This window comes from Terriglobales bacterium (assembly GCA_035624455.1).
Classification (GTDB): Bacteria; Acidobacteriota; Terriglobia; order Terriglobales; family Acidobacteriaceae; genus DASPRM01.
Genome location: DASPRM010000060.1, coordinates 1 through 57,671 on the forward strand (window position 1 = coordinate 1; position 57,671 = coordinate 57,671).

A 57,671-nucleotide genomic window follows, 5' to 3' on the forward strand; every position below is an offset into this window, starting at 1 on the left:
ATCGTTGCCGTACGATGATCCGACCGCAATTCCTTCAATAGCCCGAATCCATCCAGCTTCGGCATCATTACATCACTGAGGATGAGGTCAGGGGGACGCGAGCGAATCGCCTCCAGCGCCGCTTCACCATCGGGAGCGACTTCCACGTCGAAACTGGAGGAGAGTAACTTTCGGACGTAGTCCCGCATATCGGCATTGTCATCCGCGAGCAGAATGCGGGAGCGTTTTTTGTCCCCGGTACCTGAGACATGGGCGGGCAAAAGAGCGTCGGTTGACAGAAATTCCTGGGTGTTAGGGACATCCGAGAGCCAATGTAAAGCTTCTTCAATGTAGGTCTCGCCTCGCAGGGCGGTTGATGCCAGCGAACGCTGCGCGCTGATTCGGTCAGCAGGTAAGTGGTCTTTGCCCAACGGAATAGTTACCGTAAACGTGCTTCCCAGCCCCACCTTGCTCTCGACTCGCACCGAGCCGCCATTGTGCTTGGCGAGCTCCTCCACCAGCGCAAGACCGATACCGCTTCCCTCGAACGAGCGCCCATGGGCATTCTTGACTCGATAGAATCGCTCGAACAGGTGCGGCAGATCGTCGGCGGGAATACCGGTTCCCGTATCTCGAACGGCGAGTTCAACCGCATCGCCCACTTTCCTCACTGAAACTTCAATCTCACCCTCGAAAGTGAACTTCAGAGCGTTCGAAATCAGGTTGAAAACGATCTTTTCCCACATTTCCCGATCGATGTAAACCTGCTCACCAATTTCCTCGCAGTTAATGAGTAGCCGCAGCCCAGCTCGCTCGATCGCCGAGCGGAATACACTGGCAAGCCCAGAAGTCAGTTGCGCTAAGTTGGCTGGCTCGAAGCAAGCCTCAATGCGGCCAGCTTCGATACGCGAAAAATCCAAAAGCGTGTTGACCAACTTGAGCAAGCGCAAGGAATTCCGATGAGCCACTTCGAGATTTCTTCGTTGTTCATCGGCCACCCCAGTCGAGCTGGCAAGGGTGTCCTCCAAGGGACCGAGCATCAATGTGAGAGGCGTCCTGAATTCGTGGCTGACATTGCTGAAAAAAAGCGTCTTCGCACGATCTATTTCCGCCAACGCGTCGGCACGTTTCCGTTCCTCTTCGTAGGCGCGAGAATTGGCGATGGCTGTGGCGACGTGTCCTTCTATCAGCTCAAGAAAACTGTGGTAGTCCGCGTCTACAATTCGCCGCGGGCTGAAACCCGCTATCAGGAACCCTGCTGGACCGGGCTGGCCAGCAGCAGCGATAGGAAGGATGAGGGCGCTTTCTGGAGATTCCGGCCACGGGCCTCCCGGCAAGTGTCCAAAGCGCTGTGTGAGATCGGTTAGGATCTTGGATGACCCACTCTCGAGAACCTCCTTGAAGGGCCAAGCAGTCAGAGGCGAGTTCGGGTCAATTCCCTCAACGGCGGCTTCACTGTCTCCGATGAAGCCACTCGTTGCAGCAAGGCGCGCATGGTGTCCGTCCTCATCGAGGAGGTAAAACAGCGCAAACGGAATGTCAGCAGGATTGCCTTCGAGAATCTTCGCAGCTGATCTACATGCCTGTTCCGCTGTTTTGGCGCTCGAGATCGTTCGTCCCAGGTCACGAAGTGTGCGGAGACGCCGGTCACTGATAACTCGTGCCGTTGTTTCGTAACACGCGCAAAAGATCCCTTCGACTTTTCCCGCATCACCCCAAATGGGGCTGTAGGAAAAAGTAAAGTAACCTTCCTCGCGAGGCAAATTTCGATTCAGCACATAGAGGAAGTCTTCGGACCACGTGGCGTCACCGGTGGTGAAAACCTTCTCTAGCATCGGGGCCATGGTTCCCCAAATCTCGCTCCAGCACTCTCGTCCCGAGCGGCCCAGAAAAACCGGGTGTTTCTTGCTGCCCAAGAATGAAATATAGGCATCGTTGTAAAACTGTGATAACTCCGATCTACCCCACCAAAGCACGATGGGATTGCGAGAGCCGACACAGATGCGGACCGCAGTTTTTAGCGACTCCGGCCAGCGGTCCACTGGACCAAGAACCGTCTTCCTCCAGTCGAATGCGCGGATTCGCTCGCCCATCTCCCCGCCGCCCGGAAGCCAAGCAGAGATTTCTTCGCCAGGGCGTCTTGTCAAAGTATCTGCACTACTGTTAGTGGCAGCATCAACGAACAGTTTCTCTATCGAAGGGATAAGCTCTTGTGCCATCGTATCTTTCCCGACGTAAGCATCAGCCCGCACTTGCGCCGCTTGTCGCCGAACCACGGCGGGATCATTCTGACTGATAATGATGACTTTCGTTCCGGGTAGTTGTTGGCGTAGTGCGTTCGTTGCCTGCAGCCCGTCCATCTTGGGCATGGAAACATCCATCAGCACCGCGTCAGGACGCAGTTCTTTCGCCCGCGCAACTGCCTCCACGCCATCCGCTGCCTCGCCGCACACGTGCCAGTCGGGGCGTTTCGCAAGGAGTGAAGTTATTGCACGCCTGACCGGTTCATGATCGTCAACAACCAGGATTCGTAATGCCATCTTCCATGCGTCCACAACCGCAGGATTCCACGAAAAGCCACACGACCGATGAGGTGTTCTGGGATAAGGAGACAACTCAGGGCATCCCGGACCTGCTCTCCCAAAGACATAATGCGGCACAGACAACTGAGCGGCATATACGTTGTTCTCTGTATTGACCAGAAGCCAAATGAGTCTTCTAAGATTCTGCCGGGCGTCTCACGACATATCCTCAATAGCTCCGGCTGCGGACCTTCCATTACGAATGGGTCAATCAATGCAGAGAGGTCCGCGGATCTTCCGTTGCGAATCGGTCAATTATTGGAAGGAGGTCCGTCTATTGGGAGCAGGTCCCCCCCCGGATTCGCCCCGGGTCCCCAGCTTGCGCCGGGCGCGAAGGGTAAAAAGATTCGTCGCATGCAACAGTCAAAATGTTGCCCAAAGACTCTAGGTTTTTATGGCGGAAGCGTGTGCGAGTCGAACGCACCATTGCCGGGACAAACCCGACAATCGCCGGTTTTGAAGACCGGGAGGATCACCGGACCCCATGCGCTTCCGCGGCCGGCCAGCCGCTTGGAATCGCGCGGCCATCCGATTGTAAACGAGGTGCGGCGTTACTCACCCATTCGCTCATCAAGCACATGGATCACGGTGTTCCGGCCTAAACATGGCCACGGATTAGCACCCATCTTCGCGGATTTCGTTTATTTGAGATTTCAAGCCGTGAGAATCCGCGCAATCGGTGGCTTTCTTACCGGATCCTGGCTTCCGCCCTTAACGATTGCGACTGGTTCGTCACAGTTACAGCTGTTTCGCCTGTCAGGTAAGTGCTCCTACGGATGCCGCATCCAATCGTCTTGCAAGCCGTGCCGCAACCTTGAAGGTGATCAGCCGGCACTTGCGAGATGAAGCGGGCAGACCGCCGCCGCCCAACTTCTCCAGCAGGCGTAGTGCGAGATGGCACCAGTGGCAATGGTAAACACCATGAACGCTTCAACAAAGATTTATGAGGAGGCGTTATGTCAGGTCACCCTTTGAGCCTTGACCAGCGAATCTCCCGGTGCGATCTTCTTGCGAATGTGATATTCGTGTAAGCGTCTGAGCGGCTTTCGCCAAACTTTTCTTAGGCGCCCACATCCACGCCGCTGGATACGAGACTGCAGCCATGATGGTCACCGAAATGTCCGAGAAGGAATGCCGCGAAGTTCTGATGCGGGCTTCGCTGGGCAGGCTGGCCTGCTCCCTCGATGGTCAGCCCTATATAGTTCCCGTCTATTTTGCTTACGAGGCTGATTACGTCTACGTGCTCTCCACCCTTGGACAAAAGATCGAGTGGATGCGGGCGAATCCGAAGGTATGTTTAGAAGTCGAGGAAATCAAGAGCCAGTCTCAGTGGATGACGCTGGTCGCCACCGGGCTATACCAGGAACTGCCCGAGCCGCAATATGCGGATGAGCGCGAGCATGCCCGCGAGCTGCTGGAGAAACATCATCATTGGTGGCTGAATGCAATGGCAGAACGGCAGTTGAAGTCAGCTGACCATCTGATTGCCCCTATCTTTTTCCGCATTCACCTTGATTCCATGACCGGCCTACGCGCCCAACCCGGAGACTGAAGTTTGTGAACCCTAGAGCGACTTCTTGCTCAAATACCAGTCGGTGATTTGCAGGCCGTTCTTGCCCGCAACCCGAGCCTCGGCCTCCGCTTGGGTAGCCGGGGCTGCCACCACCACCGGATCTCCCGGTTTCCAGTTCGCCGGAGTCGAGATCCCGTTCTTGTCGGCGACCTGCAACGCATCGATAACCCGAATCAGTTCATCCACGTTCCGCCCCAGCGACATCGGGTAATAGAGTATGGCCCGGATCACTCCCTTGGGATCGATCATAAACACCGCCCGGACAGTTGCTGTGTCGCTCACCGACTCGTGCACCATGCCGTAGGCGCGCGCAACCTTCTGATCCAGATCAGCCAGCACTGGGAAGGGCACCTTCACTCCCGCTTTTTCTTCGATATTACGCACCCACGCGATGTGCGAGTACACGCTGTCAATCGACAAGCCGAGCAACTGCACGTTGCGCTTTTCGAAATCTGCGCTTCGCTCTGCGAACGCAATGAACTCGGTGGTGCAGACGGGCGTGAAATCGGCGGGATGGGAGAACAACATCACCCATTTGCCTTGGCGGGTGAAGTCCGTCAACCGGACAACGCCATACGTCGACTTGGCCTCGAAGTCCGGAGCCAGTTCATTGATCTTGGGCATGCGCGGCACGGCTGTCGTTTCAATATTCATGATTCTGCTCCTTCGACCCAGGCCATTCGCTCTGCTTGAGAGGCAGTTAGCGCAACATTCGTCCTTGATCCTGTCACTGCCACTGAATGAGGACCTTGATTATGATCTGCAACTTGCGGAACTGATCTGGGGGAGGAGGAGACCGTTCGCACCGCCCACTGCTCATTCCGCCGGCTGGCGCTCTTATGCGCTAACCCCAGCGCTTGGCTACAACAACAGGATTAGCCGGAAACTGAAAAGTCTGCGTGTGGCTTTTAGACTACGCCTCCCTGCGGGGGAGGGTCAAAACCAGGCATTGTAGAATTGCTGCATCGATTCATCTCTTGTCCGAATCTTACGATTCAAAGTTATGCATTCCCTTCCCTTTGTCCAGGTTGATGTCTTCACCGCCAAGCCGCTCGAAGGCAACCAGTTGGCGGTATTCACGGATGCCCGCAGCCTCACCAGCGAACAAATGCAAGCCATCGCGCGGGAGATGAACTTCTGCGAGACCACTTTTGTAATTCCCAACGGCGAGGAACCGCCTTCAGGCCTCGGCCACGCCTCCAAGGTGCGCATCTTCACCGTGGCGGAAGAGCTGCCCTTTGCCGGTCACCCCACCTTGGGAACGGCCGCTGTGCTGCGTGCAACCAGCGGTTCGGATGTGATCTGGCTCGATCTAAGAGTGGGCAAAATTCCCGTCCATTTTGAAACGGATGACGCCGGAACTGTTTTTGGTGAAATGCAGCAGCGCGATCCCGAGTTTGGTTCCATCCACTCCCGCGAAGACGTCGCCCGCTGCGTGGGTCTTGCGCGCGATGACATTCGTGACGATCTGCCCATTCAGACTGTCTCCACTGGCCTGTCCTTCGTGATCGTGCCCCTGCGCTCTCTGAAGGTGATTCAAGACCTCCATATCAACTTCCATCAGGCGGCTGAGTATCTGCGGCACACCGACGGCAAGTTCTTCTACTTCGTCTCGCGCGAGACCGTTGATCCTCGGACCCATCTCCACGCACGCATGATCTTCTACAACGGCGAAGATCCCGCGACTGGCTCCGCCGCCGGTGCCTGCGCCGCATGGATGGTCAAGTATGGTGTGGCCCAACCCGGCGAGCGCGTATTGATCGAACAGGGACTGGAGATTAAACGTCCCAGCCGGATTTTTGTGCGTGGTGAGCGAGAGGGTGACCGGGTAATTAACATTCGCGTGGGTGGAAACACGGTCGAGGTAGCGCGCGGCGAACTGAATTTCTGAGCCTCACAGCCACTCGGTCTTCAGATTCGAGTTCCGTTCCTGCACCACAGCAGCAACAAAGAAATTTTCACGTCATGTTTGCATGCTTGCCACTTTACAGTTTGCGGTGGTGTCTTTAGGATGCGTGAGCCTGGTTGGATTCGCCACAGAAAAAACAAAACTAAAAAGAAAGATTGTGGCAGGACGCCCCTGGAACGCTTTCGGTTTTCTTCTCGGAGCCATGAGCCTGCACGCTGGAAAGCATGAAACCCAAAAGAACCATCCTCTGCGTCGATGATAATGAGCAGAATCTTTCCATTCGCAAGGTGATGCTGGAGACCCGCGGCTACCGGGTCCTTACCAGTTCCGATGCCGAGCAGGCGCTGGAAATTTTCCGCCGTGGAGGCATCGATCTTGTGCTCGCCGACCTGGTGCTTCCCGGCCGCGACGGCAACAGCCTGGTCGAAGAAATCAAGAATCTTTCGCCGCAAACTCCCGCCATTCTGGTCTCCGGACGCATTCGCATGTGGGACCGCGATCTGCGTGCCGATGCCTTCATGTCCAAGGGTTCTTACTCGCCCATGGATCTGTTGGAGCGCATCCGCTTGCTGCTGGTGAAAAAGCGCGGACCCAAACCCGCTATGCCGGCGGCCGCCGCGATTACCCACAACGAAACGCACGCTTCAGCATAAGGGAAGCCGCGATTCTCCGCGCTCAGCATGACCGCTGCGGGGAATGAATTTTCCCTCAAGCGCTGAGTTCGCCGAGCTGTCTACCGGCAGGAATTACCGCAACCACCTGGCCCTCAACCCCATGACTCAATTGACACTTTTGCTACCTGACCTTTATTCTTAAAACTTGCGTCTTGATGCGTGAGCCCATCTGTGGAAGTGTGTCCGCTTTGGGACGCGGCGAGTCGAAAGATGTTTATCAGTCTGCAAGAGCTGCAACTCCATCACAACCTGATTGAGTTCGATCAGGAGTGGCAGCCGGAAACTATTGATTTGGGGCCAGATGTACGCCAAGCGAGTCCGCTGAAATCAGCCGGACGAGCGATGCTGGTCGAGGAGCATCATAGCCGGCGCGGCAACATAGACGATATCCGACTGGTGGGCGGTTTCTCCACTGGAATCGAAATCCTGTGCGCCCGCTGTCTGGAACCGGTAGCGCGGGACGTAAAGAACAATTTCGACCTGCTGTATCGGCCGCAGGGTTCCGACGCAGGCGACAGCGAGATCTCGCTTTCCAGTCCGGCGGAGGCCGATGTTGGGTACTACCAGCGGGACGGCCTGCTGCTGGAAGACGTGCTGCGCGAGCAGGTTTTGCTGACGGTGCCCCTGAAAGTGGTTTGCAGCGAGCAATGCAAGGGATTGTGCCCGCAATGTGGGCAGAATCTGAATACCGGCAGCTGTAAATGTCAGCCGCAGGAAGAGCCGCGTTGGGCGGCGCTGAAAGATATTCGAAACAAACTGCAGAAATAATTCGGCCATTGAGCCGTAAACAAGATAGAGGTACGTTTTCATGCCAAATCCGAAACGAAGGCACTCCAAGGCACGCACCAGCCGGCGCAGAGCGCACGATCATCTGGCCGCTCCCTCGGTCTCCGAATGTCCTAACTGTCACGAGAAGAAATTGCCCCATCGCGCTTGCCCGAAGTGCGGCTACTATAAGGGGCGCGAAATCGTGGAAGTGGAGAAAGCCGGGTAGCTGTTTCTGTGCGGCGCGCGCCAGCCCCGCCCGGCGGTTTTTTCACCGGTTCGAGATCGGCGTCGCGACTCAGGCAATGAGCCGGCGCGGCCCGAAACACCACAACACCACCGAGGTCTAAGAAACCAACTCGATGCCGACAGTCATAGCCGTCGATGCGATGGGTTCGGACCGTGCCCCGAAGCCGGAAGTCGAAGGCGCCATTCTTGCTGCACGCCAGTGTGACGTGAATGTAGTGCTCGTCGGCAAGGAAGATCTGCTGCGCGCCGAACTGCGGAACCATCCCACCGCACACTTCCTCAGCAATGACATCAGTATCGTAAATGCCAGGGAAGTGATCGGGATGGACGAGAAGGCGGCGCAGGCAGTGCGCAGCAAGCGGGATTCGTCGCTTCGCGTCGGTTTGCGTCTGGTGCGCGAAGGCAAGGCGGCAGGTTTCATCACTGCTGGCAACACCGGCGCAGCCATGGCCAGCGCGAAGATGGTCCTGGGTGCTCTTCCCGGCGTGGACCGGCCAGCGCTGGCGGCGGTTTTTCCCACTGCTAAAGGCACGGCTGCCATCCTGCTGGATGTTGGCGCCAATGTCGATTCCAAGCCGCAGAACCTGGAGCAGTTCGCAGTGATGGGCGAAGTCTATTTTCGCAAAATTTTCGGCGTGACGAATCCCCGAGTGGGTGTGCTCTCGATCGGCGAAGAAGAAGGAAAAGGAAACGACCTCACGAGACACGCCTACCAGCTAATTAAGCATTTGCCATTGAACTTTGCAGGTAATGTCGAAGGCCGCGATCTTTACAACGGTAATGTCGACGTGATTGTCTGCGACGGCTTTGTAGGCAATGTGGCGCTGAAGATCTCAGAAGGCCTGGCCGAGGTTGTGCGTTACATGCTCAAAGAATCGCTTAACGCAACCATCAGCCGCCAGGTTGGCTTCTTGCTTTCCCGTCGCGCGTTCGCGGAATTCAAGAAGCGTCTGGACTATTCGGAGTATGGTGGAGCGCCGCTGTTGGGGGTGAAGGGCGTGTGCATTATCGGCCACGGAAGCTCGAACGCCAACGCCATCAAGAATGCCATTCGCGTGGCTGCTGAGTTTGCCGAGCGTGGCATCAATCAGCAGATCGCCGAAGAACTGAGCGCGGTACCGCAGACCTAAGGAAGCTTCTAATGGGCGAAACCTCGCCGGCATCGACCGCACATCCTCACCATGAAACCGTCGCGGGAACCCGCATTGCATTTCTCTTTCCGGGCCAGGGATCGCAGTCTGTGGGCATGGGCAAGGAACTCGCCGCCCTCTATCCGCTGGCTCAGGAAACTTTCGACGAGGCTGACGAAGCCCTCTCCTGCAAGCTGTCGCAGATGTGCTTCGAAGGCCCTGAAGAGCGGTTGAAGCTCACCGAGGTTACCCAACCCGCAATTCTGACCGTGTCGGTAGCCGCGGCGCGCGTGCTGCAGAGCGTGGGGGTGGTTCCGCGATATGTAGCCGGTCATAGCCTGGGCGAGTACTCAGCACACGTAGCCTCCGGCACAATTGAGTTTGCCGATGCTGTGCGCACAGTCCGCAATCGCGGCAAGTATATGCAGGAAGCCGTGCCGGTAGGCGAAGGAGCCATGGCGGCAGTCCTCGGAATGCCGATAGAAGGTCTGCGGCACGTGTGCCAGGAAGCCGCTCAGGGGCTCGTGTGCGAGCCGGCTAATATCAACTCGCCCGATCAGATCGTAATTTCCGGCAGCACCGCCGCTATTGAACGCGCGGCCGAACTGGCTAAGCATCGTGGGGCGAAGCGAGCCATCATTCTTCCCGTAAGCGCTCCTTTCCATTGTTCGCTCATGAAACCAGCGCAGGAACGTCTGGCCGCAGACCTTCACGCGCTTAAGTTTCATGATATGGAGTTTCCCCTGATCACCAACGTGGATGCAGAGGAGATTTCCGATCCCGCGAAGGCGCGAGATGCCCTCATTCGCCAGGTCACCGGCGCAGTGCAGTGGGAGAAGTCGATGCGGGTGCTGATCGGACGGGGCGTAACCCACTTCATCGAGGTCGGGCCGGGCAAGGTGCTATCGGGCCTGATGCGCCAGATCGATCGCACTCGGACCTGCCTGAATGTAGAAGACGAAACCTCCCTCCAGAAGACGACGAACCATTTCTCACATGCCGTCAAAAGCGGTATCTGAGCTGAGACGTGGTCCCGCACACATCAGATGCCAGACCCGCTTGTTTGCACTTCGGAGTTTGTTATTCTCTCCATGCGCCATGCGGTTCTGCATTCCGGCGGATTCCTCAATTTGTGGGGTGAAAGTTGACGAAACACAGAGTGTTGGCGGTCGTTTTGTGTCTATTCCTTTTCTCTTGGGCAACTGAGGCGCAGAGCCCGTCTTCCGGCCAGAGCGCGGCCAAGCAGGTCGCCCTGATTCGCGCCGGCAGGCTGCTCGACGTACGCACAGGCCAGGTGCTCAAGGACCAGATCATCGTGGTTGAAGGCGACCGGATTCAACGAATTGGTCCAGCGGCTGCCGGAATGGGCGCACGCGTCATCGATCTGTCCGATGCTTTCGTGCTGCCAGGCCTGATTGATTGTCACGCGCACATTCTGGGGAATCCTAAGGACCTTTCGCCAACGCGGGATCTGCGAACCTCCTCCGCGGAAGCTACGCTTTGGGGATACCGCAATTTGCAGGTGTGGATGGCACATGGTTTCACGGCGCTGCGCGACGCGGGAGAATCGGATCTGGACTACGGACAACTGGCGCTGCGCAATGCGATCAATCGCGGGCTGATCCAGGGTCCTCGCATCGTTTCTGCAGGAAATTTTGTTTCCCTGACCGGCGGTCATGGCGATGCCGATCCCCTGGCGCCAAACCAGGAACTGACACGGCGTCCCAACATCGCCGACAGCACAGCGGAGGTTGGTCCTGCAGTGCGCCGTGACATCAAGTATGGCGCTGACTGGATCAAGCTGATGGCTACCGGCGGAGTCATGGATCCGCACAGCGATTTCAACGTGCAGGAATTGAGCGAAGAGCAGATGGCCAAAGCAGTAGAGATCGCCCACCGCGCCCACAAGAAAGTGATGGCACATGCGGAAGGGACCGAAGGGATCAAGGCGGCAGCGCGAGCGAGCGTCGATTCCGTCGAACACGGGACAATGCTTGATGAGGAGGGGGCCAGAATAATGCAGCAGAAGGGGACATGGCTGGTCCCGACGCTCTACACCTTCCAGCGCGGCGCCGAGCTGGGAACTTCTTTGGGACAGGATCCCATCATGGCGCAGAAGGGGAAGGAGATTCTGAAGTATCAGCAGGATGCTTTCGCGCTGGCTCTCAAACACAATCTGAAGATTGCCTACGGCGTGGATGATGATCCGGATTTTGTGTCCAAGGAATTTGCTTCACTGGTGAAGGGCGGAATGAAGCCGCTCCAAGCGATCCAGGCAGCAACGGTGCGCGCTTCTGAGTTGCTGGGGCTGTCAGATCAGGTCGGCACGCTGGAAGCGGGAAAATACGCGGATATCGTCGCCGTGAGTGGAGATCCGCTCGAGAACATTGGTGCTATAGAAAATGTGGTTTTTGTAATGAAGGGCGGAGAGGTAATCAAGGGGCCGGGGAGGTAATCGACCTCGGGTGGGCTGGGTACTGCCAAATGTCTTCGAAATGGATGTGATTGAGAGATGTGAACAAAACACCAGGTCTTTCGACTCGGACGGGGATCATTATTCCCCGTCCTCGCTCAAGATGACATTTCAACATTAGTAGCACGGTAGCCAAAAATTGCGCCCCGGTGTCCTGCGGAGGCTAATAAGGCGAGAAGGTCATGGACTTGTCTTTCTTCTCCACCCAGATGCGCGCGGGTTCTTTGCGGTCGTTGACAGTTACGACCACCACCACACCGCTGCCGGCTTTGGGATTGGCCGATCCTTCGATGCGGAAGCTGCGAATCAAGCCCCACTCGCCGCCTGGCCCCCAGTCATTGTAGAAGTCGCCAAACTTGTACTGCGAATGCTGTTCGGGATGCTGTTTCCAGGCAGGGTCGGCAACCCACAGGCCGTAAGCGGTCTCGTAATCTTTGTTCTGAAGCGCGGTGAAGAATTTGCTCGCTACGCGTTCTTCCGGCCAGTTGCGATAGATCCAAGCGAGAGCAGCCAGAACGATCACCACCAGGACGGCGGCGGCAATGCGCTGATTCCGGCGCCGGGCGCGACGCGGATCGTACTGCGGCGCTTCAAAGATCGTCATGATCAGAAAAAGAATAGCACTTGGCGCAGAGCGAGGCAGGCATGGGCCAATTCGATTGGAACTGCAGATCCCTCGGCCGCCGAGGCGGCCTCGTGATGACAACTTGATTCAGCGGCGACCTACTTGAGCTCCGCCATCTTCGTGGTGGCGATGGACGCTGCAGCAGAGTTGGGACTGTCGCGCTTGATCTGCTCGTACAATTTGCGAGCTTCGGTGGGATCTTTGGTCGCATACAGCGAGGCCAGCTCCAATTGAGCGGCCGGTTTCGCCACCGCATCGGTAGGCTTGTCAGCCAGCTCTTTGTAGAGCTGGATGGCCTGCCGATCACGGTTGGTCTGGCGATAGAGCGAGGCCAGAGTCATCTTTGCCAGCGAAGCCAGATTCTTGTCGCTCGAATTGGCGACACGCTGGAGCTGCGCCTCTGCTCCAGAATTGTCCCCGGAATCCATCAGGCTGAGGCCCAGAAAATAACGTGCTAAACGGCCGGAGGGGGTGTGGGAATACTTATCCGCAACCTGACGCAGCTTCGGAATCGCGGCTTTGGCGCGCTCGGCGGCGCTCGTGTAGGACTCCTGCTCAGGAGTAGGGGGCGAATCAGCCGGACGCAGCGGCGCGTTGTGGGTGCGCAGGGCGCTACCTACGGCGACCGCGGCCTGCTGCTCCTGAGATTGCATGTAGTACCAGCCTCCCAGGAGGACAACCACGAGCACGGCAGCAATCACTCCGCCGTAGACCAACGGCTTGCGATGCTCGGCTGCCCATTGCAGCTGTTCAGTTACAGTGTGAGCGAATTGATCTTCTTTGAGTTGATGGCGTTGCGTACTGCGCAAAGTTCGTTCCTGCTGATCTTGAAGTCGAAGCTTGAGTTTAACAAATGTCTTGGCTGGTCAATCAGCCGAGCTACGGCATAACCTCTTCCAGTTGCCCGCGCTCGAGTTTCTCCTGGCACTCGATGCAGTAACGCGTCCAGGGGACAGCATCCAGGCGCTTGGCATTGATTTCTTTGCCGCAGGAGACGCACTCCCCAAAGCTCCCCTCGCGGATGCGGGCCAGCGCGCTCTCGACCATCGCCAGGAGTTGGCGCTCATTGGTGCTCTGAGTGAAGAGGAATTCCTTGTTGTAGGAACTGGCGGCCTTGTCGGCAATATCCTGGGCTACGTCCTCGCCCTGATTGCGGCCGTCTGCCTGCCGATTGGAAACCTGTCTGCGCAACTCGAGTTGCCGCTCCTCAAGCCGCTTTTTGAATTGTTCGAGCCGTTTCTTTTCCATTGACGATTCAACCCAGCCGAGCCACTGCCGTACGTTTCTTGGTGTCAGGGCAAACAAAAATCATAAGCTTGCCTTCGCGAAGGCGTCAACTCCGCACGCCATCACGGCACAAAGGTTCGATGGCAAACATGGAACCAACGCATCCTGAGGGGTGAATGGCCGGCGCGGCAGGACTGGGGTCCACAGTGCAGCAGAACCGCGGACCCCATACATTCTGAGCTTGCATCAAATCACGCGGGACGAGGCTTCTTTCCCGGCATGAAATGATATGGCGGCCAGGGACCGCTCATCACCAGCTCGCAATTTTTCAATTGCTTGGTCGCGCTGGCATAGCGGTTGTGATACTTCTCGATGGAGTTGCTCTCGATCAGGTGCGCAATATCGATGAGGAGCCCTCCCGAGTCGACCTTCTTACAGCTTATTTCTTCTGCCAGAGGAGCGAACAGCTTGTGCACCTGCACGGAAAGCGACTTGGCCTTGCTCTGCCGGTCACGTTGCAGGGCAGCACGCTCCCGCAAATGAGCCAGATACGCGCTTCCCACGGCGGCAGGAAGCTCGGTGTCGGCCAGGTCACGCAGGCTGCCGTCGCGCACCACCACCTTCAGGTGCATTTCCGACTTGCCGCGGAGCTGTTGCACGCTCTCCAGGAAAGCCTTACGATTGCCGCGAACCGCGCGGCGTAGCGCTTCATCCGTCTCAAAGACGGTGCCAAAGCGGAAAGGCAGAACTGTAGTTTGACGGAAGCAGTCGGCTACTACACGGGCATGGTCCAGGGCTGCTTGCTGGTCCAGAGTGCCGGCCGCCAGATAGGGGCTGACCACAACTGCGAATTCCCCACTGGGATAACCTAACACCTGTGAATCGTTGATTCCTCGCAAACCTTCGATGGGAAAGGGACGCCGGGCGCGTGCTCCGGCAAGGAAAGCCTGCTGTTCTGCGATGCAATATGCGTACCACGCCATGCGGGACTCTCCGAGAGAGAACCGGAGCTTATTCGAACTCGCTCCAGCAAATGGGGTACAACGGGCCGACGCGTAAACGGAAGAGACGGCTAGGTACTAACGGTGTTCAGAACGTAAGGCGTACGCCCTAAAGTCATCCTAGCCCAATCGCGAGGAAATAAGCAACTGGTTCGAGGCAAGTTCCAAAAGAAATATTTTTTTGGTCCGAGCGGAAAATGTATGCCGGCAAGGATGAAATGGCACGCTGCATGCCAGCAAAGAAACACCGAAACATATCAGACGCTCGCCATCAACTGGTCACTTTGCGCAGGCCTTGCTTCAGTGCCAACGAGTCGTGAAGTTTGTCTGTACCGCCTGCCCATAGGCATCGTGCAAGCCTAGATCTGAATCCTGCACCGGCAAATCTACCGGCTCCGCAGTCACGGTGTAGCTATCAGCGGGAAGTCCCCGAATCGTGTAGGTGCCTCCTGGGATCGTGTAAGCGCCGATGGGCGTCTTGCGAATGCTGCTGAAATTGCTGAACGGCTGAGAAGCTGTGGTTGAATCGGCAAAGACATGGGCGCCGAATACTGCGTTCCCGTTTAGGCGCACCGTGCCCGAGATTGAGCTGGTGGGTACATCAGGAGTTGATTTCGGATACAGAAACGACGCGCCAGCTACGTCGTCGTAACTGAGAGTAGTGATGTCGCTGGCGGAAACGAACATCACCGAGCGCACAACTGCGGTGTGGTCCAAGCCAAGAAGGTGTCCGATTTCATGCGTAGCTACCACTTGCAGCGGAATCTGGTTATTGCCGCTCGCGCCATTCGGGCAGCTTCCCCCGTTGATGTCGGTAAAGCAATCGGCGGGATTAAACAGAATGAAGGCGTTGGTGATTTGAGCAAAGCTGCCGGCACCGGGCTGCGAAGTACTGATGGTGACACCCAGGGTCTCAGAGTCCCTGGTGAAATCCTGGGCGTCGGCGCACGCAAAGCAGATGAAGTTCAAGTTCTGCGGGTTATTGGTTTCTGAGCAAGTTGAGCAGTCTGCGCCCTGAGTAAATTGAATAGCGACGTTGGGCGCGCTCGACCAGGTGGCAAAGGCACTCGTCAACACTGCGCGAAAATTGAGCCCGTTGGCGATATTACCCTTGGAGCTATCCGGATTCAGGTTCCAGTTAACACTGTTGGTAGGCCACTGATCCGGTTGCGGGGAAGCACACGATCCATTCCCAGGACAAGTCAGGCTAGGCTGGGCTGCAAAGCTGCTCATCGTAGGAAACAGGAGCAGGACGGCAAGAGTGCAGTTTAGGGCTAATCTCATGGTCACTTTCATTGCGTGAGTGCTCCCCTAACCACCGATTCCAGGTCCGCTAGTCTCATGGATGCGCCCGCGTAGTGCTCGACCTTGCCCTGTTGCAGGCTGTGAACGCCGCTCACCCCATTGCTGGCGATCATCTCGCCAGTTGTGCTGCGCGCGATTCGAAAATTACCCTGCATCAGGCCGACGATCACGTGGGTTCCGTCCCCGGCCTGGCTGGGCCGCAGGAAGAGCATGGCCTGCTCGCCGATCTGGAATTGCCTTACCCCAGCGACTTTTTGCGTCACATTGCCGACCTTGCCGCCGATCTGCTTCACGGTAATGCTTTGTGAGGTCCCTTTCAAACTCTGAATCACCTGCATCTGGGTGTAGGTGTAGATCAGAGTGTGTTGCGGGTTCCATGCAGACCACGAATTCAGCACGGTGGCCTCCACTACGTCACTCGCGCGACGGGTAAGCTCTTCTACCGAGATGGGCACAATCATGGTTGCGTTCAGGTTGGACCGCAGGATCAGGCAAAGAACACAAGCAGCAAAAATGCGAACCATCCTCATGGCACCACCTCCAGTCCGCCGCTAAACGTCGTGATGTTGCCGCTCGTATCCTGCAGGCGAACCGTACGCGCTCCCAGGTCAGCACTGCTGGAAATAGCGGCGGTGAACTGAATGCCAGGAATGGGCGGCCTATCCGTTGATTGAATGCTAACTAGATTGCTGATGGTGATATCGCTGGGGCCGGAGATAGTCACTTGCATGTTTCCGGAAAGACCCGGCCCAAACAGAATTACCTGCACCGTACTTCCGCGATGAGCGATGTCCCCAGTATTGCTGGCAATGCCTTGGGTATTCGCGCCCAGGTCCTCGGCGTTAGGTGGGGTGCTGGACGTCGGGGAAGCCACGGTGATATCAATGCCAGTGGTTGGCTGACCCGCGGCTGCCGTCACGGTTGTGGGCGCCCCCACCGGAAAACTGCTGCCACCATTCCCGCCGCTGCTGTTGGAGTTACCCGAGGAACCGCCACCGCCTCCACAAGCCGCCAGCAGAACACAGAAAATTAGAACTACGGATATTCGATACACTCGTGCAATCCTCTGATGTGCAGGATAAAGCAGGACACCTATTAGAAACTCAGGAATGCATCCCGAGTTGCATCAGAAACTCCTCCCGACGTGCCCGAAGTAGCACCAGGAGATTGCACCTCCGGCCAGCTTGCCCTTAGAATGCCCCGTCGGCAAGATGGTCCCTCCCCTGCTAGACAACCCTATTGTGCTCCAGCAATTGCGACGAAAATTGCTGCGCTGGTACTACCGCCACCAACGCGATCTCCCCTGGCGTCGCACCTCGGATCCTTATCGGGTATGGGTTTCCGAAATCATGCTTCAGCAGACGCGAGTGGCTGCGGTGTTGGAACACTATGAACGCTTCTTGAGAAAATTTCCGACGCTCGCGAGCCTGGCCTCGGCCAAAGAATCGGCTGTGCTCGCCAGTTGGAGCGGGCTGGGTTACTATCGGCGCGCCCGCAACCTGCACGCGGCTGCAAAGAAAATGGCCGCTGAATTCGCCGGACAAATCCCGAGGGGGATTACACAACTTCGAGAGCTACCTGGAATCGGGCGGTACACGGCAGCCGCCGTTGCCAGCATCGCCTTCCAGGAACCTGTGGCAGTGGTGGATGGCAACGTTGAAAGAGTGGTTAAGCGGTTGTTTGCTGATGGCGCTGGCAGCGAAACAAAAGTTTGGGATGCGGCTGAAAAATTACTAAGCCGCCGTCGTCCCGGGGACTTCAACCAGGCGATGATGGAACTCGGGGCCGAGATCTGTCTGCCACGCGAACCTCGATGCCGCCTTTGTCCGCTGTTCGCGTGGTGCCGGGCGCGTGGCACATTGCCGTCGCTGCCGGCAAAAGAAGTGCGCCGCCGGATGGAATTGCGCTGCGATCTTCACAGTGACTGCGATCGCGTGTATCTGGTGCGGCGCAGGAGCAGCACGAATCTCATGCCGGGGATGTGGGAACTGCCCGTGCACCCCTTTGCAGGAAACAAGAGCCGTCCCGCCGCGCTGTTCAAACATTCCATTCTGTCTACCGACTATCGAGTCCTTGTATTTCGCTGCAATGGAAATGCCCAAGGCGGAAGATGGATCAAGCAATCGCAGTTGGCGGAACTTCCCCTGACCGGCCTTGCACGGAAGATCTTGCGGCATTTTCAGCTCATTTAGAATCAAAGGACGAGGAGATTTTGGATATGGCTGCATTAGCAGCTGGAATGACCGCCCCTGAGATCCATTTGCCTACCTTGGAAGGTAAGAAGTTTTCATTGCACGCAGCTCTGAAGAAGGGCCCGGTGATCGTGGTCTTTTTCAAGATTTCCTGTCCAGTTTGTCAGTTTGCCCTGCCCTACATAGAACGAATCTATCGAGCCCTGAAAGGCAAGAACGCAACCGTGATCGGTGTATCGCAGAACACCAAGCAGGACACGGCCGCCTTTATCGAGGAGTACGGCATAACTTTCCCCATCGTGCTCGACGAGCGCCAGCATTATCCAGTTTCGAACGCCTACGGAATCACCAATGTCCCTACGGCGTTTTACATCACGCCAGGCGGCGAGATTGAAATTTCCAGTGTGGGCTGGTCGCGTCCTGACCTGGAAGACATGGCGCGAAAATTGGCGGATGATTTAAGTACTCATAAAATCAACGTGATCCGGGCAGGTGAAGATGTGCCCGACTTCCGCACAGGTTGAGGATCGTTGAATTGAGCCGCAGGTTGCGGCCCAAAACAAGACAGAGATTCCTTGCCACGATCCGCTTGAGCTATGGCCTCCGCTCTTTCTTGCATATATCGGGAAGCGACTCAGATTGAGAAAAGCCGGACTGGAAGCCATATTCCGACCAATTCCGAAGTCCAACTGTTTGACTACCAAGAAAAAGTCTTGCCAAGAATGTATGTTCCTGAATATTATCCACAGCTTGCTGGCAGAAACACGGCCAGCAAATCTGGCCGCAAGGCCAGCGGACTTGGTTGATGTTTCGGTATTCTGCAGCGCCACTTGACACAAAGATTCCGGCTCTTCTACTGCTCCGCTGAAATTCCACAGGCGGAGGGTGGGGAGCCCTTTGGTTTTGCGGCAACGTCCAGACACAGAAACACAGCCTGGTCCTCTCGCATCGGGAACGCTGCCTGACAATAAAGGGAGGCGTTAATGATCGAGAGGAAAAACTGACACCCAGCGCAGAGGCGAAAGGAGTAAGGTGTGAGAGAAAAAGGCACGGTAAAGTGGTTCAATGGAGCCAAGGGTTATGGCTTCATCCAGCGCTCCACAGGAGAAGACGTTTTCGTCCACTATTCAGCCATCCAGGAATCGGGTTATCGGTCCTTGAATGAGGGTGAGATGGTGGAATTCGATCTGTTGAAAGGCCCCAAGGGCTACCAGGCAGCCAACGTTAGCCGCGTCTAAGGACTTTCCTCTGAAAGTGAACCCTCCCGGAAAGGGAGGGTTTTTTGTTGCTGTAATCTGGATAGCGGCTCGGGTGACAATGCAAACTGACCCACAACCTGAGTTTACTGCTACTTGACTTCGAGAGAAACGATGTCGCCGTCGCTAGTGCCGCCGGCCTTGTAGTTCACCAGGACACTACGGTTGCGCCAATCGCAGGAGAAGGCATCCTCACCTACCAGCAGCATCTTCTTATAGTCGGAAGACCGCATCTTCATGGTCTTGCCGTTGGCGATCACGGTTAGCACTGCCGCCGGGGGCGCTGAGCAGTCGCAAGCGATCAACTTGCCGTAGAGGTACTTCACGGGACGAGTATCGGCCACTGGTTGCTCGGCTGGCTTTTCCTCGTCACTCGAGAGGGGCGCCGTCTTGCGCCATTGCGGAGCCGTGATGTCGTCTCGCGCTCTGGGAGTGCTGCGTGGCTGGTTCTTGGCAACCCCCAACCCCGGGCCAATGCCCACCGTAGTTTTGCCCTGCTTGGCCAGATCGAGAGTCTTCAACTGCTGCGCGGCCAGTTGCACGATCTTCGGATTGGAGCTCTTCTGCAGGCGCAGGAGAACCGCCTCTGCCTGGTCCCAGTTCTTATTCTGCAGATACAGATTCCCGAGATTGATGCCATAAAACTCGTTGCTCGGGTTCAGCTCTATGGCTTTCTTGATCGCCGTGAGAGCGGCGGGGTAATCGCCGGACATGCTGTCAGCATAAGCCAGCAGGTTGTAGGCATCGGCGAGCGTGGGATCCAGTTCGATGGCGATCTGAAGCTGGCGTTTCATTTCTGCCACATTATCCGGTGGACGGCCGGCCAGCACGGCGCGGCGATTCATTAGCAGAGCGACCAGATAGTGAACCTTGGCATCGCGGATATCTTTCCTGGTTGCTTCCTCGAAGTAGCGCTCAGCCGTGGCAAAGTCACCTTTAGAGAGGTAGCTGTAGCCCATGCCCCGGTTGGCGATTGGATCTTCCGGGTCCCGTTTGAGAATTTGCTGGAATTCGCCGACCGCCTGGTCTTTGTAGTCCTTGGAATGAGCGTGCAAGTCTGCCAGTGTGGCCTGAATTGTCACCTCATCCAGACGGCGCACGACGTAGGTACTTTCATCCATCTGAGGTGCAGGTACGCGAAATGACTTGCCTTTGCCGTCAAAGTAGCCGTGTAACGTCTTGTCCAACTGAGCGGGCTCCATGCCAAAAGCCTGTTGAATCGCCTCGGGAATGGGAACCTTCTCAATCTGTGCCAGTTGGAGGTATTTCGCGGCTTCCGCCATCTTTTGGTTCGACATCAGCCAATGCATCACCAGCCAGGATTGCGCGTAAAAGATGGTACGCGTATTGCCTTCGTTGTAGGCGCTGGAATCGTGCTGCACGCCGAAAAGATCGACGACCGTCATCCAGGAAGTATTGGTAAGGATCTGCGGCAGACCCTCCGGCACTTGTCCGTACTGGACTTCCTTCTTGTCGAACCGCAGGGTGGAAAAATATTCGGCAAAGCCTTCATCGAACCAGGGGGGAACGGGCGGCAGGTTGCCATGCAGCAGCAGATGAGCGTATTCGTGGAAGGCGGTGGTCCAGCCGGGTTCAACCGAAAGATCGAGCACGATGAAGTTCTCGTCATCAGCTCCCTGGAAGAATCCCGTCAGGGAGACGGGCTGCCCCTTCCACAGCGGCGCATAAGGAATCATCTCCTGGGTCGAGCGAAAAGCCACAATCTGCAAAGGCGTGGATAGATTGACGCGTGACCGATTGAAGATGGTGCCGAACAGGCTGCGCATCTGCTCGAATCGAAGAAGAATCGCGCGCCCGGCTTTATCTCCGCCGTCGGTGACAAGAACGAAGTGCGGCGAACGGATCTCAATCCATCCTTGGTCCGCGGCGGGAGCATAGAGTGTCAGCAGAAGGAAGAAAATCAGGGTGAGACGAGATTGCGGATGGCGGCCCATATTTGGCCCGTTCCAGAGCGGTCTGAGGAAATGCTAGCACGATCTGCGGAGCTGCGAGAGGTACCGAAACGCAAGCTCCTTCGACTCGGGCGCGGATTGCTATACCGCGGCCTCGATCGGATGACAACGGAAAGTTGGCCTTAACATACTCCTGTCGATGGCGGCCAAGGTCATTGCGCGCCACCGCCAGAAGTGAGAAGCTACCACGTTCCCTCGGAGAGAACTCTTCATGAGCGACAGAAAATACCGCCAGCCGGGATATCAGGATCGCGGCGAGGACAAGTCGCAAAAGCGAGAACCACGTCCCAAGAAGCAAGAGACTTTCGGTCCCCGCGCACTGCAGATGCCTGGAACACGGACTGTCTCCCGCTGTGCGCAATGCGGTACCATCCTGCAGATGCTGACCGAGCCCTTAGAGCAATGTCCTAAATGCGGATTTGCGCTCCACTCCTGCAAGCAGTGCACGTACTTCGATCCCGCGAGCCGTTTTGAGTGCCGGCAGCCGATTCCGGAGAGGATTTCACCCAAGGATACACGCAACGATTGCCAGTTCTTCTCTATCAAGACCACTGTGGAACGAGAGACCTCGACCGCTGCCAGCCGGGTTGACGACGCGCGACGTGCCTTTGAGAACCTTTTTAAGAAGTAGGCTTACTACAAGGCAGGATTGTTACGAAGCAGGATTCGCCTTCCGCATGTGAACTTCGGAGCCATTATTCTGGAAATGCACCTCGTCCATGAGCGCACGAATTAGGAAGAGCCCTCGGCCGTGCGTGAGATGAAGGTTTTCTTCGCTGCAAGGATCGTGCAGGTCATTGGGATCGTATCCATCCCCCGGATCCCGCACGATTATCGTTATACCGCGAAAACGGTCGTAAGCAACCCAGCACTGGATGGATTTGCTTTCATCGTGCTTGCAACCGTGAAGCACAGCGTTGGCCATCGCCTCCTGCAACGCCAGAGCCACCTCGAGGTGAACGCCTGATTCCTCGCCCATTTCTGCCCGCGCGAGCTCGGTGACTGCGTCGACGACTGGCGCAATTGCCTTCACTTCCGCTGAAATTTCAAAGTACAGCCGCGCAGGTTGTTGGGAGCACCCTTGACTGCAATGGGGCATGGCTTGAGGTTGCGGTACGGTTGACGTCATTAGGCGAATTGGCGAACTCATCGAGCGAAACTACAGTTTAGATGCACCATCCGGATTTCGGATACTGAAATTAATACAGACAGCCAGCCTTGCCGGAACCAACCCTGACACTTTTTTGCATCTGGAGTAGCTCTACTATGGGCGGCAATGGCCTCGCAATCCCTTGTGTTGTGCAGGGATCCCGAAGTTCTTCGTGTTTTGTGCCCGCTACTGTTCGAAATGAACATGGGCGTAGAGATCTGCCTGGGATTCACCGGAGCCACCCGCCTGCTGCAAAAGCGCAAGTTCGACACCGTGATTGTCGAGCTGGAATCTTCCGGCAGCGGCCTGGACCTGCTTCAGCAACTGCGCAATGACGCTACCCATCAGGGCACCATCGCCGTTGGAGTGGTGGATGACTACAAGCTCATGAAGTCGGCTTTCGCCCAGGGAGCGAATTTCGTTCTCAGTAAGCCTGTATCGGTTGAAGATGCCATTCGCATCCTGAATGTGACGAAGGGCCTGATTACACGTATGGTCCGCCGCTTTTTGAGGATTGCGGTGGGAAGCATTTCTCACGTGAACTTGTCAGATGCTTCTGAGCCCGGTGTGATCATCGACCTCAGCGAAGGCGGAATGATGTTCCAGGCTCTGGACACGCTTGCCCCCGGGGCCATGTTGCCCTTGACCTTCTTCATTCCTGGGACTAAGACGCGGATTCGGGCACGTGCTCACGTGGTCTGGTCAGACCCGTCGGGGCGCGCAGGGGTCGAGTTTGATCAAATCAGCGACAGCGACCGCCGCCGGCTGAAGCAGTGGGTGACTGGCAGCGTTCACGAAGCGGGATCGACGGCAAGCGCCATCGCTGCCGCCTCGACTGCAGCCCTCCTGCCTGGGCGGGTGCGCCTGCTGGCGCGCTGGATGCGGCCGTTTGCGGTTGCAGTGGATTTTCTGATTGTGGCGCTGGCGGCTGTCTTGTTTTGGCTGATCGGGGTGTGGTTTGGCCATCCCGCGCACCTGCGGCTTCCGTCAACTTTCTTTATTAGCATCGCGTTGTTCACCGCAGGCCTCTATGCAGTGCTGTTTCGCATCACAGAGACACGCATGCCTGGTCGGCGTGTGGTGGAGCTGCTGATATCGGTGACAAACAGGGACTAAGACTTGAGTCGATCGGTTTTCTGGATCCCGGGCACTAAGAAGTCTGCTGGCAGGCAACCGTGGTGGCCCTTCGAGCGGCACAACCGGCGCTCACACATCCTTTACAGAATTTACTGGCAAGCGCCACACCGGCAGGTTTCCAAGCGCCGGCTGCTCAGGTTTCTGCCGCGAGCGGCCTGCCACTGAATTGCCATCCCTTCTTATGGTTGAACTGGGCTGGCGGCATCCTGCTTGGGCTTGCCTCCGCCACCGGCAGCCATTCCTGCACCGATTGCACCAGCAGCGGCAGCGCCGGCAATAATGTAACGGGCGTTTGAACCCTTCCCAGCAACCACGCACTTGCCGTTCGTGTGTAGAGTTTTGTTGATGATCAGTGTCGTCCCGGGCTGCACGACCTGTGAGCAGTCTCCTTCCGTCACCCTCAGTGCTTCTTCATGAGCGGTAATGCGGATTTCGTCTCCCTTGGAAGAAACGTCATATTTGGCAGCCGGAGGTCTGGCAGGAGAGACTGTAATCTCCCGGATCAATAGCGACAGCCCGGAACTGGTGGTGATCTGCGCCATGCCGAAGGCCAGCTCGGGTTTGGATTTCTGAAAAGTCAGGGCGGTGTCCGCGGATAGTAAGAGCATGCTCCCCGCGGCTGTAATGCGCGCACTTCCATCCGCATCGGTCTGGACCATCTCACCCGGAAATACCAGCGAAACCTCGCTTACAGGTGTATGGTTCACCTGCACTGAGCCGGTCGAGTAGAGGACAGCAGAACCATTTTCCTGGCTGGTTCTCGGGCCAGTCTCTTGGTTTGCGTTTGCCGGACTTTGCGAAGGAGGAGCCTGCGATGGGAGCGGACTTGGGGACGAAGGCGCGCTCTTGCTAGACGTATCAGTATCCTGCCCGGTAGCTTGCGGCAGGGCAAAGAATGTCTGCGCGAAGATGAGCAGGCAGGCCGTCCCATGCCTCACGTGTCTTCTCAGGAGAATGCAAAAGCCCATCTCCCACCAACGTAGGAGATGATCGATGAGGGCGTCAAACCACACCAGTAATTTCGCTCGTTACGCCAGTATCGCCAATAGTGAACTGTATTCCCGGCCAGTGTCCGCATGGACAAGCTGAACATTCGAAAACCCCTCACCATCGGAAGTAAAGCAGACTCAGCCCAGACGGGGTTCACGCTTGTGCCAATCTGTGGCTTGTTCGTAAGCGTGGGCAAGACGGAGAAGCGTCGCTTCCCCGCCCGCTGAACCGGTGATTTGCATGCCTATCGGCAACCCTGTCTGGGTAAAGCCACAAGGCACAGAGATAGTCGGCAGCCCTAAAAAGTTGATCGGCCGCGTATTGTGCAGCATGAGCAATTCCTTAGCCCGCGCGCTGTTTGGATCGCTCTCCAGGTCCGCAATCGCAAAGGGAGGCACCGTAGTGGTGGGAGTAATCAGAACGTCGACCTGATCGAACACTCGCGAAACGGAACGCCGCATCAGGTCCATCTGACGCCGGGCCTGAATGTAGGTGGAAGTTGTGACATCTGCCCCGGCCTGAATTCTCCTGAGTGTCGGCGGCTGGTAGAGTTCAGGGCTCTTGGATACATAGTCTTTATGGTAGGCATAAGCTTCCGCCTGGAAGATCGGGGTGTATGGGCCGGTGATGGAGCCATAGGTACGATCAGTCGCCAGCGGCGTGATGTCGCGCTGCGTGGCAGTGAGCGTCTTCAGAACAGACAGGGCTGACTCCATGGATGTCTGAATCTCAGAGTGGAGCCCCTCGTAAAAGAAATCGCGCAGAATCCCAACGCGAAACGAAGAGCTCTTGGTGTCGAGCGCTTCGACGTAATCCGGAACCGGAGTATCGCTGCTGCCAGGGTCCTGCGGATCGTAACCGGCGATTACCTGGAGCACCAAAGCAGCGTCCAGTGCTGTGCGCGTGATCGGGCCGACGTGGTCAAGCGACCACGCCAGCGGGATCACTCCGGAAGTGCTGACGCGTCCGTAGGTCGGCTTTAGGCCAACGACACCGCAATATGCCGACGGCTGCCGGATGGAACCGCCAGTGTCGGAACCGATGGCCGCATAGCACAATCGCGCCGCCACTGCCGCTGCCGAGCCGCCGGAGGATCCGCCCGAGCTGTACGCAATGTGCCACGGGTTGCGAACCGGGCCGAAATAGCTGATCGCGGAGCTGCCCCCATAAGCGAACTCGTGCATATTGAGCTTGCCCAGCGTCACGGCTCCAGCTTGCTTGAGGCGGCGCACAATCTCCGCATCCTGAGTGGGAATGCGATCCTGGAATACGCCACTACCAGCCGTCGTGCGCACGCCCGCTGTATCAACCAGGTCCTTCAGGGCTATCGGAATGCCATGCAACGGACCTTTCCAGCTGCCTCGCTGGATTTCTGCTTCTGCCTGACGCGCCGCAGCCAAGGCGGATTCATCAGTGACAGTAATAAATGCGTTCAACTTCGGCCCAAGCCGCTCTATCCGCTGCAGACACCCCTGGGTCAGTTCGACGGGTGACACTCTCCTGCTGCGTATCAGTTGAGACACTTCGCTGAGGCTCAACTGGCTGAGATTTGTCCCTTGTCGCATTTGGTGGGAAGCGGTATCCGTGTGAGTTGCGTGGATGTCAGGCATGAGGGAACCTGCTGCTCCGGCTAAGGCGCTCTTCATGAAAGCTCTGCGAGACTGTGGACTCTCGCTCAGCGCAGTCATCGGCGCTGATTATAGACACAGGTCGGGATGGCAAATCGAAAGCAACCCCTGCGAAGCCAGTCTGGCCGACCCTGCACATCAAACACATCTCATTCCCCCTCAACGGCGGACTCCTTTATTATCAGGGCGGTACGAGTCGGCATATCAACTGGAATAGGCCCCGCCACTAACTGCCTGTGGAGCCCGCACCCGCCCCGGTGACGAGCATCACGTCAGCGGCCGGCCCAAGAGATATGCTGATGCCGATACTCTGGGGAGTACTGCCATGCCCATCACCACCATTATTGAGCCCTTTCGTATCAAAAGCGTTGAACCGATCCGCTGGACTACCCGCCAGCAGCGGGAAGAATTACTTCGCGCGGCCCACTACAACCTCTTTCTGCTGCCCGCCGACGATGTCCTGATCGATCTGCTCACTGACTCCGGTACCGGGGCCATGTCCACCGCTCAGTGGGGCGCAATGATGGAAGGTGACGAGAGCTACGCCGGCTCCAAGAGTTTCGATCACTTCCGTGACTCGGTACAGAGTATTTTTGGCTACCGTCATGTGATTCCCACCCACCAGGGCAGAGCCGCGGAACGAATTCTGTTCAGCGTCATGTGCAAGAAGGGAGACCTTGTCCCTAACAACACGCACTTCGATACTACGCGCGCCAATGCAGAGTTCGTCGGCGCAGAGGCGGTGGACCTGCCGATTCCAGAAGGCAAGCAGCCCGCTATCTATCATCCCTTCAAGGGAAATATGGATGTCGGCGCTCTGGCCGAGTTGATCTCGCGGGTAGGACGAGAGCGCATTCCGCTGGTGATGCTCACTATCACTAATAACTCCGGCGGTGGACAGCCGGTCTCGATGGAAAATGCTCGCGCCCTAAGCGAGCTCTGCCGCAGGCACAAGATCCCACTTTACTTCGACGCCTGCCGGTTTGCCGAGAACGCATACTTCATCAAGCTGCGTGAGCCTGGGTATGAAAACAAGACGCCGAGGGAGATTGCCTGCGAGATGTTCCGCTTGGGGGACGGCTGCACCATGTCGGCTAAGAAAGATGGCATGGCCAACATTGGAGGCTTCCTTTGCACCAACGATGACTTGCTGGCAGCGCAAGAGAAGAATCTTCTCATCCTCACCGAAGGCTATCCCACTTATGGCGGACTCGCCGGGCGGGACTTGGAAGCCATCGCGGTTGGGGTACAGGAGGCGCTCAGCGAGGACTACCTTAAATATAGGATCGTTTCGACCGGCTACCTGGGTCATCACATCAGCGAAATGGGTGTTCCGATTGTGCAGCCTCCGGGTGGACACGCGATCTACATCGACGCCCGCGCCTTCCTGCCGCACGTTCCTCCCGAGCAACTCCCGGCGGTGGCTTTGGCCAACGAGTTGTACCTGGAAGGGGGAATTCGATCGGTGGAAATCGGCACGCTGATGTTCGCCCACGCCGCCAAAATGGACCTGGTGCGCCTGGCAATTCCGCGCCGGGTCTACACGCAGAGCCACATCGACTATGTAATCGAAGTGATTGGCGAAGTGTGGAACCGGCGCGAGCAAATCCGCGGTATGCGAGTGGTTTTCGAGGCGCCGTTCCTGCGGCATTTCACTGCTCACATGGAACCGGTAGAGCAGTCAGTGGCATCTCAGGTCATGGGTTTGTAGAGGATTAGAGTAAGACCGCCCGAGGAAAGGCTCGGGGCCCCACTCAAGCCTTCTTTTGTGGCTTGAGTGGGAGGGTGATCGCATGTTGCCTTTCAAATTGGTGTACAGCGACAAGTACTACCTCCCCATCGGACAGCACGTCTTTCCGGCGGAAAAATACCGCCTTGTCCAGCGACGCCTGATCGAAACAGGGGTCGCCGAGCCGGCAGACTTCCTCGAACCGCAACCGGCAAACGACAAAGATATTCTGCTGGTCCACACCAGCGAATATGTATACAAACTGCAGACCGGCACGCTCTCCGCGCGCGAAGAATTGGAAATGGAGATCCCCTTCTCCGACGAACTGGTAGATGCCTTCTGGCTGGCGGCAGGAGGTTCTATTCTCGCCGCGCACAAGGCGCTCGAAGATCAGGTTTGCATCAATATCGGCGGCGGATTTCATCACGCCTTTCCAAACCATGGCGAAGGATTCTGCATGATTCACGATGTCGCCGTAGCTATCCGGCGGCTGCAAAAGGATGGCCGCATCCAGAAAGCGATCGTGGTGGACTGCGACGTCCATCAGGGCAACGGCACCGCAGTTATCTTTGCTTCCAGGCACCCAGCGCCGAAGGATCACCTGCCTTCATGGTCAACCAGCAGAGTGGGAAGTAAAGCCACAGTGAATGAATCGCCTGCTGGTGACGTGTTTACAATCTCCCTTCATCAGGAGAATAACTATCCTGCGTGGAAGCCGCCCTCCTCGATTGACGTCAACCTGCCCGATGGCTGCGGCGACGAAGAATACCTGGGCTGGCTCGACAATGCAGTCAGCTCGGGCCTGCGGCAGTTCAAGCCCGACCTACTGTGCTACGTTGCCGGCGCTGATCCTTATCGTCACGATCAACTCGGCGGGTTGGACCTGAGCATCGAGGGACTCAAGCGCCGCGACGAACTGGTCTTCCGCGTGGCACACACTCGCGGCATTCCGGTAATGGTCACCTACGCCGGCGGCTATGCTCTCGACGTGCAGGACACCATCACTATTCACGCCAACACTGTGATGGCAGCGCGGGATGTGTACTCGCGAGTGGAAGTGTGAGTTATGTGAAACGAAGTTCAACCACCCACCCTAGCCAACGTACGGCTAGAGGGGGGGGACCCTCAAGGTCCTTGGCACAGGGACCCGCAGCGAGTGGTATCTTTCCCCCTTCTTCTTCTGGGAGAATCTATTCATGAGCCTGACCAACTCTCATGATGACAAGCCCCTGGTGGGGATCATCATGGGAAGCAAAAGCGATTTTGAAACCCTCTCACCCGCCGCCCAGATGCTGCACGAGTTCGGTGTCGCCTACGAGTTGCGCGTGGTTTCCGCTCACCGCACTCCTGACTGGATGTTCGAGTATGCGCAGAACGCCGAGAATCGTGGGCTGGAGGTGATCATCGCAGGCGCAGGCGGCGCTGCCCACCTCCCTGGCATGGTGGCTGCGAAATCCTTACTGCCAGTGCTGGGCGTTCCGGTCCCCGCTACCATGCTGAACGGCATCGATTCCCTGCTCTCGATTGTGCAGATGCCCAAGGGAATTCCCGTAGCCACCCTCGCCATCGGCAAGCCAGGAGCCAGCAACGCAGCGCTGCTGGCGATTTCCATTCTTGCCAACAAGCGTCCCGAATTGCGCGCCAGGCTCAAAGCATGGCGGGCAGAGCGCCGCGACGAAGTACTCAAACAGGAGCTCCCGTAGTGGCCCCCATTCTCCCTGGCGCAACCATCGGTATCTTTGGTGGAGGGCAGCTCGGACGCATGACCGCCATGGCGGCGCGGTCATTCGGCTATCGCATACAAGTGCTCGATCCTGATCAGGCTTGTCCGGCTGCTTACGTCGCCGACCACTGCATCGCTGCCAGTTTCGCGGACCTGGACGGCGCGGTACAGCTCGGCAAGCACTCCGATGTTGTCACGATTGAAATCGAGAAGGTCAGCCTCAAGAGCCTGGAAGCGGCCGCCCAGTTCGCGCCGGTGCGGCCGTCGTCGAAAATTTTGGAAATTATTCAAGATCGCGGTCGGCAGAAGCAATGGCTCGTCGAGCACGGCTTTCCTGTGGGCGAATACCAAGTAGCCGCGTCTCCTGCTGAATTGCGACAGGCCGCAAAATCGCTGGGCGGGAAGGCCTTCGCTAAGGCTGCTTTTGGTGGGTACGACGGCCGCGGGCAGTTTGAGATGTCAACTCCAGCGGAAGCCGAAGACGCCTGGGCAGCGCTGCGCGCACAAACGGTGGCAGTCGAAAAAACGCTGGACCTGGAATGCGAGATCTCCATGATGGTCGCACGCCGGCCCAGCGGTGAAACTGCCGTTTTTCCGCCAGCCATGAATCATCATGAGCACCGCATCCTGGAGTGGTCGGTAACGCCGGCGCCGGTCTCGCACGAGCTCACTGCTCGCGCCACCGAGCTTGCGCGAGTCATCGCCGAACAGATTCAGATTGAAGGGCTGCTCGCGGTGGAAATGTTCGTGACACGAGAAAGCCGGCTGCTGGTAAACGAGCTGGCGCCTCGCCCGCACAACAGCTTTCACGCTACGCAGCGCGCGTGCGTGACCAGCCAGTTCGAGCAACTGGTGCGCTCGGTATGCGATCTGCCGTTAGGCTCGGTGGAGTTGGTTCAGCCGGCGGCCATCAGCAATCTGCTGGGCGATCTCTGGCTCGACGGCCGCAGGCCGGATTTCGTCAGCGCCGTGGCCATCCCCGGCGTGCGCTTGCATCTTTATGAAAAGCACACACCGCGCCCGGGCCGCAAGATGGGACATCTGTCTGCGGTGGGACATACAGTGGAAGAGGCCTTGGAGAGGGTGAAGCTGGCCAAGGAGTGTATGAGCCGCAAGACAGTAAGCGCGTAGCTACTCGAGCGGAACGCGCCGCTATGCTAGTCCCAATTTTTCACCCGCGGCCAGATCTCTTGCACATTCGATTTGAAGCCGTGGCACACCAGCACGGGGCCGTTCTCGAATCTGATGGCATAAGGATGATAGAGCTCCGCCGCTACATCGAGTCGATCACAGCGCTCCTGCCATTCATCGGGGCGCTCGCCAAGCAGAATCAGAATCTTTCCCGTGCAGTTGCGCGGGCCCCACAGAAAATAACTCTGATGACCGCTGATGGCATTTGGCAACCCGTATTTCGGTCCAAAGAAGTCGACAGCTCCTGCTTCCCCGTAATTGCCCGCGCCAATGCACGCCTCCTTGCGCTCCTCGGGCGTCAGCGCGCCGTACACTCGCGCCACCGCAGCTGTCATCTCCTCCCACCCAAACTGGTCGGAGTAATACTGCGGCATCGCGGCGCCACGATGACTCTTCTCGCTGACCGGCAGCGCAAAAGGAAGCTTCGTTTCATAGTGCAGAAATCCTTCGGCTGAAAGGACCGGGATTCCCAGCGGCAGCACCACCACCAATACCGCAAGCATAAGGATCACGATCGCCGGCTTCAGCCATACCCAGTGCCTGCGCTCGCCAACTCTTTCCATCGCGACGGCTCCGGCGGTCATCAGCATGGGGTATCCCGGAACGATGTAGTAATTCTTGCCCTTCATCGCGATGATGACGGCGAGGGACACCACGAATGCCCAGGCTAGGGCACGATAACGCCCTCCGTCCCGGCTGAAGAACAAATGCAAGAGGCCTGTCACGGCTACCAGCAAGGGAACCGGGGTGACCACGAAAAGCTGCTCAGCCACGTAGCGTAACGGGCTTAGCTCCACATCGCGGCCGCTTTCCCGGATATTGCGCATCAGCTCCACAAACGGCCAGTGGTGCTGGATATTCCAGATCAAATTCGGCAAGAAAATCAGTGCGGCGACGACTCCCCCGATCCAGATCCAGCGCTGCGCCAATGCTTTTCGCTCTGGCGTGAGCAGCAGACCCACTACGATGCCGCAGCCAAAGATTCCCATCGAATACTTGGTTTGGAGTCCGATCCCGGCTATCGCGCCAAACCAGACCCAAAGCTTCTGGTTTCCAGTATTGATAATGCGCACCAGGATGTACGCGCAACCGGTCCAGAACAGAGGCTCGAAGGCGTTCATGGTGAGCAGGTAGTCCATAACAAACGAGACGCCGATGCAGGCCGTCGCCAGCGAGGCAAACCAAATCCCAAATTTTCTCGCTCCCATTTCGCGAGCTAGAAAAGCCGCCAACACGACCAGAGCCGTTCCGGCAATCGCCGGCAAAAAGCGAAGCACGTGTAGCGACGTTCCTCCAATGTGCAATTCCAGCCAGGTCACCACCGCGATCAAGGGTGGCTGATCGACATATCCCCAGTCGAGGTGACGGCTGCAAGCGATGTAGTAGAGCTCGTCGCGGAAGTATCCATAACGGCCATCGGTGGCCAGGTGCAGTACGAGCTTGGTGAGAGCTATCAGGCCCACCAGCACAGCAGTGCTGCGCGGCAACTCGAACTTGTCGGGAAGAGGAGTTGAAGCCGTCATCGTATTCGGATCGCGTTTGATCGACATTTTCATTCGAATCAAAGGCGACTAACGATCAGCCACCATACACGCATTTGCCGAAATTCCACTTGTCTCGTGGTTGTTCAGATGTGGAAGCAGCTAGGACGACTGCCTCCCCGGGACTATCCGCTAATGGCTAAGTACGCGCTGCCCGTCTCAAAAGTTCTGGATTCTCGCGGTAGATCTTCAGCACCAACTCGCCAAATAGTGTATTGGCCCAGGCAAACCAGCTTCGGGTGAACTTCGCCGGGTCATCCTTGTGGAATGACTCGTGCATAAAACCGGTGCCGGCATGCGTGCGGATCAGTGTTTGTAAGCAAATGGCTATTTCAGCCTCATCGCTCGAGGTCAGCCCGCGCAGGGTGATCGCCAGCGGCCAGATCATGTCAAGGCCCACATGCGGTCCGCCGATCCCTTCCGCCGCCGTACCCCGGAAGAAATAGGGATTGTCACCACTCAAGACCAATCGCCGCGTATTGCGATAGATTGGATTCTCAGCGGAAACGCAGCCGAGGTATGGAAGCGACAGCAGCGACGGAACGTTGGCGTCGTCCATGAAGAGCTGGTTGCCGAAGCCATCCACCTCGTAGGCATAGACCACGCCATACTTACCATGCTGGGCCGTGCCGTATTTCTCGATCGCGTCCAAAACCTGCTTCGCCAAAGACTGCGCGTCTTGCGCAAGATCATTTGCACCCAAGCTGGCCGCAATCTCTGCCAGGCTCTTCAGTGCCGTAACTGCGAACAGATTCGAAGGAATCAGAAATGGATAGATGCAGGCATCGTCCGACGGCCGAAATCCGGAAGCGATCAGGCCGCATGGCCTGACCGGATTGCCGTAGCCGTTGAGGTTCAGCGTGTCATTAGGCGTCGCGGTATTGCGGCGAAACGAATAGGGGCCCAGACTGCGGAACCGCTGCTGCTCGCGGAAAGTTTGAATCACCAGGCGCATTGCATCGCGCCACTTCGCATCAAACGGCGCTAGGTCTCCCGTCGTCTTCCAGTATCCGTGCGCCAGACGAATGGGATAACAAAGGGAATCGATCTCCCACTTGCGCTCGTGCAGTTCAGGCTTCATGTCGGTGAGGTCGTGAGCGAACTCGCTGCTTTCCCGGTCATAGTTGAAGGCGTTGGCGTAGGGATCGATCAGGATCGAATGCGTCTGGCGATGAATCACTCCCGCCAACAGGCGCCGGAGTTGCGGGTCTTCCCTGGCGAGCGGTACATAAGGCCAGACCTGGGCGCTCGAATCCCGCAACCACATGGCGGGAATGTCGCCGGTGATCACGAACGTGTCGGGCTTGCCATCGAGAGTTCCGGCGCGAACCGTGGTGTCGAGCGTGTTGGGAAAACAGTTCTCAAACAGCCAGGCGAGTTCGGTGTCTCCGAGAAAATGCTTGAGCTCGGCGATTTTGGCTTCAACCGCGGGACTGGTGAAGTTGCGCTTCGCGGGCTCAGGGCGGCGGGAGAGGAAGGGGCCGGCTGCCTGTGATGACAGGAAGGAAGATTTCGCAGCCAGTCCCACCGCGCCCGATATAGCAAGCTTCATGGCTTCACGGCGGTTAAGCTTCATCTGGCGGATCGGAGTGTGGATGCAAGATTATGCCAGCAAGGGAAGCGGAATTGCGATGACGCCTGACTCTTACCCACACTTACCGTGTTATCGTGACTCTTCCACGGGGTGAACATATTGGAAGAGAAACGTCGCATCATCTTCAAGGGTATTCTAGTCGGAGTTGGCACCGGCACCCTTGTAGGTCTAGCCTGCTTCTTCTTCGTCAGCACCAGAGCGGGCCAAGGCATGGGGAGCACAGTGTTTCTACTGATCCCTTTCGCCGCTGGGTTCGCGACGGCCCTGGTGACGTCGCCCGCGCACGCCGCTTCAGTTGCCGCTGTAATTTCGGCGGCAGTGAGCCTTGTCATTCTGGTTGTATTTCGCCTCGAAGGTATTCTGTGTGCCCTACTAGCTTTTCCCTTGCTGCTGGCTGGGCTTTTGTTTGGAGTACTCTTTGGTTTTCTCTTTCGCAAATACATTCTCGACCGCATGCATCGGCCGTCTGCCGGCGCAGGCCTGATGCTGGCGCTTATCCCGCTCACAATCCTGGCCGGCCAGGGTGCGGAACAGAATTCGCTACAACGCCCTCGGTACGAGACCATCTCTAGTAGCATCACGCTTCAGGCTAAACCCGAAGAAGTCTGGCGCGACATTCTCTCCATCGACAGTATTCACGCCAAGCGGCCATGGATGATGCACGTGGGTCTTCCTATCCCGGTCCGTTGCGCATTCCAGCGGCCCGGGGGTGTGGGAGCTAAACGTACTTGCTACTTTGAGAATGGATACATCGAAGAAACCGTCGTTGCTTGGGAGCCTCCACGGGAGATGAGGCTACTCATCGACCGCACGAACATGCCGGGTCGACATTGGCTTGGTTTCGAAAGTGCCGCATATGAGTTGGAAAGAGTAGAGCGTGGAACAGCAATTACTCGCACCACCACGATCACTTCTCATCTCTATCCGGTATGGTACTGGCGGTACTTTGAACGACTCGGAGTAGCCACCGAGCACGAATACATCCTCAGCGACCTGGCAGCCCGCATCTCACACCACTAGGCCGCCTCATTGAAGTGATTCAGCACGCTGCCTGTGCTCGTTCCTGACGCTTCGCTTTCATCGCCATCAGCTTTTTGTCCATATCGGCAGCTGCGTTGCGAGCTGCGCCCACGGCCGTCACTACCAGATCGGCGCCGCGCACATTGTCCCCGGCGGCGTAGATGTCCTCGCGCGAAGTGCGGCCGGTTTCCTCCGATTCCACCAGCACCGTGCCCCATTTTGTGGTCTTCAGGTTATCGGTGGTCTCAGGAATCTCGACTTCCGGGTTGTAACCGATCGCCAGCGCCACGGTATCGCACTCAACCACGAAGTTCGAGCCCTCGATCGGCACCGGCGAGCGACGCCCCTTCGCGTCTGGCTCTCCCAGTCTCATGCGAATGCACTCGGCCGCCTTCACAAAGCCATTCTCATCGCCGATGAACTTGACGGGAGCCGTCAGCCATTCAAACTGCACGCCTTCCTCGCGCGCGTGGATGCGTTCTTCCATGCGGCCAGGCATCTCGGCTTCCGTGCGCCGGTACATGCACATCACGTGAGTATTCGGATCGAGGCGGCGGGCGGTGCGCACGCAATCCATCGCCGTGTCGCCACCTCCCACGACCACTGTTACCTTGCCGGCGTGCGGCTTGGGATTGTCGGAATCCTGCCAGTATTCGGGAAGCAGCTCGCGTGGCAGGTTGCCGCGCACCAGGTATTCGGTCGCCTGATAGATATTCTTGAGTTCATCCTCGCCGGGAATTTTCATCACACTGCCCTTGATGGCGCCGTATCCAAGGAACACCAGATCGAAGCCCTGCGTCTTGAGCAGATCGTCCACCGGATGGTCTTTGCCTACGCGGTAGTTGCAGACAAACTTGATCCCCAGCCTTTCCAGCGCCTGTATCTTGGAGAACACGATTTCCTTATTCAGTTTGAAATTCGGAATGCCATAGAGCAGCAGTCCGCCAGGATATGGCCACATATCAAACACCGTTACTGCGTGACCCTTGACCGCAAGTTCCTCCGCTACAGCAAGCCCTGCTGGCCCCGCACCCACCACCGCAACCTTCATCCCCGTGGCAGGCGCTGTTTCCCGATGCGGGTAGCCGAAGTTCTTGCGTACGTAATCGACAACGAAGGCTTCTAATTTCCCGATACAGACGGATGCATCGCGCGCCGCCAAAACACATGCGCCTTCGCACTGTTTTTCCTGCGGGCAGATGCGGCCGCAGACGTCAGGAAAGTTGGAGTTCTCGATGAACTTGAGTGCAGCGCCGACAAAATCGCCCTGCCCCAGCAGAAACATAGCCGCCGGGATGTCGTTGTGCAGAGGGCAGCCTTTCGCACAGGGCGCATGGTCGCAATATAGACAGCGTTGCGCCTGCTGAATCGCCAATTCGGGCGTATAGCCCTGGTAGACTTCCTCGAAGTTCGACACCCGCGACTGCGCGTCCTGCTTCGAAGGCTTCTCCTTGTCAATACGATAGCGCTGGCGGCGTTGCAGCATCCTGCGCCTCCCTGTCAGCAGCGGTCTGACGGTTGTAGCCTCGTGCAGCCCACGTGAAACGCAAACCGGGCAGAAGATGAGGATTCCAACCCCGCTAGGAACAATGCCGTGAGCGCGGCACTGGTGGCTGTGTTCTCGATCACAGGCGCAAGTGATGCTGCACAGGAAGGCTGCATACTGAGCAGTGCCAAGAGGCCTGGACCATCCACCCGAGCCAAAGGACGGCTAAAAAGTGGGGCAGCCGCGCAGGAGCCCGCTTTCGGCGATAATGAAACTCATCTACCGGGGTGATTGTTGCCAGCCGTGAGTTCACTTTCGTTCTGGGTCAAGCAAGCCGCAGCCGAGGCCGGGTTCGAAGTGGCGGGCGTGGCCGCAGTGCGGGAATTTACCGAGCTGGAGTACTTCCCGGAATGGATCGCTGACGGTCACGCCGGCGAGATGCGCTATCTCGAGTCCCGTACCGAGTCTGGCGATCTGAAGCGAGCCTCGCTTCGGCACGTAGCGCCTTGGGCACGCTCGGTGATCGTCTGCGCCACCAACTACAACACCGCCGAACCGTACTCCACAACGCAGCACGATCCTACACGCGGCTGGATCTCCCGTTACGCCTGGTCTCGGCATGATTATCACGGCGCTGTCATGGATCGCCTGCGCAAAATCGAGGAGCAGCTGCGAACCCAGATTTCCGCCCATGCCGAGATTCGCTGCTACGTCGATACCGGCCCCCTGGTCGAGCGCGTGTACGCCAAGTATGCTGGGGTTGGCTGGATAGGCAAGAACACCTGCGTGATTAACCAACGCCTCGGCTCGTGGTTATTTCTGGGAGTTATCTTGATCTCGCTCGAACTCGAGTCCGATCTTCCGGCGCCCGATCGCTGTGGAAGCTGCACTCGCTGCATCGACGCCTGCCCCACCGATGCGTTTGTGGCTCCCTACCAGCTTGATGCGGCGCGCTGCATCTCCTACCTCACGATTGAAAAACGTGGCGCCATTCCCGAAGAACTGCGAAGCGCCATGGGACGTCATGTGTTTGGTTGCGACATCTGCCAGGATGTCTGTCCATGGAATCGCAAAGCGCCAACCACTGAGGCAGCTCAGTTTCAGCCACGCCCAGAATTGCTCAATCCAGCTCTCGACTGGCTTGCCACGATCAGCGAGGAACAATATCGCAACACCTTTCGCGGCTCACCCGTGAAGCGCGCCAAACGGAGCGGCCTGCGCCGCAATGCAGTCATCGCCATGGGAAATAGTGGGGATCGGCGATATCTTCCGCTATTGGAAGAGTTGGCAAACGACTCAGATAAATCTGTGGCGGAGCACGCGACGTGGTCGCTGCAGAGACTCGTGGGAACTGGGGGGAAGACCGAGACGTAGAAGGCGAAGAACGCGAGCGAGAGCGCCCGCGCCACACCATCATTTTAGAAAAGCGAAAAGCCGCCCCGGGGCGGCTTTTCACTGCTACTTGAGGTGCCGATCAGCGGCCGATTCTCCTGCGGATCACACCTACAAGACCGAAGGCACCCGTACCCAGCAGCAGTAAGCTTGCCGGTTCGGGGACTTTGCCGATGTACTCCTGGGGATAATCCTTACAGTTCGGATCACCATCAGGTGTGTAAATACGGAATTCAGAGAAGTCGTAGTTCGTCAGGTTCGCATGATCCGCCAGGTAGCGCCATTGGGTGGCTCCGGACGTATAGGCGTTGGAGTGGTACTCGCTGCCACCGGGAAGTACATTCGCATCAAAGATCCCCCAGATGGCAAAGTTGATGTCGCCTGCCTGACCCGAGTGTGTGGCAAATTGGTCGAACAGCCAGGCCGCTTCTTCATAAGCACGCAGTTCACTCAGTCCGTTTGTACCACTGCTGAATTCCACATGCTGCAAGCCGGGAATCGTAGATACCCAGACGTTCCACGATTCCCCAACCGAAACATGATGCGAGTAATCGTCGCAAGCGACGGTGTATTTGGTTCCGTTGACAGTGAGGTAATAGGGATAAACGTAGACGCCACCCTGGGTATTCGATCCTACCCCCGACAGAGTGGCAGGCAGGGTACTATCTGCGAACACATTGGCAGCGCAAAAGACAAAGCAGCACAGCAGAACAATCAACCAGGTTCGATACATTGGCCAGATTCCTTTGGGTTCGGTAACCAGCCAGACATAGATCACGCCACGGCCCAAAAAGCCCTATCTCGGCAAGCGATTGTGCGTGCCGACCTTACGGGCAGGAATGCGCGATTCCTTTCACATGTGGTGTGAAAATGTTTGCGGCTTTTGGGCACAGTCATGCCGTGTTGTTCATGACTCAAGCAATTGAAACGTAATGGCTTAGTAACTACTGGTGGTTACGAAGGAAACATCGGTGCAGGTGAGTGCAAGGAACTTCCTGGCGAAGGGAGGGATCTGCTCCAAAGCTCGCAGAAATGACGACAGCATAGCGGCAGCAGGATACGTGGCTGGAGAGGTCCCTCGCGGCCTGCGGCCGCTCGTGATGACGAGAGTGAATTAACTGCAAGCCTCTTGCGCGAGATTGACAATGTCTCTGTGCTAGACGTGGAGATCGATCGAAGGAAGCGGGACGCGTTACGATTTGATTTTCTGTTCCTGAATATGCCCTACTCCCACCAGCACTGCTCCCAGCACTGCTTGAATGCCGGTCCACCATAACCACATCGTGGAACCCACCTGCCAGTCGGAAGGAATAAAGACGATCAGCACGAAGTCGACTACCAGCAGTAGTCCGCCGACAGTGCGCAGTGCGAGGGCCCGTTCGTGGCGATCGAGAAGGGCGTCATCAGCATGAGGCACGAAAGTTCTCCCAGCAGACTGCGCTTTGATATTCCCAACTGGCGCGTCACTGACAGCGCGTGATTCTATTACAGACGAAACCATAGCCTCAAAGGTTGATTTAACGCCGCGACGGACATTCGGCTCTTGCGCATCCCATCATTCGTCCGTGTTCTGTGACTGCGCACAGGATGTCGCCTCTGCCGGATCACCGCACTCGTCGTCACCCGCTTCCTCCTGCAGGTTAATCCTTTCGGCTACTGCCAAATACCAGCAAGTGGTTTAGTTTCATCGCCCCAAGACAGCAGTAGTATCTACGCCAGCATTTCGGCTAAGCAGTGCAGGCGGAGCCCTCCCAGGAGCAGTCGCGCGACGACTCGCATGTCAGACCGGCTGGCTGACTAGTTGCCGGGAGAACACTCCGCGAATTGGTAAAGGCGCTTCGAAAAAATTTTCAGGTTTGCACGCCCGGCGTCAGGTTTTGCGGCGGTTTTCCGGTAGCGAAAGGTGGCCCGGCCTCAAACGCTGCCCACAGGCGCGCAACCTTCAGGAGCTCGACATGCGTGCTCATCGCTTTCTCCTACCCTGGACAGCAATTCTGTCCGTGCTCGTAGTATTTCTGCTGACGCTGGCCATTTCCGCCAATGCCCAATTGGCCGCCAGTTCACTCCCGAATGCATTTCGTCTGAACCCGCCTGGCGAAGCTGCAACTCTGGCGCAGCCGGCGGTTGAAGCCTCTTCAGCCGTCAAAGGCACGCTGGAATTAGTAGAAGAGTTTTCTCACGAGAGTTATCGCACGCGATATTTCGTGAACACGGGACAGTCGAGCGTCGAATTGCAGTTTGCTTCCGACCCGCCGCTGGCAACGACGGGCGCTGCCGTTCAGGCCCGGGGCACACGTGTCGGCGACATCCTGTTCTTGCAGGCTGGCGGTGGAAATTTTGTTCAGACGCCAGTCGCAGCGCCTTCCATTCCTCTTCCCGGAACCCTTGGCGCCCAATCCACAGTCGTGATCCTGGTCAACTATCAGGACTTTCCCAACAATCAACCCTACAGCGTGGCCGATGCCACAGCAGCGTTCTTTACCACTCTGAATAATTTCATCAAAGAAAATTCGCTGAACCAGGCCTCGGTGACCGGTGACGTCTTCGGCTGGTTCACCATTGCTGTCAACAGCACCGCCTGCGACTTCAACCAGATTCAAACGCTCGCTGATGCCGCCGCAACCAGCCATGGCGCCAATCTCGCCAATTACAAGCACATCATCTACGCCGCCCCGCCGGTTCAGGCGTGCTCGTGGGAAGGTGCTTCGACCATCGGCGGGAGCCCCAGCCGGGCCTGGGTCAACGTCGATGTGAGAACGAACTTGCTGGCTCTGGCGCACGAATTCGGACACGGCCTGGGCTTGATGCACTCCCACGCTGAAAGTTGCAATGGAACGACCATCGGCAACAACTGCACGGTGCAGGATTATGGCGATCTATTCGACGCGATGGGCAACACCAACCCCATGCACTACAACGGACCACAGAAGGAGAGGTTGGGCTGGCTGGGTGCATCCCTTACAAAAGCGCAGAGTACCGGCACGTTTACATTAATCCCCTACGCCAGCGCTCCAGGTACACCGGGGATACGAGTGCTGGAGATTCCTGCCGGCAACGATCCCGCGACGGGCAATCCATCTTTTTATTATGTTTGCTACCGGCAGGGCGTAGGCTTTGATTCCCCCATCTCCGCCTATCCCAGTGCTGCTAAAGGCGTCCTGATTCATCATTCCGTGCCACTCGATCTGAACAGCACGGACTTGCTGGACGCCAATCCGGCTACCGCATGGTTCAACGACGCGGCCTTGTTGCCAGGACAAACGTTCACCGATAGCGGCGCCGGCGTCACTATCACCACCAACTCTGCCGACGGCACGACCGCGTCAGTGAAAGTTACGCTATCCGGCCCGGTTTGCACGCAGCACAATCCAACCGTGGGAATCTCTCCGTCGAATCCTGTGGTGGGTGCAGGAGCGGCTGTACCTTACAGCGTCACCATCACTGACAACGACAGCGCACCCTGCTCGTCTGCAACCTATGCCCTTTCGGCAAACGTTCAGGCAGGATTCAGCGCGAACTTCTCCGGCGGCAACTCAGTAACGCTCTCCCCCGGAGGAAGCACCAGCGTGACGCTGAACGTGACTTCGCCCGGCAATGCTGCCTTGGGCTCATACAATGTGTCAGCCACGGCAACGAATGGCGGGTTTGCGGGAACCGGGAACGCTACCTACACGGTCGGCAATCCTGGTCTCTCAGTTTCCGCTTCGCCTTCCACGGTAAATGTGATTCAGGGCAACACGGGCTCGACGACCATCACGGTCACCGGCAGTGGAGGATTCAATGCGGTCGTGACGCTGCAACAAATCGGTGCGCCGCAAGGGGTCACAGCTACGTTCAGTCCGACTTCGATTGGGGCACCGGGTTCGGGCAATTCCACTCTGTCGTTTGTGGTAGGTGCTAATGCACCTACCGGTTCATGGACGGTCCAGGTGGCCGCAGGCGGTGGTGGGCAATCCACCAGCACGAATGTGACCCTGAACATCACCGCGCCCACTCCGCCTCCGCCGAATGTGAACCCGATTCTGATTCCGCAGAGCGGCTTCAAGGCCACCGCAGACAGCGAGCAAGCGGGTTGCGGAACCAACTCTCCGGCAAGCAACGCAATTGATGGCAACACAGGGACCGTCTGGGAAGCTTCGTTCTGCCCGAACCTCTCGCCGCTGCCTCATTATATCGACATCGACTTGGGAGGAACCTATAACGTGGTTGGCCTCCGTTACAGGCCAAGATCGGACGGCAGGACACGAGGCAACATCCTTGCTTTCGAGATCTACACCAGCCCGGATGGGATCCACTACACCATTGCTGCCAGTGGCGCGTTCCAACACGACAAGTCTGGCAGTCCGCCTCCTCCCGAGGAGGAAATCGACTTCAATCCTGTACAAGCCACGCACGTGCGGTTACGCGCCCTGAGCGACGTGGGTAGTAGCGGCTACTTCGCCTCGGCAGCCGAAATCAATGTCCTGCAACAGGCGACAGGCGCGTGCGTGCACGTCGGGCCGAGCGTGGACCTCACTCCACATCAGTCTCAAGGCGTGCAAGCAGGTACTCCGGTTACGTTCACCTTGTCGGTCAAGAACAACGACACCGCAGCCTGCAGTTCCACCACGTTTAACCTTTCCGCCAGCGTTCCAGCCGGCTGGTCCGCAGCCTCTCTGGGCACGGGGTCTCTGACGTTGGCTCCGGGAGTGACGGGATCAACCACGCTGCAGGTCTCGTCACCTGCGAGCGCCACGAACAACTTCTATCCCGTAACCGGGACGGCAACCAGCGCCAGCGACTCCAGCCTGACTGGTTCCGCCAGCGCGCAGTACACGGTTAGCAACATCAGTCCGGGCGACTTTACCGTGGGAGCGAATCCTGGCAGCGTCACCGTTCTGCAGAATAGCTCCGGCTCGACCACCATCAGCACAAGCTTGAGCGGCGGGTTCAATGCTGCGGTCTCGCTATCCGTGACATCGGCTTTGCCGACAGGTGTTACCGCTAGCTTCAATCCGGGTGCGATTGCTGCACCGGGCGGTGGAAGCTCAACCCTGACTTTCAACGCCGCGCCGGGTGCGACCACCGGGCCGGTGAATGTGACAGTAAGCGCGAGCGGTGGCGGCATCACTCACACCGTAACCGTCTCCCTGACGGTGACGGCATTGCCTCCTGGACCTCCTGGGATCATTCCGCAAACCAACTGGAAGCTGGTCTCCGTTGATAGCCAGGAGACAAGTTGCGCCAATTCTCCCGCGACCAACGCCTTTGACGGGAAGACTTCTACAATCTGGGAGTCACAATGGTGTGGAACCATCGCCCCCTTGCCGCACAAGATCACGATCGATATGGGAGCTACTTACAACGTGTCTGGCATGATCTACACGCCGCGCCAGGACTTGATAAAACGCGGCAAGATCGCTGCATTCAAGTTGTTCGTGAGCACCGATGGCGTGAACTTTACGCAAGTAACCAGCGGAGTCCTCATTACCGACCCGACCAGCGCTAACCCGGTGAAGGTGACCTTCACGGCCGCTCCGGGCCGGTTCATCCTGCTGGAAGCGGATAGCGAGGCCAATGGCGGGCCGTTCACCTCGGCTGCCGAAATACAGGTGCTGGGGAACTGAATCAGGCGGCACCTGGGCGCTCGCGCCCAGGTGCCAGAACTAAAGCCAGTCGAGGCTTCGCCTCGACATAAACGGTCGGGTGGCCCACTCAAGCCTTCTTCTGGCTTGAGTAGGGTAGTTTGCTGAATGGGAGATCGCCACGCAGTCTCGACCGACTCTTACTGTCGATCCACCTCGAACCCATACTCGCGCAAGAGCGCGATGATCTCCGGACGCTTCAGAAATTCCACGAACGCTCGCGCTGTAGGTTTCTTCGCGCCAAGTTTGAGCGCAACCACTCCCTGCCGGATCGGCGGATAGTCGGCGCTTGAGATTTCGTAGTACCTGCCGGTTTTTTCCATCGCCGGCGCTTTGACCAGCGAGAGAGCAATGATTCCCACATCAGCATTGCCCGTATTCACCAGCTGAAAGGCTTGGGAAATGTTTTCTCCGAATACCAATCTGCTTTTCACCGTGTCGTAGAGATGAGTGCTCTCGAGCGCCGCAACCGCTGCTCGTCCGTACGGAGCATGCTGCGGGTTGGCAATGGCAATCTTGCGGACGGAAGCGTCCTCGAGCACAGTCAGACCACGCGACAAATCGAGCTTCGATTCATTCCTCACCCACAGAACGATCTTTCCGCTCGCGTATTCGTAAAAACTTCCACTCTGAACCAGACCCGCTGCTTCCAGCTTCCTGGGAAAATCAACGTCGGCGGAGAAGAACACGTCGAACGGAGCACCGCTTTGTATTTGCGCATAGAAATTGCCGGAAGAGCCGAAGGAGATCTTTACCTGATTGCCGGTCTCACGCTCGAATCGTTCAGCGATTTTCAGCAGTACGAAATTCAGATCGGAGGCGGCGGCAACCAGTATTTCTTCCGCTCGGGCAGATCGGCAGAACAACATACACACCAGTAGTCCAGCAATCAGCTTCCATCGAGCAGAGCGCGAATGTTTCATCCTGCTTTCCTGAATCGAAATGATGAGACGATGTGAATCGCGGTTCCATTCTGGTCGTTAACCGCATATTCATGCGACGTTCATATGACTTTAACATTGCTTCTCTAGCATCGCGCCGACCCGAAATCTGTCTGCACCCAAGGGCAGAGTTTAGCCCAGCAATCTACGTCTATTCAGGAGAGGCAATGAAGCGAGGAATGGTTTGTGTGCTCTCGTTTGCGTTAGTGACCGGAGCATTTGCCATTGGAGATCCGCCTGATCCACAAGCAGCTCCGGCGAAGAAACCGGCAAAGAGCATCTCTGCGGAAGTCCAGCAACTCAGAGAAGCGCTCGAAGCCCAACAGCGGCAGATCGAAGAATTGCGGCGGGAAGTCCAACGACGCGATCAGGTTCTGCAGCAGGCACAACAGCAGGCCGGCGCGGCGCAGAGCGCGGCCAGTGCTGCTCAGGCAAGTGCGGAGGCGGCTGCAGCAGCATCGGCTGGGCAAAAGCCGGTCGATCTGACTGCTCTGCAGGCTGATGTGGCTGACCTTAAAGCCAACAGCACCAGCACGGCTTTGTCGCTGCAGGAGACGCAAAAGACAATTCGCGACATGGAGTCGCCGGCAGCGATTCATTACAAGGGAATCACCATTACCCCGGGCGGCTTCATCGAATTCGCAACCGTTTACCGGACGCGGAATGAAAATGCCAGCGTCAACAGCGCCTCGGGTGATTTCAACATTCCGCTCGATGGAACCACCAACGCGAACCTGAGCGAGTTTCGCTTTGACGCTCGCCAGTCGCGCTTGTCGGTTTTGGCTGAAGGGAAGGTCGGAACCACGAAGGCCAGCGGCTACTGGGAAATGGACTTTCTGGGCGCCGCTCCCACCGCCAATGAGAACCAGAGCAACAGCTTCAACCTGCGCCAGCGTCAGTTGTGGGGACAGGTGGAGTTTGCCAACGGCGTGTCGATCGTTGGCGGCCAGCAGTGGACCTTATTCACTCTGAACCGCAGAGGCCTGGCTCCCCGTTCCGAATTTCTGCCCATGACCATCAACGCTCAGTACATGATCGGTTATGACTGGGCTCGTCAGCCGGGATTCCGCCTGACCAAGAACTTCCACAACAAGACGTGGGCGGCTTTCTCTATTGAGGAACCGCAAACCGTCGTCAACGTCAATGGAGTTACCATTCCAGGCGTGGGAACAGGAGCCGCCGGCAGTATTCCACCGGTTTTCGGCTTCAATACCAGCCCCAATGCACAGTCGCCGAACGGGCTGTTTGTTCTCAGCAATACACCGGGCGCCAACGGAGTTTCTACCAACGTTGCTCCCGACGTTATGGGGAAGCTTGTCTTTGAGCCGGGCTGGGGACACTGGGAAATCAAGGGAATGGCACGCTTCTTCCGCGACCGCTTCAATGGTCACAGCGACACCAATACCGGCGGTGGCCTTGGCGCAGCAGCGATTTTACCCCTTGTAAAGACGAAGCTTGATTTCATCGCCGAGGGTCTCTTCGGCAATGGCATTGGGCGCTACGGCTCCGGTGGCGGCTTCGACGTAACGTTGCGGCCGGACGGCACTGTTCGCCCGGTTCGTGCCTACCATGCCCTGCTCGGACCTGAGGCTCACGTCGGCAAGAAACTCGATATCTACTTCTACGGCGGCTACGAGTATTACCAGCGCGTATTCACGACCATTTCGCCGGTGGTAGCGCCGGCCACAACTGCTAACGTTGGATACGGTGCCCCCACGATCAACAACACCGGCTGCGGAGTGGAGATGACCAGCACTGCCTCACCGGCCTGCGGAAACCAGACCCGCTATGCCTACGAACTCTCCCCAGGGTTCTGGTACCGCTTCTACCGTGGACCGGCGGGAACCGTGCAGATGGGCGTGCAGTATTCCTACAGCAACCGCTCCCTGTGGCGTGGTGTAGGTGGCGCACCTTCTGGAAGCGAGAACCAGGTCTACACTTCGCTGCGCTACTACATCCCGTAGTAGCTGAGCGAAAAGCGATCAAGACTACTCAAAAAGGCCGCTTTCTCAGGAAAGCGGCCTTTCACTTTCCTGTTCTCGTCTTCAGCCTGCGGCCCTGGGTTTTCGACGATCTTGACGATTTACAGATTGAAATGCCGGAAGGGGCTTCACCGATCGGAGAAGCTGTGCTGGGAGACTCTGCGGAATGGTCCCGTTCCCGCTACCAGCGGTTTGCTGCGAGTTGTGAATCCTGTGGCTTTCGGAGACTGCTGCGCTGGAGTTTTACAAAGGTTGAAAATAACTGTTGCGCTGGAAGGAAAGGGACAATGTCACGCGTTTGTGTCGCAGAAAAACCTATCCTCTGACCTGTGACGCGGACCGGAGTCCGCGGATTCTAAGTACGGCTTTCACCCTTAGTCGCGGACTGGGCTTCAAGGGCCGCGCGGTATTCGCTTACGATCTTGCTGATCACCGCTCGGCGCACCCCAAATCTCTGCGCAACATTCGCCGCCGTGATGCCCATCTCGCGCAAGCTGACGATCTTCTTCATCTGCTCCGGGGTTGGTCGAAATACACGTTTCATATGCACCGTTTTTCGGGGCTGACAGAAGATCTGTTTCAACCCCATCCTCACTGATGGCGGTGCAATTGCCTTGCCAGCAGCACGACCATCCTCATTGAACCACTTATCCCAGAGTGCCACTGGGAGAACCTACCGGAATTGGAATTCTTCAGAAGGCACATACAGAGATTTGTAGACGAGTTGATGAAGCGCGTCTCGATTCGTCACGGCTTCCTGCCTCAAAAGGTAGCCTCGAAATGTGTACATCGCGTCAGAACCCAGATTTAGCTTTAGGCTGAGGCATCATGTATGCTCAATCCACGCAGCAGTTTGTATTTTGCCTAATCTCAGCCTAAGCCTTTGATTATGCAGAGTGATGGCCATATTTGAGGCTTGCGATGATCACCGCGGACGACGTCAGGAGAGCCTGCACGCAAATTCGAGATTCGGTGTTCGTTTCGCGCTGCGCGCTTTCCGACCCCTTCTCGCAACTTACCGATACCCAGCTCTTTCTGAAATATGAAAATCTGCAGATGACCGGCTCCTATAAGGAGCGCGGGGCGCTCAACAAAATCCTGAACCTCACGCCGGAGGAGGTAGGGCGAGGGCTGATCGCTGCTTCTGCGGGCAATCACGCACAGGCGGTGTCCTATCACGCAACCAAGCGGGGAATCCCGGCGCAGATCTGTATGCCGCTTCCCACCCCCCTAAATAAGGTGATGTCCACCCGGCGCTTCGGGGCAGAGGTTGTCCTCCATGGGGCAAACTATGACGAGGCTTGCGACGAGGCCCGCCGCCGCTCCGCCGAACTTGGCCTTACCTTCATACATCCGTTCGATGACGATGCCGTCATCGCCGGCCAGGGAACCATCGGTCTGGAATTGCTGGAGCAGGTTCCTGGTCTCGAAGCGGTCGTGACTTCAGTGGGAGGCGGCGGTCTGATTGCGGGACTGGCCTGCGTTTTGAAGGAAAGCAATCCTCGAATTCGTGTCATCGGAGTCCAAACCGCAAGGCTTGCATCGATGAAGGCCGCACTCGCCGAGAGTCGGCCAGTCACGCTGCCGGTTTCTTACACCCTCGCCGATGGCATCGCCGTCCGGCGAGCTGGTGACCGCACTTTTCCTATGGTGCAAAAGTATGTGGACGAGATCGTCACGGTAGAGGAAGAGGAGATCGCCAATGCGATCCTTTTGCTCCTGGAACGGGAGAAGACCCTCGTGGAAGGTGCTGGCGCTGCAGCCGTAGCCGCACTGGTCTATCACAAGGCAGCGTGTGCGGGTAAGCGCGTGGCGGCTATCATCTCAGGTGGCAATCTGGATGTCTCCATCCTCTCCCGCATCATCGAGCGCGGCTTGGTTAAGGATGGCCGCCTGATTCGCTTGCGGATCCATTTGCCCGACTACCCCGGAGCGCTTCATCGCCTCACCGGAGTGTTGGCGCATCATCGCGCGAATATTGTCGAGACTTCCTACGACCGCGCTTATTTCGGCGTCAATATTGGCGACACCGCCATTGATTTGACCATGGAAACGCGCGGCGCCGAGCACGTGGAAGAATTGTTGCTGGCGTTGACGGCAGAGAACTACGTTTTCGAGCGCATTCAGTAAATTGCAAGCGGGAAAGTGGTTAACAATAAAGTTGGAGGCGGCTGAATCGTAATCAGCAAATCTGCGTCGTGCTGAGCCGGCGCGGTCGGGCGAAGCATCTATGTATTTCGCTTTCGTCAGGCGACTTGCCGTTATTGAGCGACGGCGTGCAAATAAATACCGATTACGCGATTACAATTCACCCGATTATAGTTTTTGCTTAGGGCAGCCGGATGCGAAATTCGCCGCAGGCTTCGAAGACAGCCAGCAGATTCGTAAGTCCCAGCAGTTGCCGCACCTGCTTGTTGAAGTTGATCAGCCGCAGATCGCAGCCGGCCTTTCTCGCAGAGACATAAAGCTTCACCACCGTCCCCAGGCCCGAGCTGTCCATGCGACGCACTTCCGTCAGATCGAGCACCAGGCACTTGCCTGGCGCGATCAGTGCTTTGATCTCTTCCCGGAAAGAATCAGTGACTTCGGCCGTGAGATTACCCCGACACCTGACAATCGTGGCATCTTCCTGCCTCTGCACCTGCACACCCAGGCGGCGAGGAGGCAAATTACTGGCTAACGGCATGGCATCTCCTGCAGGGGAGGACAATTTAGATCGAAAAACCTGTGGATTGGCGCCATTCTATCTGGCTATCGAGCGTGCACCTAAGGAATTCGGCATCCGGGCAGAAGGCTTACAAACTGAACCCGAACGCAGCGGGACAACTCACTTCTTTTTGGAGAAAGGTTCTGAAGGCTCGTCTGACTCTTCTGACTTCGGGCGCTTCTTGATTGCAGCCTGATCAGCCGCAATGGTCACGTCAACCGGCGCCCCTTGCTTCAGGCCAACCTTTTTGCCCTGAGAGTCTTTCAGAATGTTGTCGACGCGAATTTCGCGATATAGGTGATCGGCGCCTTCCACAGTAATCTGTGCTTTCTCAGTTTCCTTCGGGCTCAGCGGCGGAATGATTTTTTCCACCACCCCGGGAAGGGTGACTGCGGCTTTTTTCTCAGCAGTGGTTTGATTCTCTTTCTCTAGTGTGTCTTTCTCTTGCGTGTCTTTGTCTTGCTCCATAGCCATCCTTACGGGCGTTCTAGCCTTCTTGTGCCGAGGTCCGATCAAAATCTCCGGCGAACTGAAATTTGCGTTCGTGATTATGCGCGCTGGGCAGATGCTCCTATGGTGAATGTTGACGAAGGGTGTGCTTAGGCCAGAGTTTCGATGGTTTGCAATATCAGCCCCGGCACAACAACCGGAGCCACTATTCTGAGGATTCGTGGTACTTGATTATAAACCCAAGCTTCTTCAGCCATCGGGCACACTGGTGAGAGTTGGAGTCCATCGGGGTGACCAGCGGAGCCGTCGATTGCACCAGGTTCGCTGCAGCGATCATTAGCGGACGTACCGCATATTCCTGCTGATTCACTCTGACTCCCCACTTACGGACGTTTCCCGACGCCACCATTTTGGCGGCATTCCGGACATGAGCACTGGTAACGGACGCAAATCGCGGATTTTCCATAGGAAGCACCCTAGCTAGGAACTTAGGGAGAATACTTCTTATACTCCGTACAATACTATACCCGACGCTGTTTTTTTTGGGCTCCCCCCCCCGATTTTTTGAGTTATAAAAGAACCTTGATCTGTGGAGTGCTTCAATGATTGGCGTCGGAAGCGAGAACATCCCATCCAAGCCCGAGTGGCGGAGACTCTTTGAAGCGGCGGTTTTGGAGATCGACCAAACGCAGCTGGCGCAAAAAATCGAGGCTGCCCGAGCGGCAATTGACGCGCGCGTCAGGGAACTGACTCAAAATGGGCTTGGGGGAACCGAAGAGTACGCATTACGCGACGCGCTGCTGGCTCTGAACGATCTTCAGGCCATCACTCTACGGAAGGTGCCAGGCAATTCGCATTGAGTTTTTCGGCATCCCAAGGCGCAGCATTCGGCTTCCCCAGCCGCAGCGCCTCCGCTAGGACTTTTCGGAAATTGGAACGAAAGCTTTGACTGTCGTTCCCTTCTTGCTCGAGGATATTTCCAGGGTTCCTCCCAATTGCGCCAGGCGTTCCCTCATGCCGAGAATTCCCACTCCCACGCGGGGGTTGGCTCCCGGTGCGGACAGCATTTCCGGAGGAAGCCCCTTTCCAGTGTCGCTGATCTCCAGCCACACTCCCTGCCCCTTGGAAGCGATTTGCACTCGTGCTGTCTTGGCGCCGGAGTGGCGGCGAATGTTGTTTAACGCTTCTTGAACGGTTCTGAACAAGGCGATCTCGATGTCCTCGGGCAGGCGATCAAGCTTGGCAGGGGTCACCAGTTCCACTTCCAATCCCGAGCGTTTGGAAAATCCATCCACCAGCCAGCGCGTAGCCGAAACCAGTCCCGCCTCGTCCAGCAACGGCGGGTGTAGCAAGTGGGCCACGGTGCGAAGCTCCTGCAGGGCTTCGTCCACCAGGTTGGTGGAGGATTGCAGAGCGGTTTTCCGCTCAGGCTTGGGAGAATCTTTCAGCAGCGTGTCCAGGCTCATTTTGGCAGCCGCCAGCTTCTGCCCAGCGGAATCATGCAGGTCGCGGGCGATTCGCCGCCGCTCCTCATCCTGCAGACGAATGAGACGGGCGGAGAGCTGGCGGAGGCTGTCTTCGGAACGGCGGCGGAGCGTAATGTCGGTGTTGATCTCTAAAATCTCGTGTCCATCGCTGGCGCCGAGAATTGCCCAACGGCTATCTACCGTTCTGTGTTCGCCATCACGGCGGGTGTGAATGAGTTCGCCTTCCCAGTGTCCGGTGCGCAGCAACTCGGTTTGAATCTCTTCGAATGGCCTGGGGAACCTGGTCTGCAGGATTTCATGAGTTTTCTTTCCCAGCACCTCCATCTTTTTCCAGCCATAAAGTTCTTCGGCGCCGCTATTCCAGAAGCGGATTTTGCCCTCCAAATCGCGTCGCAGGATCGCCTCGCGAGCCATTTCCAGCAAAGCGGCCTGTCTCTTTAGGTCATCCAGCTGTCTCCGCTGCTCGGTGATGTCTTGAATGGAGAGAAGGATGCGATCCCGTTGCGGCTGGGGCTCGATGCTGCGCGCATTCAACAGCATTACTCGATACCCCAGAGTTGGAAACTCGTGGCTCACTTCGAAGTCTTGTACCTGCTCCTCCGATTGCAACATGTTCACCAGCAATTCCCGGAGCTTCGGAATATTCCACTGGCCATTTCCTAGCTCGTAGATCAGACGTCCCTCGGTCTCTTCCGGCGAGACCTGGAAGGTATGATAAAAGGAGGGGTTGGCAACAGTGACTCTTAAGCTGGCGTCCATCAGCAGCACCGATTCCCGGGCATTCTCAATCAGGTTCTGAGCAAGACTGCGGGTTTGATCGAGCGTGCGCTTCAACGCGTCAATATCCTGGAAGCTGATCACCGCGCCATCGATCTTACTGTCCCAGGTTTTGTAAGGACGCACACGCATGGCATACCAGATCCCCTGCTTGTCGCGAATCTCACTCTCACGCAATATGGCGCGATCCATGGTGTCGCGGACAACCTCTTCCAGATTCTCCAGTTGAACATTCGGTTTGATCTCATCCAACCGCCGTCCAATGTCGGCGGGAATCAGGTTCATCAGTTTTTCTGCTGGAGGGGTAATGCGGCGAATGCGCAGATCATTGCCCACCATCACCACAGCGATGTTTACGTTCGCCAGCAGATTGAGCAGATCGTTGTTGGCCAGGCTAAGCTCCACGTTGCGGTTCTGCAGTTCTTCATTGAGAGTGGTGAGCTCTTCGTTGCTCGATTGCAGCTCTTCTTTGGCGGTTTCCAGTTCCTCATTAGTGCTCTGCAATTCCTCATTGGCTGACAGCACCTCCTCGTTGGCCGCCTTGAACTCTTCCGTCGTGGTCTCGTGCTCCTCGATCAGCGCCTGCAGCTGTTCCCGAAGCTGGTTTATCTCCCGCTGCAATCTCTCGTTCTGCTGTACTACACCGCTTTTTTTGCGCGCCTCCTTTTCCGAGATTCTTTTTTCGACTGGCTTGCGAACCTCGCGGGCAACATCCTGGAAGACCACGGCAAACATGCGCTCTCCGGATTCGCGCCCTTGAATGGGTACGATTTCCAGGTTCACCTCTGTAGTGCCGCCGTTCGATCTGACGTGAACACCCTCCTTACGGACAACCGTGTTCTCCTTCTTTGCCTTGCTCAGCGCCGTACGCAGATCCACCAGTAATCCTTCGCGCGCCATCTTGGAGAGGCTGAAGGTGGGATGACCGGCAGCAGGCTCCAGATAAGCCCCGGTTCGCCCCCGAAACTGAATAATCTCCAAGTCTTCGTTGACCACGATACTAGGGGGGATGTAGCGGCTCGCCAGCGTTCGCTCCACCTCTTTGTCGATACTTATTGCGGTGCCGTTACTTTTAGGCGGTCGGTATTCCTCAAGCCGGCGCGGGGAATAATCCGCAGCCGTGAAGTAAGTCACCAGGCGGCTGGAAGTCATCTTTTTCTTGTAGATCTTGTACTTCTTATCCGTGAGGCTGAAGTGTTCGGTGAAACCACCCAGGCTCTCCGACCCGCCCAGCATCAGATAGCCACCCGCCTTGAGCGCATAATGGAGCGCCGGAATCACGCGCTTCTGCAGAACCGGTCCCAGGTAAATCAGCAGGTTGCGGCAACTGATCAAGTCCAGGTTGGAAAAAGGCGGATCCCTCACCAGGTTCTGCTTGGCGAAGATGCACATATCGCGGACCGCCTTGTTGATCTGGTAGCCTCCGTCTAAGCGCACAAAAAAGCGCTTCAGCCGTTCGGGAGAAATTTCCGCCACGCCGGCATCCGTGTAGAGGCCGGCGCGTGCGCGGTCCAGGGCAGTGTCGCTGATGTCGGTGGCGAAGATCTGCACCGATTTCGCGCTGGCGCTGGCCAATGGAATAGTGCGCCCCTGCTCCCACATGTACTCCAGCAGAATCATGGCGATCGAATAGACTTCTTCGCCGGTGGAACAGCCGGGCACCCAGATTCGGATCGGCAAAGGATCGTGCTTGCGTTCCTTGAAGAGGTCCGGAAAAACGTGCTTGCGCAGCGCTTCAAAGGCTCCTTCGTCGCGGAAGAAGCCGGTGACGTGGATGAGGATCTCGCGGTAAAGTTCATCCAGTTCGGCCGGGTTTTCTCTAACGTACCGTACGTATTGTTTGAGACTCTCCAACTGGTGCAGCACCATGCGTCGCTTGATGCGCCGCTGCAGCGTGGTTTGTTTGTAGTAGGCGAAATCCACGCCGGTGGCTTCGCGAATCATGGCAAACAGGGTTTCCAGATGTGTGCTGGCGGCAATTTGGGCGGAATCTTCCTCGGATAACGGAACTCGTGCCACGTAAGGGTGACGGCCAATCCGTGCCAGCTCCTGCGCAATTCCTTTCGGGGGAAGCACGAAATCGATGCAGCCCGCGTGAATAGCGCTTTTGGGCATGCTGTCATACTTGGCGGACTTTTCATCCTGGGCGAAGGTGATTCCCCCAGCCGCCTTGATAGCGGTGCAGCCTTCGGTGCCGTCTGAGGCCGTACCCGACAGGATCACACCGATGGCCTGATCGCCCCGATCATCCGCCAACGAGTGGAAGAAATGATCGATGGGCATATGCTGCCCACGGGTCAGACGGCGCACCGCAAGATGCAGCACTCCGTTCGTGGTCGCCATGTCCGTGTTAGCAGGAATGACATAAATATGATCCGGCTCGACGGCAACTCCGTCGGCGACCTCAGTAACCGGAATCTTGGTGGTGCGGGCGAGAATTTCCTGCAGAACGCTTCCGTGAGTAGGATCCAGGTGCTGCACCAGCACAAATGCCATCCCGGTTTTCTCCGGCAGGTGGCGCAGCAACTCTGAGAAGGCTTCCAATCCTCCGGCGGACGCGCCAATCCCCACAATCGGAAACTGGCGCGGTTTGGTTGCAGAATCGGGAGCAACTTCCTTTCCGGCAGTCGCAACAACAGATCTCTGCTTAGCGGATTTCTTCTTGGCGGGGTCGCTTTGGGCAGGTTTCTTCATGAGAAGGGCCTCGGCTGAATACCGAGTCCGGCGCGAACTCGAAGCGTGGCTGACCCCTTATTAATCGCACCCGGGCTGGCGCCCTAATACTAGTATTGTGCATCGGCAGCGTCAAACCAGCCACCAGGGCACGCTTCTTTGCGTTTCGAGCCGCGGAGCCGCTCCTTCGGTTGCCATCCCGACGAAACGATGCGATCGCTCGATGCGATCCCATCGTGTGTGGAGGGACCCTGCTTTTTCAGCCATCTCGCCCTGCGCCCCCCCTGAAAAGAAAAGTAGTAGTGCCCCAGCCTTCTGCCTTCTTTTGCGGAGGATGGGACTATTTCAACTGCCCGTTGCGCCGGGTCGCTAACCTCACACGAGCTACAGTTGACAGTTGCCTTGCCTGCTGGCACGCTTACAAAAGTGACGCCCGGCGCGGGTGGGCCGGGTCTCCCCGTCATCTTCCGATATTCCCAGCTTATCCACTCTCAGTGGAGGAGGAGATTTGGATGTCTCTCAAGATTGGCGATGTTGCTCCCGATTTCGAAGCTGAAACTACAGAAGGCCACATTCGTTTCCACGACTGGATCGGCGATTCATGGGCGGTTTTGTTCTCGCATCCCAAAGACTTTACCCCGGTGTGCACGACCGAGCTCGGCTATATGGCAAAAATGAAGCCAGAGTTCGACAAACGCAAGGCTAAGATCATCGGCCTGAGCGTCGATCCGGTGGACAACCATAAGAAGTGGTCCAATGACATCAAAGAGACCCAAGGATTCGCGCCCAACTACCCAATGATCGGGGATACCGATCTGAAGATCTCGAAGCTCTATGGCATGCTGCCCGCGGCGCTTGAGGGAACTTGTGAAGGCAGAACTTCCGCCGATAACCAGACCGTGCGCAATGTCTTCGTGGTGGGCCCTGACAAGAAGATCAAGCTCATCATCGTCTATCCCATGACCACCGGCCGTAACTTCGATGAGGTCTTGCGCGTCATCGACTCGCTGCAGCTCACAGCGAAGCACAAGGTGGCAACCCCGGTCAATTGGCAGCAAGGCGACGACGTGATTATTGCCGGCTCGGTCTCGGACGAAGAGGCGAAGAGGTCTTACCCGCAGGGATGGAAGGCCCCGAGGCCGTATCTGCGCATCGTGCCCCAACCCAAGGGGTAGATCGAGACTCAGGAGTGCTTCAAAGTGTGATCCCACCCGGCTTTCTTTTCGGCCGCGGTGGGATTTTTGGATTGCGCGCAATCGATCTGATTGTGTGCTGGCCTGTGCCGCGACGATGCCGCTCAGCTTGCTGTAATTCCTGCTAGAGACCTTGTACGTGCGCGCGAGAAGTATGCATTCGACCAGGAGGGCTCCTTTTTCTTCCGCTTTTTTGCCAGCGCTCCGTCAGATGTGGACGTTCATCGGAAGGCAATGGTAAGGTGGCTCACGCATTGCTGACATTCAGGACCGTACCAACATCTGGCGATCGGAACACCGGCCAAGGTTACAAGATAAATTCCGATGGCGACCAATCCAATCGGCGGTCCACAACTGGCGGACGGCAGGCGCGCCGTCGCGCAAGCTGTCATTACTCCGCTCACTCGCGCTGCCATCTTTCTGGTCGTGACGCTACAGCCGGACTCCGGCAAGCGAAAAGTCATTCGCTCCTTCTGCGCTGATCTGGCAGCCATATTTCGGGCGGTTGAATTCCGCGACATTGAAGCCGGGCTCTCCTGCGTCATGGGGATTGGGTCCGACGCCTGGGACCAGCTTTTCGGCGCGCCGCGTCCGGCGGAGCTGCATCCGTTTCGAGAGATTCGCGCTGGAGGACGCCATGCCGTCTCGACCCCGGGCGATTTGCTGTTCCACATCCGCGCGAAGCGGATGGATTTATGTTTTGAGATGACGACACAGATCATGGCGCGGATCGGTGAGGCGGTCTCGACAGCCGACGAGGTACATGGATTCCGCTACTTCGATGACCGTGATCTCATAGGCTTTGTTGATGGAACTGAGAATCCCAGGGGCGATGACGCGGCGGAGGCCGCCCTAATCGGGGACGAAGATACAACCTTCGCCGGCGGAAGCTATGTGATCGTGCAGAAGTACCTGCACGATCTCGCCGGATGGAACACTTTGTCCACTGAGGCACAGGAACGAATCATCGGGCGCACAAAACTGTCCGACATAGAATTGGATGATTCGGTTAAGCCCACGTCAGCCCACAACGCACTTACGACCATCGTTGAGAATGGCAAGGAGATCAAAATCCTGCGCGATAACATGCCGTTCGGGCGTCCCGGCTCTGCTGAATTTGGGACCTATTTCATTGGCTACAGCCGTTCGCCCCGCACCATTGAGCAGATGCTTGAAAACATGTTTGTCGGGCGGCCGCCTGGCAACTATGACCGCCTGCTCGACTTCAGCCGCGCCGTCAGCGGGAATCTTTTCTTCGTGCCGACGGCGACATTTCTGGACGACATAACCGAAGAGGGAGATGCAGTCGCGGTTCCACCTGCCGTGTCGCCGGCGGAGCCCGCGCCGGCCAAGGGGCATGAGAGCAATGGGTCGTTGCGTGTCGGTTCCCTGAAGGGAGAGGTCGAACATGAATAACCTGCATCGTGAGCTTGCGCCGATTTCCGACGCCGCCTGGGCCCAGATTGAAGAGGAAATGACACGTACGTTCAAGCGCCACCTCGGAGGGCGGCGGGCGATTGATGTGCGTGGGCCGGCGGGTACGGGCCTCTCCGCTGTCGGCACCGGCCACCTACAGGCAATCCAGACGCCGGGGGACGGAATCCTGGCTCGCCAACGGGAGGTGAAGGCCCTGGTCGAGCTGCGGATTCCATTCGAGCTGCAGCGGCAGACGATCGACGACGTTGATCGTGGCGCAAACGATGCCGACTGGGGACCAGCCAAGATCGCGGCGCGCCGGCTAGCCTTTGCTGAGGACGGTGCCATATTTTCGGGCTATAGCGCTGCCGGGATCGTGGGCATCTTCCAGGGAACGAGCAACCCGAAAAGAACGCTGCCCGGCGACGTACGTGCATATCCGGAGGCCATTGCCCAAGCGCTGAGCCAGTTACGGCTTGTCGGCGTCAACGGGCCCTATACCGTGCTGCTTGGCGCCGATGCTTATACTGCATTGGCCGAGACCAGTGATCACGGGTATCCGGTTCTGGAGCACGTCAAGCGATTGGTCGAAGACAAGATCATCTGGGCGCCTGCGATCCCCGGCGCGGTCGTTATGACCACCCGCGGCGGCGATTTCGAACTTCACATTGGCCAGGATGCTTCTATCGGCTATCTCAACCACACCGATAGCGTGGTCCAGCTCTACTTGCAGGAGACTTTTACTTTTTTGCTGCTTACTACCGAGGCAGCCGTAGCTCTGTCTCCAGGATAGCCGGACACGCGAGTGCCTCTGGAGCCTTACTCGCTAATGGATCCCGACCTACAGGCGAGACGGTCGCAGTAGTCATCCTCGTCGTCCCCACGGTTGCCCGCAACAGAAGTGCGAAGCTGAATAAGCAAAACGCG

General features: G+C 57.2%; 50 protein-coding genes and 1 tRNA gene. 26 read left to right on the plus strand and 25 right to left on the minus strand.

Going from position 1 to position 57,671, the window contains the following annotated elements:
- Window positions 1-2,519 (minus strand): response regulator (locus VEG30_06510; protein HXZ79563.1); only part of this gene is annotated, 2,519 nt, incomplete at its 3' end.
- Between the two features lie 437 nt (window positions 2,520-2,956).
- A tRNA-Sec gene (locus VEG30_06515) sits at window positions 2,957-3,055 on the minus strand.
- A 608-nt stretch (window positions 3,056-3,663) separates the two neighbouring features.
- Here VEG30_06515 and VEG30_06520 point away from each other — a divergent pair.
- Window positions 3,664-4,113: a pyridoxamine 5'-phosphate oxidase family protein gene (locus VEG30_06520; protein HXZ79564.1), complete on the plus strand. Its 450-nt coding sequence runs from the start codon at window positions 3,664-3,666 to the stop codon at window positions 4,111-4,113.
- Between the two features lie 12 nt (window positions 4,114-4,125).
- On the opposite strand, the gene VEG30_06525 is transcribed toward VEG30_06520, so the two are convergent.
- Window positions 4,126-4,788 carry a peroxiredoxin gene (locus VEG30_06525; GenBank protein ID HXZ79565.1) on the minus strand — a complete coding sequence of 221 codons (663 nt, stop codon included), beginning with the start codon at window positions 4,786-4,788 and terminating at the stop codon, window positions 4,126-4,128.
- 349 nt (window positions 4,789-5,137) lie between these two features.
- On the opposite strand from VEG30_06525, the gene VEG30_06530 reads away from it, so the two are divergent.
- From VEG30_06530 to VEG30_06560, 7 genes are all read left to right on the plus strand, one after another.
- The gene (locus VEG30_06530) at window positions 5,138-6,025 is read left to right on the plus strand and encodes a PhzF family phenazine biosynthesis protein (GenBank protein ID HXZ79566.1); all 888 of its coding nucleotides are present in this window, start codon (window positions 5,138-5,140) and stop codon (window positions 6,023-6,025) included.
- 242 nt (window positions 6,026-6,267) lie between these two features.
- Complete coding sequence (locus VEG30_06535) at window positions 6,268-6,696, plus strand: response regulator (GenBank protein HXZ79567.1); 429 nt, start codon at window positions 6,268-6,270, stop codon at window positions 6,694-6,696.
- Window positions 6,697-6,927: 231 nt separating this feature from the next.
- Window positions 6,928-7,485 carry a DUF177 domain-containing protein gene (locus VEG30_06540; GenBank protein ID HXZ79568.1) on the plus strand — a complete coding sequence of 186 codons (558 nt, stop codon included), beginning with the start codon at window positions 6,928-6,930 and terminating at the stop codon, window positions 7,483-7,485.
- Between the two features lie 40 nt (window positions 7,486-7,525).
- Window positions 7,526-7,711, plus strand: a complete 186-nt coding sequence (rpmF, locus tag VEG30_06545; protein HXZ79569.1) for a 50S ribosomal protein L32 — start codon at window positions 7,526-7,528, stop codon at window positions 7,709-7,711.
- A gap of 133 nt (window positions 7,712-7,844) precedes the next feature.
- Window positions 7,845-8,861, plus strand: a complete 1,017-nt coding sequence (plsX, locus tag VEG30_06550) for a phosphate acyltransferase PlsX (protein HXZ79570.1) — start codon at window positions 7,845-7,847, stop codon at window positions 8,859-8,861.
- 11 nt (window positions 8,862-8,872) lie between these two features.
- Window positions 8,873-9,880, plus strand: a complete 1,008-nt coding sequence (gene fabD, locus VEG30_06555) for an ACP S-malonyltransferase (protein HXZ79571.1) — start codon at window positions 8,873-8,875, stop codon at window positions 9,878-9,880.
- Between the two features lie 125 nt (window positions 9,881-10,005).
- The gene (locus VEG30_06560; GenBank protein ID HXZ79572.1) at window positions 10,006-11,316 is read left to right on the plus strand and encodes an amidohydrolase family protein; all 1,311 of its coding nucleotides are present in this window, start codon (window positions 10,006-10,008) and stop codon (window positions 11,314-11,316) included.
- A 181-nt stretch (window positions 11,317-11,497) separates the two neighbouring features.
- Here VEG30_06560 and VEG30_06565 read toward each other — a convergent pair whose 3' ends face one another.
- From VEG30_06565 to VEG30_06595, 7 genes are all read right to left on the minus strand, one after another.
- A complete protein-coding gene (locus VEG30_06565) occupies window positions 11,498-11,938 on the minus strand; it encodes a hypothetical protein (GenBank protein ID HXZ79573.1) in 441 nt (146 codons plus the stop codon).
- A gap of 119 nt (window positions 11,939-12,057) precedes the next feature.
- On the minus strand, window positions 12,058-12,768 hold the full coding sequence (locus tag VEG30_06570; GenBank protein ID HXZ79574.1) for a tetratricopeptide repeat protein: 711 nt from the start codon (window positions 12,766-12,768) through the stop codon (window positions 12,058-12,060).
- A gap of 70 nt (window positions 12,769-12,838) precedes the next feature.
- Window positions 12,839-13,207 carry a TraR/DksA family transcriptional regulator gene (locus VEG30_06575; GenBank protein HXZ79575.1) on the minus strand — a complete coding sequence of 123 codons (369 nt, stop codon included), beginning with the start codon at window positions 13,205-13,207 and terminating at the stop codon, window positions 12,839-12,841.
- A 230-nt stretch (window positions 13,208-13,437) separates the two neighbouring features.
- Entirely contained in the window at window positions 13,438-14,169 is a 732-nt protein-coding gene (locus VEG30_06580) for a GvpL/GvpF family gas vesicle protein (protein HXZ79576.1), read from the minus strand.
- 318 nt (window positions 14,170-14,487) lie between these two features.
- Window positions 14,488-15,471, minus strand: coding sequence for a matrixin family metalloprotease (locus tag VEG30_06585; GenBank protein HXZ79577.1), 984 nt, complete (start codon window positions 15,469-15,471; stop codon window positions 14,488-14,490).
- A gap of 8 nt (window positions 15,472-15,479) precedes the next feature.
- The gene (locus VEG30_06590) at window positions 15,480-16,022 is read right to left on the minus strand and encodes a hypothetical protein (GenBank protein HXZ79578.1); all 543 of its coding nucleotides are present in this window, start codon (window positions 16,020-16,022) and stop codon (window positions 15,480-15,482) included.
- The gene (locus tag VEG30_06595; protein ID HXZ79579.1) at window positions 16,019-16,546 is read right to left on the minus strand and encodes a hypothetical protein; all 528 of its coding nucleotides are present in this window, start codon (window positions 16,544-16,546) and stop codon (window positions 16,019-16,021) included. Before VEG30_06595 ends, VEG30_06590 begins: the two co-directional genes overlap by 4 nt.
- Window positions 16,547-16,703: 157 nt before the next feature.
- Here VEG30_06595 and mutY point away from each other — a divergent pair, with 157 nt between their 5' ends.
- The 3 genes from mutY to VEG30_06610 all read left to right on the plus strand — a co-directional run bounded on the left by mutY (window position 16,704) and on the right by VEG30_06610 (window position 18,922).
- Window positions 16,704-17,684, plus strand: a complete 981-nt coding sequence (gene mutY / locus VEG30_06600; GenBank protein HXZ79580.1) for an A/G-specific adenine glycosylase — start codon at window positions 16,704-16,706, stop codon at window positions 17,682-17,684.
- Between the two features lie 26 nt (window positions 17,685-17,710).
- Window positions 17,711-18,208: a TlpA disulfide reductase family protein gene (locus VEG30_06605; protein HXZ79581.1), complete on the plus strand. Its 498-nt coding sequence runs from the start codon at window positions 17,711-17,713 to the stop codon at window positions 18,206-18,208.
- 510 nt (window positions 18,209-18,718) lie between these two features.
- Entirely contained in the window at window positions 18,719-18,922 is a 204-nt protein-coding gene (locus VEG30_06610; protein ID HXZ79582.1) for a cold shock domain-containing protein, read from the plus strand.
- A gap of 110 nt (window positions 18,923-19,032) precedes the next feature.
- On the opposite strand, the gene VEG30_06615 is transcribed toward VEG30_06610, so the two are convergent.
- Window positions 19,033-20,895: a tetratricopeptide repeat protein gene (locus VEG30_06615; GenBank protein HXZ79583.1), complete on the minus strand. Its 1,863-nt coding sequence runs from the start codon at window positions 20,893-20,895 to the stop codon at window positions 19,033-19,035.
- Window positions 20,896-21,124: 229 nt separating this feature from the next.
- On the opposite strand from VEG30_06615, the gene VEG30_06620 reads away from it, so the two are divergent.
- On the plus strand, window positions 21,125-21,544 hold the full coding sequence (locus tag VEG30_06620) for a hypothetical protein (protein ID HXZ79584.1): 420 nt from the start codon (window positions 21,125-21,127) through the stop codon (window positions 21,542-21,544).
- A 21-nt stretch (window positions 21,545-21,565) separates the two neighbouring features.
- Here the strand turns inward: VEG30_06620 and VEG30_06625 are convergent, their stop codons facing one another.
- Window positions 21,566-21,946 (minus strand): ATP-binding protein, encoded by a 381-nt coding sequence (locus tag VEG30_06625; protein ID HXZ79585.1) that lies wholly within the window; start codon window positions 21,944-21,946, stop codon window positions 21,566-21,568.
- A gap of 321 nt (window positions 21,947-22,267) precedes the next feature.
- On the opposite strand from VEG30_06625, the gene VEG30_06630 reads away from it, so the two are divergent.
- Entirely contained in the window at window positions 22,268-23,179 is a 912-nt protein-coding gene (locus VEG30_06630; GenBank protein ID HXZ79586.1) for a PilZ domain-containing protein, read from the plus strand.
- A 200-nt stretch (window positions 23,180-23,379) separates the two neighbouring features.
- On the opposite strand, the gene VEG30_06635 is transcribed toward VEG30_06630, so the two are convergent.
- Complete coding sequence (locus tag VEG30_06635) at window positions 23,380-24,138, minus strand: hypothetical protein (protein ID HXZ79587.1); 759 nt, start codon at window positions 24,136-24,138, stop codon at window positions 23,380-23,382.
- Between the two features lie 189 nt (window positions 24,139-24,327).
- Window positions 24,328-25,686 (minus strand): amidase, encoded by a 1,359-nt coding sequence (locus tag VEG30_06640; protein ID HXZ79588.1) that lies wholly within the window; start codon window positions 25,684-25,686, stop codon window positions 24,328-24,330.
- A 457-nt stretch (window positions 25,687-26,143) separates the two neighbouring features.
- Here VEG30_06640 and VEG30_06645 point away from each other — a divergent pair, with 457 nt between their 5' ends.
- From VEG30_06645 to purK, 4 genes are all read left to right on the plus strand, one after another.
- A complete protein-coding gene (locus VEG30_06645; protein ID HXZ79589.1) occupies window positions 26,144-27,529 on the plus strand; it encodes a tryptophanase in 1,386 nt (461 codons plus the stop codon).
- An 82-nt stretch (window positions 27,530-27,611) separates the two neighbouring features.
- Complete coding sequence (locus tag VEG30_06650) at window positions 27,612-28,610, plus strand: histone deacetylase (GenBank protein HXZ79590.1); 999 nt, start codon at window positions 27,612-27,614, stop codon at window positions 28,608-28,610.
- A 133-nt stretch (window positions 28,611-28,743) separates the two neighbouring features.
- Window positions 28,744-29,250 carry a 5-(carboxyamino)imidazole ribonucleotide mutase gene (gene purE, locus VEG30_06655; GenBank protein ID HXZ79591.1) on the plus strand — a complete coding sequence of 169 codons (507 nt, stop codon included), beginning with the start codon at window positions 28,744-28,746 and terminating at the stop codon, window positions 29,248-29,250.
- A complete protein-coding gene (gene purK, locus VEG30_06660; protein ID HXZ79592.1) occupies window positions 29,250-30,401 on the plus strand; it encodes a 5-(carboxyamino)imidazole ribonucleotide synthase in 1,152 nt (383 codons plus the stop codon). Before purE ends, purK begins: the two co-directional genes overlap by 1 nt.
- 26 nt (window positions 30,402-30,427) lie before the next feature.
- On the opposite strand, the gene VEG30_06665 is transcribed toward purK, so the two are convergent.
- Window positions 30,428-32,011 (minus strand): glycosyltransferase family 39 protein, encoded by a 1,584-nt coding sequence (locus tag VEG30_06665; protein ID HXZ79593.1) that lies wholly within the window; start codon window positions 32,009-32,011, stop codon window positions 30,428-30,430.
- A gap of 130 nt (window positions 32,012-32,141) precedes the next feature.
- Window positions 32,142-33,578 carry a glycoside hydrolase family 125 protein gene (locus VEG30_06670; GenBank protein HXZ79594.1) on the minus strand — a complete coding sequence of 479 codons (1,437 nt, stop codon included), beginning with the start codon at window positions 33,576-33,578 and terminating at the stop codon, window positions 32,142-32,144.
- Between the two features lie 117 nt (window positions 33,579-33,695).
- Between VEG30_06670 and VEG30_06675 the strand changes: the two genes are divergently transcribed.
- Window positions 33,696-34,616, plus strand: coding sequence for an SRPBCC family protein (locus VEG30_06675; protein ID HXZ79595.1), 921 nt, complete (start codon window positions 33,696-33,698; stop codon window positions 34,614-34,616).
- Between the two features lie 19 nt (window positions 34,617-34,635).
- Here the strand turns inward: VEG30_06675 and VEG30_06680 are convergent, their stop codons facing one another.
- A complete protein-coding gene (locus VEG30_06680) occupies window positions 34,636-36,102 on the minus strand; it encodes an NAD(P)-dependent oxidoreductase (GenBank protein ID HXZ79596.1) in 1,467 nt (488 codons plus the stop codon).
- 303 nt (window positions 36,103-36,405) lie between these two features.
- Here VEG30_06680 and queG point away from each other — a divergent pair, with 303 nt between their 5' ends.
- Window positions 36,406-37,476 (plus strand): tRNA epoxyqueuosine(34) reductase QueG, encoded by a 1,071-nt coding sequence (queG, locus tag VEG30_06685; protein ID HXZ79597.1) that lies wholly within the window; start codon window positions 36,406-36,408, stop codon window positions 37,474-37,476.
- 100 nt (window positions 37,477-37,576) lie between these two features.
- On the opposite strand, the gene VEG30_06690 is transcribed toward queG, so the two are convergent.
- Both VEG30_06690 and VEG30_06695 read right to left on the minus strand, forming a co-directional pair.
- Window positions 37,577-38,227 (minus strand): PEP-CTERM sorting domain-containing protein, encoded by a 651-nt coding sequence (locus tag VEG30_06690; GenBank protein ID HXZ79598.1) that lies wholly within the window; start codon window positions 38,225-38,227, stop codon window positions 37,577-37,579.
- Between the two features lie 459 nt (window positions 38,228-38,686).
- Window positions 38,687-38,911: a hypothetical protein gene (locus VEG30_06695; GenBank protein ID HXZ79599.1), complete on the minus strand. Its 225-nt coding sequence runs from the start codon at window positions 38,909-38,911 to the stop codon at window positions 38,687-38,689.
- A 538-nt stretch (window positions 38,912-39,449) separates the two neighbouring features.
- Here VEG30_06695 and VEG30_06700 point away from each other — a divergent pair.
- Window positions 39,450-43,100 carry a discoidin domain-containing protein gene (locus VEG30_06700; protein ID HXZ79600.1) on the plus strand — a complete coding sequence of 1,217 codons (3,651 nt, stop codon included), beginning with the start codon at window positions 39,450-39,452 and terminating at the stop codon, window positions 43,098-43,100.
- A gap of 158 nt (window positions 43,101-43,258) precedes the next feature.
- Here the strand turns inward: VEG30_06700 and modA are convergent, their stop codons facing one another.
- On the minus strand, window positions 43,259-44,041 hold the full coding sequence (gene modA / locus VEG30_06705) for a molybdate ABC transporter substrate-binding protein (GenBank protein ID HXZ79601.1): 783 nt from the start codon (window positions 44,039-44,041) through the stop codon (window positions 43,259-43,261).
- Between the two features lie 185 nt (window positions 44,042-44,226).
- Here modA and VEG30_06710 point away from each other — a divergent pair, with 185 nt between their 5' ends.
- Window positions 44,227-46,023, plus strand: a complete 1,797-nt coding sequence (locus VEG30_06710; GenBank protein HXZ79602.1) for a hypothetical protein — start codon at window positions 44,227-44,229, stop codon at window positions 46,021-46,023.
- A 373-nt stretch (window positions 46,024-46,396) separates the two neighbouring features.
- Here VEG30_06710 and VEG30_06715 read toward each other — a convergent pair whose 3' ends face one another.
- Window positions 46,397-46,585 (minus strand): hypothetical protein, encoded by a 189-nt coding sequence (locus VEG30_06715; protein ID HXZ79603.1) that lies wholly within the window; start codon window positions 46,583-46,585, stop codon window positions 46,397-46,399.
- A 377-nt stretch (window positions 46,586-46,962) separates the two neighbouring features.
- Between VEG30_06715 and ilvA the strand changes: the two genes are divergently transcribed.
- Window positions 46,963-48,171, plus strand: coding sequence for a threonine ammonia-lyase (ilvA, locus tag VEG30_06720; protein ID HXZ79604.1), 1,209 nt, complete (start codon window positions 46,963-46,965; stop codon window positions 48,169-48,171).
- A 199-nt stretch (window positions 48,172-48,370) separates the two neighbouring features.
- Here ilvA and VEG30_06725 read toward each other — a convergent pair whose 3' ends face one another.
- The 3 genes from VEG30_06725 to VEG30_06735 all read right to left on the minus strand — a co-directional run bounded on the left by VEG30_06725 (window position 48,371) and on the right by VEG30_06735 (window position 49,664).
- Window positions 48,371-48,727, minus strand: coding sequence for an STAS domain-containing protein (locus VEG30_06725; GenBank protein HXZ79605.1), 357 nt, complete (start codon window positions 48,725-48,727; stop codon window positions 48,371-48,373).
- 141 nt (window positions 48,728-48,868) lie between these two features.
- On the minus strand, window positions 48,869-49,216 hold the full coding sequence (locus VEG30_06730) for a hypothetical protein (protein HXZ79606.1): 348 nt from the start codon (window positions 49,214-49,216) through the stop codon (window positions 48,869-48,871).
- Between the two features lie 187 nt (window positions 49,217-49,403).
- On the minus strand, window positions 49,404-49,664 hold the full coding sequence (locus VEG30_06735; protein ID HXZ79607.1) for a hypothetical protein: 261 nt from the start codon (window positions 49,662-49,664) through the stop codon (window positions 49,404-49,406).
- 136 nt (window positions 49,665-49,800) lie between these two features.
- Here VEG30_06735 and VEG30_06740 point away from each other — a divergent pair, with 136 nt between their 5' ends.
- Window positions 49,801-50,058, plus strand: coding sequence for a hypothetical protein (locus tag VEG30_06740; GenBank protein HXZ79608.1), 258 nt, complete (start codon window positions 49,801-49,803; stop codon window positions 50,056-50,058).
- Window positions 50,059-50,112: 54 nt separating this feature from the next.
- Here the strand turns inward: VEG30_06740 and VEG30_06745 are convergent, their stop codons facing one another.
- Window positions 50,113-54,156 carry a chemotaxis protein CheB gene (locus VEG30_06745; protein ID HXZ79609.1) on the minus strand — a complete coding sequence of 1,348 codons (4,044 nt, stop codon included), beginning with the start codon at window positions 54,154-54,156 and terminating at the stop codon, window positions 50,113-50,115.
- Window positions 54,157-54,647: 491 nt separating this feature from the next.
- On the opposite strand from VEG30_06745, the gene VEG30_06750 reads away from it, so the two are divergent.
- The 3 genes from VEG30_06750 to VEG30_06760 all read left to right on the plus strand — a co-directional run bounded on the left by VEG30_06750 (window position 54,648) and on the right by VEG30_06760 (window position 57,537).
- A complete protein-coding gene (locus VEG30_06750; protein HXZ79610.1) occupies window positions 54,648-55,310 on the plus strand; it encodes a peroxiredoxin in 663 nt (220 codons plus the stop codon).
- Window positions 55,311-55,652: 342 nt separating this feature from the next.
- On the plus strand, window positions 55,653-56,744 hold the full coding sequence (locus VEG30_06755) for a Dyp-type peroxidase (protein HXZ79611.1): 1,092 nt from the start codon (window positions 55,653-55,655) through the stop codon (window positions 56,742-56,744).
- Window positions 56,737-57,537 (plus strand): family 1 encapsulin nanocompartment shell protein, encoded by an 801-nt coding sequence (locus VEG30_06760; GenBank protein HXZ79612.1) that lies wholly within the window; start codon window positions 56,737-56,739, stop codon window positions 57,535-57,537. The genes VEG30_06755 and VEG30_06760 overlap by 8 nt, the downstream gene beginning before the upstream one ends.
- The last annotated feature ends 134 nt before the right edge of the window (window positions 57,538-57,671 follow it).

What these genes read in the sequence shown, in the direction of transcription:
- VEG30_06520 (HXZ79564.1), top strand. Translation starts at nt 3,664, where the DNA reads ATGATGGTCACCGAAATGTCCGAGAAGGAATGCCGCGAAGTTCTGATG.
- VEG30_06525 (HXZ79565.1), bottom strand. Translation starts at nt 4,788, where the DNA reads ATGAATATTGAAACGACAGCCGTGCCGCGCATGCCCAAGATCAATGAA.
- VEG30_06530 (HXZ79566.1), top strand. Translation starts at nt 5,138, where the DNA reads ATGCATTCCCTTCCCTTTGTCCAGGTTGATGTCTTCACCGCCAAGCCG.
- VEG30_06535 (HXZ79567.1), top strand. Translation starts at nt 6,268, where the DNA reads ATGAAACCCAAAAGAACCATCCTCTGCGTCGATGATAATGAGCAGAAT.
- VEG30_06540 (HXZ79568.1), top strand. Translation starts at nt 6,928, where the DNA reads ATGTTTATCAGTCTGCAAGAGCTGCAACTCCATCACAACCTGATTGAG.
- rpmF (HXZ79569.1), top strand. Translation starts at nt 7,526, where the DNA reads ATGCCAAATCCGAAACGAAGGCACTCCAAGGCACGCACCAGCCGGCGC.
- plsX (HXZ79570.1), top strand. Translation starts at nt 7,845, where the DNA reads ATGCCGACAGTCATAGCCGTCGATGCGATGGGTTCGGACCGTGCCCCG.
- fabD (HXZ79571.1), top strand. Translation starts at nt 8,873, where the DNA reads ATGGGCGAAACCTCGCCGGCATCGACCGCACATCCTCACCATGAAACC.
- VEG30_06565 (HXZ79573.1), bottom strand. Translation starts at nt 11,938, where the DNA reads ATGACGATCTTTGAAGCGCCGCAGTACGATCCGCGTCGCGCCCGGCGC.
- VEG30_06575 (HXZ79575.1), bottom strand. Translation starts at nt 13,207, where the DNA reads ATGGAAAAGAAACGGCTCGAACAATTCAAAAAGCGGCTTGAGGAGCGG.
- VEG30_06580 (HXZ79576.1), bottom strand. Translation starts at nt 14,169, where the DNA reads ATGGCGTGGTACGCATATTGCATCGCAGAACAGCAGGCTTTCCTTGCC.
- VEG30_06585 (HXZ79577.1), bottom strand. Translation starts at nt 15,471, where the DNA reads ATGAGATTAGCCCTAAACTGCACTCTTGCCGTCCTGCTCCTGTTTCCT.
- VEG30_06590 (HXZ79578.1), bottom strand. Translation starts at nt 16,022, where the DNA reads ATGAGGATGGTTCGCATTTTTGCTGCTTGTGTTCTTTGCCTGATCCTG.
- mutY (HXZ79580.1), top strand. Translation starts at nt 16,704, where the DNA reads ATGGTCCCTCCCCTGCTAGACAACCCTATTGTGCTCCAGCAATTGCGA.
- VEG30_06605 (HXZ79581.1), top strand. Translation starts at nt 17,711, where the DNA reads ATGGCTGCATTAGCAGCTGGAATGACCGCCCCTGAGATCCATTTGCCT.
- VEG30_06615 (HXZ79583.1), bottom strand. Translation starts at nt 20,895, where the DNA reads ATGGGCCGCCATCCGCAATCTCGTCTCACCCTGATTTTCTTCCTTCTG.
- VEG30_06620 (HXZ79584.1), top strand. Translation starts at nt 21,125, where the DNA reads ATGAGCGACAGAAAATACCGCCAGCCGGGATATCAGGATCGCGGCGAG.
- VEG30_06630 (HXZ79586.1), top strand. Translation starts at nt 22,268, where the DNA reads ATGGGCGTAGAGATCTGCCTGGGATTCACCGGAGCCACCCGCCTGCTG.
- VEG30_06645 (HXZ79589.1), top strand. Translation starts at nt 26,144, where the DNA reads ATGCCCATCACCACCATTATTGAGCCCTTTCGTATCAAAAGCGTTGAA.
- VEG30_06650 (HXZ79590.1), top strand. Translation starts at nt 27,612, where the DNA reads ATGTTGCCTTTCAAATTGGTGTACAGCGACAAGTACTACCTCCCCATC.
- purE (HXZ79591.1), top strand. Translation starts at nt 28,744, where the DNA reads ATGAGCCTGACCAACTCTCATGATGACAAGCCCCTGGTGGGGATCATC.
- VEG30_06665 (HXZ79593.1), bottom strand. Translation starts at nt 32,011, where the DNA reads ATGTCGATCAAACGCGATCCGAATACGATGACGGCTTCAACTCCTCTT.
- VEG30_06670 (HXZ79594.1), bottom strand. Translation starts at nt 33,578, where the DNA reads ATGAAGCTTAACCGCCGTGAAGCCATGAAGCTTGCTATATCGGGCGCG.
- VEG30_06680 (HXZ79596.1), bottom strand. Translation starts at nt 36,102, where the DNA reads ATGCTGCAACGCCGCCAGCGCTATCGTATTGACAAGGAGAAGCCTTCG.
- VEG30_06690 (HXZ79598.1), bottom strand. Translation starts at nt 38,227, where the DNA reads ATGTATCGAACCTGGTTGATTGTTCTGCTGTGCTGCTTTGTCTTTTGC.
- VEG30_06700 (HXZ79600.1), top strand. Translation starts at nt 39,450, where the DNA reads ATGCGTGCTCATCGCTTTCTCCTACCCTGGACAGCAATTCTGTCCGTG.
- modA (HXZ79601.1), bottom strand. Translation starts at nt 44,041, where the DNA reads ATGAAACATTCGCGCTCTGCTCGATGGAAGCTGATTGCTGGACTACTG.
- VEG30_06710 (HXZ79602.1), top strand. Translation starts at nt 44,227, where the DNA reads ATGAAGCGAGGAATGGTTTGTGTGCTCTCGTTTGCGTTAGTGACCGGA.
- VEG30_06715 (HXZ79603.1), bottom strand. Translation starts at nt 46,585, where the DNA reads ATGAAACGTGTATTTCGACCAACCCCGGAGCAGATGAAGAAGATCGTC.
- ilvA (HXZ79604.1), top strand. Translation starts at nt 46,963, where the DNA reads ATGATCACCGCGGACGACGTCAGGAGAGCCTGCACGCAAATTCGAGAT.
- VEG30_06725 (HXZ79605.1), bottom strand. Translation starts at nt 48,727, where the DNA reads ATGCCGTTAGCCAGTAATTTGCCTCCTCGCCGCCTGGGTGTGCAGGTG.
- VEG30_06730 (HXZ79606.1), bottom strand. Translation starts at nt 49,216, where the DNA reads ATGGAGCAAGACAAAGACACGCAAGAGAAAGACACACTAGAGAAAGAG.
- VEG30_06735 (HXZ79607.1), bottom strand. Translation starts at nt 49,664, where the DNA reads ATGGAAAATCCGCGATTTGCGTCCGTTACCAGTGCTCATGTCCGGAAT.
- VEG30_06740 (HXZ79608.1), top strand. Translation starts at nt 49,801, where the DNA reads ATGATTGGCGTCGGAAGCGAGAACATCCCATCCAAGCCCGAGTGGCGG.
- VEG30_06745 (HXZ79609.1), bottom strand. Translation starts at nt 54,156, where the DNA reads ATGAAGAAACCTGCCCAAAGCGACCCCGCCAAGAAGAAATCCGCTAAG.
- VEG30_06750 (HXZ79610.1), top strand. Translation starts at nt 54,648, where the DNA reads ATGTCTCTCAAGATTGGCGATGTTGCTCCCGATTTCGAAGCTGAAACT.
- VEG30_06755 (HXZ79611.1), top strand. Translation starts at nt 55,653, where the DNA reads ATGGCGACCAATCCAATCGGCGGTCCACAACTGGCGGACGGCAGGCGC.
- VEG30_06760 (HXZ79612.1), top strand. Translation starts at nt 56,737, where the DNA reads ATGAATAACCTGCATCGTGAGCTTGCGCCGATTTCCGACGCCGCCTGG.